The 44601-nt window shown below is 42.5% G+C and carries 39 protein-coding genes; 31 read left to right on the top strand and 8 right to left on the bottom strand.

Going from position 1 to position 44601, the window contains the following annotated elements:
• Window positions 1-458 precede the first annotated feature (458 nt).
• Window positions 459-1625 carry an FtsW/RodA/SpoVE family cell cycle protein gene (locus tag GJS40_RS05060; RefSeq protein WP_270896667.1) on the bottom strand — a complete coding sequence of 389 codons (1167 nt, stop codon included), beginning with the start codon at window positions 1623-1625 and terminating at the stop codon, window positions 459-461.
• A 152-nt stretch (window positions 1626-1777) separates the two neighbouring features.
• Between GJS40_RS05060 and GJS40_RS05055 the strand changes: the two genes are divergently transcribed.
• Genes GJS40_RS05055 through GJS40_RS05045 form a run of 3 tightly spaced genes read left to right on the top strand, consistent with a single transcriptional unit; the run spans window position 1778 to window position 4793 of the window.
• Window positions 1778-2065: a metal-sensitive transcriptional regulator gene (locus tag GJS40_RS05055; protein WP_270896666.1), complete on the top strand. Its 288-nt coding sequence runs from the start codon at window positions 1778-1780 to the stop codon at window positions 2063-2065.
• Window positions 2066-2115: 50 nt separating this feature from the next.
• Complete coding sequence (gene copZ / locus GJS40_RS05050) at window positions 2116-2328, top strand: copper chaperone CopZ (protein ID WP_270896665.1); 213 nt, start codon at window positions 2116-2118, stop codon at window positions 2326-2328.
• Between the two features lie 56 nt (window positions 2329-2384).
• Window positions 2385-4793: a heavy metal translocating P-type ATPase gene (locus GJS40_RS05045; RefSeq protein WP_377901778.1), complete on the top strand. Its 2409-nt coding sequence runs from the start codon at window positions 2385-2387 to the stop codon at window positions 4791-4793.
• 57 nt (window positions 4794-4850) lie between these two features.
• On the opposite strand, the gene GJS40_RS05040 is transcribed toward GJS40_RS05045, so the two are convergent.
• On the bottom strand, window positions 4851-6146 hold the full coding sequence (locus GJS40_RS05040; RefSeq protein ID WP_270896663.1) for a hemolysin family protein: 1296 nt from the start codon (window positions 6144-6146) through the stop codon (window positions 4851-4853).
• A gap of 415 nt (window positions 6147-6561) precedes the next feature.
• Window positions 6562-7626, bottom strand: a complete 1065-nt coding sequence (locus tag GJS40_RS05035; RefSeq protein WP_270896661.1) for a M20/M25/M40 family metallo-hydrolase — start codon at window positions 7624-7626, stop codon at window positions 6562-6564.
• 196 nt (window positions 7627-7822) lie between these two features.
• On the opposite strand from GJS40_RS05035, the gene GJS40_RS05030 reads away from it, so the two are divergent.
• Window positions 7823-8260, top strand: a complete 438-nt coding sequence (locus GJS40_RS05030) for a DUF1934 domain-containing protein (protein WP_270896659.1) — start codon at window positions 7823-7825, stop codon at window positions 8258-8260.
• A complete protein-coding gene (argS, locus tag GJS40_RS05025; RefSeq protein WP_270896658.1) occupies window positions 8257-9927 on the top strand; it encodes an arginine--tRNA ligase in 1671 nt (556 codons plus the stop codon). The genes GJS40_RS05030 and argS overlap by 4 nt, the downstream gene beginning before the upstream one ends.
• Window positions 9928-10045: 118 nt before the next feature.
• On the opposite strand, the gene GJS40_RS05020 is transcribed toward argS, so the two are convergent.
• Window positions 10046-10390 carry a hypothetical protein gene (locus tag GJS40_RS05020; protein WP_270896656.1) on the bottom strand — a complete coding sequence of 115 codons (345 nt, stop codon included), beginning with the start codon at window positions 10388-10390 and terminating at the stop codon, window positions 10046-10048.
• 39 nt (window positions 10391-10429) lie between these two features.
• Window positions 10430-11548 carry an NAD(P)/FAD-dependent oxidoreductase gene (locus tag GJS40_RS05015; RefSeq protein ID WP_270896655.1) on the bottom strand — a complete coding sequence of 373 codons (1119 nt, stop codon included), beginning with the start codon at window positions 11546-11548 and terminating at the stop codon, window positions 10430-10432.
• 129 nt (window positions 11549-11677) lie between these two features.
• On the opposite strand from GJS40_RS05015, the gene GJS40_RS05010 reads away from it, so the two are divergent.
• Both GJS40_RS05010 and GJS40_RS05005 read left to right on the top strand, forming a co-directional pair.
• Complete coding sequence (locus tag GJS40_RS05010) at window positions 11678-11836, top strand: XapX domain-containing protein (protein ID WP_270896653.1); 159 nt, start codon at window positions 11678-11680, stop codon at window positions 11834-11836.
• 18 nt (window positions 11837-11854) lie between these two features.
• On the top strand, window positions 11855-12637 hold the full coding sequence (locus GJS40_RS05005; RefSeq protein ID WP_270896652.1) for an alpha/beta fold hydrolase: 783 nt from the start codon (window positions 11855-11857) through the stop codon (window positions 12635-12637).
• Here GJS40_RS05005 and GJS40_RS05000 read toward each other — a convergent pair.
• Together GJS40_RS05000 and cls are read right to left on the bottom strand one after the other, a co-directional pair.
• On the bottom strand, window positions 12623-14491 hold the full coding sequence (locus GJS40_RS05000; protein ID WP_270896651.1) for a heavy metal translocating P-type ATPase: 1869 nt from the start codon (window positions 14489-14491) through the stop codon (window positions 12623-12625). The two genes, GJS40_RS05005 and GJS40_RS05000, sit on opposite strands and share 15 nt — an antisense overlap.
• Window positions 14492-14766: 275 nt before the next feature.
• Window positions 14767-15975 carry a cardiolipin synthase gene (gene cls, locus GJS40_RS04995; protein ID WP_270896649.1) on the bottom strand — a complete coding sequence of 403 codons (1209 nt, stop codon included), beginning with the start codon at window positions 15973-15975 and terminating at the stop codon, window positions 14767-14769.
• 209 nt (window positions 15976-16184) lie between these two features.
• On the opposite strand from cls, the gene GJS40_RS04990 reads away from it, so the two are divergent.
• From GJS40_RS04990 to GJS40_RS04980, 3 genes are all read left to right on the top strand, one after another.
• Window positions 16185-18293 (top strand): heterodisulfide reductase-related iron-sulfur binding cluster, encoded by a 2109-nt coding sequence (locus GJS40_RS04990; RefSeq protein WP_270896647.1) that lies wholly within the window; start codon window positions 16185-16187, stop codon window positions 18291-18293.
• Between the two features lie 811 nt (window positions 18294-19104).
• Window positions 19105-19284 carry a hypothetical protein gene (locus tag GJS40_RS04985; RefSeq protein ID WP_270896645.1) on the top strand — a complete coding sequence of 60 codons (180 nt, stop codon included), beginning with the start codon at window positions 19105-19107 and terminating at the stop codon, window positions 19282-19284.
• 284 nt (window positions 19285-19568) lie between these two features.
• Window positions 19569-20750, top strand: a complete 1182-nt coding sequence (locus GJS40_RS04980; protein WP_270896644.1) for an acetyl-CoA C-acetyltransferase — start codon at window positions 19569-19571, stop codon at window positions 20748-20750.
• Window positions 20751-21010: 260 nt separating this feature from the next.
• Here the strand turns inward: GJS40_RS04980 and GJS40_RS04975 are convergent, their stop codons facing one another.
• On the bottom strand, window positions 21011-22444 hold the full coding sequence (locus GJS40_RS04975; protein WP_270896642.1) for a DDE-type integrase/transposase/recombinase: 1434 nt from the start codon (window positions 22442-22444) through the stop codon (window positions 21011-21013).
• A 171-nt stretch (window positions 22445-22615) separates the two neighbouring features.
• Between GJS40_RS04975 and GJS40_RS04970 the strand changes: the two genes are divergently transcribed.
• From GJS40_RS04970 to GJS40_RS04870, 21 genes are all read left to right on the top strand, one after another.
• On the top strand, window positions 22616-23467 hold the full coding sequence (locus GJS40_RS04970) for a 3-hydroxybutyryl-CoA dehydrogenase (protein ID WP_270896640.1): 852 nt from the start codon (window positions 22616-22618) through the stop codon (window positions 23465-23467).
• A 21-nt stretch (window positions 23468-23488) separates the two neighbouring features.
• Window positions 23489-24631 carry an acyl-CoA dehydrogenase gene (locus GJS40_RS04965; protein WP_270896638.1) on the top strand — a complete coding sequence of 381 codons (1143 nt, stop codon included), beginning with the start codon at window positions 23489-23491 and terminating at the stop codon, window positions 24629-24631.
• Window positions 24632-24668: 37 nt separating this feature from the next.
• Window positions 24669-25811: an acyl-CoA dehydrogenase gene (locus GJS40_RS04960; protein WP_270896637.1), complete on the top strand. Its 1143-nt coding sequence runs from the start codon at window positions 24669-24671 to the stop codon at window positions 25809-25811.
• 27 nt (window positions 25812-25838) lie between these two features.
• Window positions 25839-26480, top strand: a complete 642-nt coding sequence (locus GJS40_RS04955; RefSeq protein WP_270896635.1) for a TetR/AcrR family transcriptional regulator — start codon at window positions 25839-25841, stop codon at window positions 26478-26480.
• Window positions 26481-26483: 3 nt separating this feature from the next.
• Window positions 26484-29720 carry a fused isobutyryl-CoA mutase/GTPase IcmF gene (icmF, locus tag GJS40_RS04950; RefSeq protein WP_270896634.1) on the top strand — a complete coding sequence of 1079 codons (3237 nt, stop codon included), beginning with the start codon at window positions 26484-26486 and terminating at the stop codon, window positions 29718-29720.
• A gap of 260 nt (window positions 29721-29980) precedes the next feature.
• On the top strand, window positions 29981-30445 hold the full coding sequence (rpoE, locus tag GJS40_RS04945) for a DNA-directed RNA polymerase subunit delta (RefSeq protein WP_270896632.1): 465 nt from the start codon (window positions 29981-29983) through the stop codon (window positions 30443-30445).
• Between the two features lie 290 nt (window positions 30446-30735).
• The gene (locus tag GJS40_RS04940; protein ID WP_270896630.1) at window positions 30736-32334 is read left to right on the top strand and encodes a CTP synthase; all 1599 of its coding nucleotides are present in this window, start codon (window positions 30736-30738) and stop codon (window positions 32332-32334) included.
• 168 nt (window positions 32335-32502) lie between these two features.
• Window positions 32503-32868, top strand: a complete 366-nt coding sequence (locus GJS40_RS04935; RefSeq protein WP_270896629.1) for a response regulator — start codon at window positions 32503-32505, stop codon at window positions 32866-32868.
• Between the two features lie 131 nt (window positions 32869-32999).
• The gene (fsa, locus tag GJS40_RS04930; protein WP_270896627.1) at window positions 33000-33638 is read left to right on the top strand and encodes a fructose-6-phosphate aldolase; all 639 of its coding nucleotides are present in this window, start codon (window positions 33000-33002) and stop codon (window positions 33636-33638) included.
• Window positions 33639-33799: 161 nt separating this feature from the next.
• Window positions 33800-35086 (top strand): UDP-N-acetylglucosamine 1-carboxyvinyltransferase, encoded by a 1287-nt coding sequence (locus GJS40_RS04925; RefSeq protein ID WP_270896668.1) that lies wholly within the window; start codon window positions 33800-33802, stop codon window positions 35084-35086.
• A gap of 26 nt (window positions 35087-35112) precedes the next feature.
• Window positions 35113-36078, top strand: coding sequence for a class II fructose-bisphosphatase (glpX, locus tag GJS40_RS04920; RefSeq protein ID WP_270896625.1), 966 nt, complete (start codon window positions 35113-35115; stop codon window positions 36076-36078).
• A gap of 347 nt (window positions 36079-36425) precedes the next feature.
• Complete coding sequence (gene rho, locus GJS40_RS04915; protein WP_270896624.1) at window positions 36426-37697, top strand: transcription termination factor Rho; 1272 nt, start codon at window positions 36426-36428, stop codon at window positions 37695-37697.
• 192 nt (window positions 37698-37889) lie between these two features.
• Window positions 37890-38135: a type B 50S ribosomal protein L31 gene (locus GJS40_RS04910; RefSeq protein ID WP_270896622.1), complete on the top strand. Its 246-nt coding sequence runs from the start codon at window positions 37890-37892 to the stop codon at window positions 38133-38135.
• A 98-nt stretch (window positions 38136-38233) separates the two neighbouring features.
• Complete coding sequence (locus GJS40_RS04905; RefSeq protein ID WP_270896620.1) at window positions 38234-38971, top strand: RNA polymerase sigma factor; 738 nt, start codon at window positions 38234-38236, stop codon at window positions 38969-38971.
• Window positions 38972-39027: 56 nt separating this feature from the next.
• On the top strand, window positions 39028-39174 hold the full coding sequence (locus tag GJS40_RS04900; protein WP_270896618.1) for a hypothetical protein: 147 nt from the start codon (window positions 39028-39030) through the stop codon (window positions 39172-39174).
• Between the two features lie 330 nt (window positions 39175-39504).
• Window positions 39505-40584, top strand: coding sequence for a peptide chain release factor 1 (gene prfA / locus GJS40_RS04895; protein WP_270896616.1), 1080 nt, complete (start codon window positions 39505-39507; stop codon window positions 40582-40584).
• Window positions 40581-41441 carry a peptide chain release factor N(5)-glutamine methyltransferase gene (gene prmC, locus GJS40_RS04890; RefSeq protein WP_270896614.1) on the top strand — a complete coding sequence of 287 codons (861 nt, stop codon included), beginning with the start codon at window positions 40581-40583 and terminating at the stop codon, window positions 41439-41441. Before prfA ends, prmC begins: the two co-directional genes overlap by 4 nt.
• Window positions 41442-41502: 61 nt before the next feature.
• Window positions 41503-42111, top strand: a complete 609-nt coding sequence (gene spoIIR / locus GJS40_RS04885) for a stage II sporulation protein R (RefSeq protein ID WP_270896613.1) — start codon at window positions 41503-41505, stop codon at window positions 42109-42111.
• A 137-nt stretch (window positions 42112-42248) separates the two neighbouring features.
• Complete coding sequence (locus GJS40_RS04880; protein WP_270896612.1) at window positions 42249-43274, top strand: L-threonylcarbamoyladenylate synthase; 1026 nt, start codon at window positions 42249-42251, stop codon at window positions 43272-43274.
• Window positions 43275-43344: 70 nt separating this feature from the next.
• The gene (locus GJS40_RS04875) at window positions 43345-43893 is read left to right on the top strand and encodes a manganese efflux pump MntP (RefSeq protein WP_270896610.1); all 549 of its coding nucleotides are present in this window, start codon (window positions 43345-43347) and stop codon (window positions 43891-43893) included.
• Between the two features lie 133 nt (window positions 43894-44026).
• On the top strand, window positions 44027-44473 hold the full coding sequence (locus GJS40_RS04870; protein WP_270896608.1) for a low molecular weight protein arginine phosphatase: 447 nt from the start codon (window positions 44027-44029) through the stop codon (window positions 44471-44473).
• Window positions 44474-44601: the final 128 nt, after the last annotated feature.

Genomic DNA, 44601 nt, shown 5'->3' with positions numbered 1-44601 from the left:
CTCCTGAAAGTAGCAAGCCTCCGCAAGCCACTTTCAGCGAAAAACCAAAAATATACAAAATCGAGAGGAGAAAAAAGACACATTTTTCTCCTCTCGATCTGTTTTTCAGGACTTATTAGACAGCCCCATCTATTTTTGATTTTCTACTGAAAAGTGTCGCATGAAACCGTCAAACGCGAAATTTCAAAGCTTATAACGCATATTTGTGCCCTTCCACACTTTCAAGCGACCACTTCATGGAATTTTTCTCGCAAAAAGGTTCTATGAATCGTTCCTACAACCTTTTTTTGCTTCTTGGAATTGGAATTAGTCGTTTTGAAAGATTTCAACGATCATTCTTTTTCTAAACGATCGTGGTAGGTTTCCAGTTGTATCTCATTCAGAAAAAGAAAAAAATCACCAAGACCGGGTTACAAGTACCTTATAAAAAACCCGTTCGTTTATCTCATTTTGCGAGACTAACTGCCTTCAGAAGACGAGAACATATAGTTCTTACTATGGTATTTCACACTCAGTACAATTCCTACCGCAATCATCGAGGACACGAGCGAACTTCCGCCGTAACTAATAAATGGAAGGGTAAACCCTGTTACCGGGAGAAGTCCAATCGTCATCCCGATATTTTGAAATACTTGAAAAGAAAACATCCCGATGACGCCGGCACATAGTAGTCTCCCAAAGGAGTGGTGACAACGAAGTGCAATTAATACGATTAAATAAATAAAGACAAAATAAAGCGTAATGACAAAAGCTGCTCCCGCAAAGCCATGGACATTTCCGATAATCGCAAAAATAAAGTCCGTGTGGGCTTCTGGTAAATATCCACCTGTATCGGTTCCTAATAGTTTCCCAGATCCAATCAATGTGATGGATTTTGCCGTTTGGTATCCTTCATCTGCGTATTTTAACGGTTCTAGCCATCCGTAAAAACGCCGAACTTGATAGTCAGACATATGGCTAAATACGTACCGTTCCAAAAGTGCCGGGAAGCGCCAATAGGCGATGAGAAACAATGCAAAAAGTATGGCTGGAATTCCGGTGATGACCGCAATAATTTTATAGGAAATACCGGAAACGAGAAGAAGTGCTAAAAAAATGGCTGCAGTGAGCATAATCATTCCCATATCTGGTTGCTGGATTAATAAGAATACAGGTGGAGCCACGACGGCAAGCATTTTCCCTAATAGCATCATATCCGTGTGAAACGAACGATTGACATATGTTTGATTATGACGATAAATAATGCTAGATAATAAAATGATCATGAAAATTTTCATGATTTCGGAAGGCTGAAATGAGCCAATAACCGGTAAGTCAAACCACCGTTTTGCTCCTTTACTTGGCGGAGCAATGGACTCCGGTGCAATGGCAAGAATGATAAGAAGTAACAGTCCAACACCATATAATATCCATGACAAATGGAGATAATATTCAAAGTCAAAGTGAAGAATGACAAATGCGACGATAAAAGCAATCACAAAAAACACCGCTTGTCGAAGGGCAAAGTTCGTATTATATTGGGGAAGTTGTTGTGCAAAATAAATGTACATACAACTTAATACACTGAATAAAAACAAAATAAAAAAGATGTTGATGTCATATCGTTGCTCTGTTTGTTTGTTCATATAAAAGTCTCCTCCATTTCGCCTTTAAGACGAGACTACTCTCAAACTACGATAACGGAAAAAAGAAAAAAGGTCTACATATTTGCAAAAAATAAATTGTTTGTTAAAATATGATACAGGGTATATGTATTACACATTAAGGGAGGACAGGAATGGAAAAATCGACAAAAAAGACGGTCCAACCGAATAAACAGCAACTGCTAAATCGTTTAAAACGAATTGAAGGTCAAGTGAGAGGCATTCATCAGATGGTAGAATCTGACCGATATTGCGTTGATATTTTAAATCAAATTGCGGCAGTACAAGCAGCAATGAATAAAGTGTCTCTTGCTTTAATGGAAGATCATACCCATCATTGTGTTTCCCACGCGATTAAAAATGGCGACGGAGAAGCCGCCATTGAAGAGTTAATGGACGTAATGAAGCGAATGGTGAAATAGTCTATATTCTGCCCTTTTCAATCATTCTACTAAAACAGGAGGAAGAAAACATGAAAACAGAAACAATTCAAGTCAAAGGAATGTCTTGTGATCATTGTGTGAAAGCAGTAGAAGGCAGTGTGAGTAAATTGAGTGGTGTTTCCAAAGTGAACGTGAATCTTTCTGAAGGGACAGTGACGGTTTCCTATGATGAAAGAAAGACGAGCCATGAAGAGATAGTCGAAACGATTGATGATCAAGGGTATGATGTCGTCGCAGGATAACATTATTTTTTTCGCATCGATATACACCCTATGGGTATGGAGAAGGAGTGAAGAATGTGTCACATAAAGAAATCACGCTTCACATCGATGGGATGACCTGTGCGGCGTGTTCCAACCGAATAGAAAAAGGACTTCAAAAGATGGAAGGGGTAGAACGAGCAAACGTTAACTTAGCGCTGGAACGCTCCGATATTAAGTACGATCCGGAAGTTATCAACGAAAAAGATCTTGAAGAAAAAATTCGTAATCTCGGTTATGATGTCGTTCATGAAAAGGCAGAATTTGATGTCCAAGGAATGACTTGCGCCGCTTGCTCCAATCGCGTCGAGAAAAAGTTAAATAAATTAGACGGTGTCAGTCATGCGACCGTGAACTTAGCCCTTGAAACAGCAACAGTAACATACCATCCGAAAGTTATTTCCACCGAGAAAATGAAGGAAGCGATCTCTCAACTTGGTTATAAAATGGAAGAAAAAGAGGAAAACTCCTCTTCTCAAGCTCATAAAGAAAAAACCATCCGGAAACAAGCGTTACGTTTTGTTTTTTCCGCTATTCTTTCCTTCCCGCTGTTATGGACAATGGTGACACATTTTGAGTGGACTTCTTTTATCTGGATACCGGATCTTTTTCTTCACCCTTGGTTTCAATTCGCTCTTGCCACTCCGGTGCAATTTATCATCGGTTGGCCTTTTTACGTTGGCGCCTATAAGTCATTAAGAAACAAAAGTGCCAACATGGACGTTCTCGTTGCGATGGGAACGTCTGCAGCTTATTTTTATAGTTTGTATCTCGCTATCGACTGGACCGTTACAGGAGGAGCAATGCCCCACTTATATTTTGAAGCCTCCGCTGTCGTCATTACCCTTGTTCTTCTTGGAAAATGGTTTGAAGCACGGGCAAAAGGAAGAACGTCCCATGCGATTCAAGCATTATTAAAATTGCGCCCGGATACAGCGGTTGTATTACGTGACGATAAAGAAGTAGAAGTTGCCATCGATCAAGTCGCGGTCGGGGATGTCGTTATTGTGAAACCCGGAGAGAAAATACCGGTGGACGGGGAAGTCATCGATGGAGTTTCTTCCGTTGATGAATCAATGATTACGGGAGAAAGCATTCCAGTAGATAAGCAAAAAGGCGATGAAGTCATTGGAGCGACCGTAAACAAAAATGGCTTGCTGCATGTAAAAGCAACGAAAGTAGGAAAAGATACGGCCCTACAACAAATTATTCACATTGTTGAACAAGCGCAAGGATCAAAAGCGAACATTCAACGATTGGCAGATAAAGTTTCCGGTGTTTTCGTTCCTACCGTTATTGGAATTGCTATTCTTACTTTTCTCATTTGGATTCTGTTTGTCACACCGGGAGATTTCGGCCGTGCGCTCATCCCAACGGTGTCGATTCTCGTCATTGCGTGTCCGTGTGCCCTCGGTTTAGCGACACCGACGTCGATTATGGCAGGTTCCGGAAGAGCCGCTGAAATGGGTGTGTTGTTTAAAGGGGGCGAGTATTTAGAAAGTACGCAACAAATAGATACGATTATTCTTGATAAAACCGGAACCATTACAAAAGGGGAGCCGGAACTAACGGATGTTGCGCCAATGAACGGATGGAATGAAACGGATGTACTTGCGGTCGTTGCCGCGGTGGAAAAAAACTCTGAACATCCCCTTGCAGTTGCATTAACGAACGGGGCAGTGAAAAAAGGAATTTCTTTTCCAACCGCCACTGATTTTCAAGCAATAACAGGTCGCGGTGTGGAAGCAAAGGTGGAAGGAAAGCGTATTTTCATTGGAACGCGGCGCTTCATGAAAGAACAAAACATCGACCTCGCAAGTAGTGAAGCCCGGATGAAGCAACTAGAAGCGGCAGGAAAAACGGCGATGCTCGTTGCGGTAGACGGAGAACTCGCCGGCATTGTCGCCGTATCTGACACGGTGAAAGAAACATCGAAGGAAGCAATTGTCCGTTTAAAAAACGCCGGTCTGCACGTTTTGATGCTTACGGGAGATAATAGACAAACAGCCGAGGCTATTGCAAAACAAGTTAGGATTGACGATGTCATGGCAGAAGTGCTTCCGGAAGAAAAAAGCGCCCAAGTGGAAAAACTTCAACAAGAAGGCAGAAAAGTAGCGATGGTAGGAGACGGCATGAACGACGCTCCAGCCCTTGCCCTTGCCGATATCGGGATGGCCATCGGAACAGGAACTGACGTCGCCATTGAAGCGGCTGACATTACTTTAATGCGCGGCGACTTAAATAGCGTCGCGGATGCGATTGAAATGAGTCAAAAAACGATGACAAACATTAAACAAAACTTATTTTTTGCCTTTGTTTATAACAGTCTCGGTATACCAATTGCTGCTCTTGGTCTCTTGGCACCTTGGGTTGCAGGAGCGGCGATGGCATTTAGTTCGGTCTCCGTTGTTTTAAATGCCCTCCGTTTGCAAAGGGTAACATTGTAAAAACGGACTGTCCATTGATCGGGCAGTCCCTTTTTATTATTGTGAAGTGAAAGGGTTCTATTCCTCTTGTTGCTTCACCTTTACTTCAATTGCTTTAATTTGGTGCCCATCCATTTCTTTTACTGTAAACAAGTGATTGTCCCATTCAATCGTTGTTCCTACTTTTGCATCCACTTCTTCGTTAAGAAACCAACCGCCAATGGTGTCCAATTCTTCGTCATCAATCGTCGTTCCAAGTAATTCATTTGTTTCTGAAATAAGCAATTTGCCGTTAAGAAGAAAGGTGTGATCATTCACGCGCTCGTACATCGGTTTTTCATCGATATCTAGCTCGTCTTGAATTTCTCCAAAAATTTCTTCAATAATGTCTTCTACTGTCACAAGTCCGGCAGTTCCGCCGTATTCATCCATGACAATCGCCATATAACTATGTTCTTTTTGCATCCGCGTCAACACTTCATTGACCGGCATATTTTCTGTCACATGAACGATTGGTTTAATGTAACTTTTTGGGTTTTTCTGCTCATCGTTTAAATAATCATAGAAAAACTCTTTTATGTTCACAACCCCGATAATATGGTCTTTATCGCCATCTGCAACCGGATATCTTGTAAATTTGGCATTTCTTAAAATATCAAGGTTTTCTTCATGTGTGTTGTCATTATATATACAAACAATTTCGGTTCTCGGCACCATCACTTCTTTTGCCACTCGTTCATCGAATTCAAACACGTTATTTAAGTAATTGATTTCTGTCGCATTAATTTCTCCGCTTTTATAACTTAGAGACATGATCGAGCGTAACTCTTCTTCTGAATACACTTCGCCGCTTTCTGTAGCAGGAGATAAACCGAACAATTTAACCAATGCACGAGCGGTTCCATTGAGAAACCAAATAAATGGATAGGCTATTTTATTAAAGGCAACGAGCAAAGGAGAAAGCAATAAGCTCACGGTTTCCGTTTTTTGAATAGAGAATGATTTGGGAGCAAGCTCTCCAATCACGACATGCAAAAATGTTATAATACCAAAGGATAAAGCAAAAGAAAGCGTGGATACGACCGTATCAGAAAAACCAAAATAAGCAAAGAGCGGGTAAAGCAAATGAGCAACTGCTGGCTCACCTAACCACCCGATTCCGAGCGCTGTCACCGTAATCCCTAACTGACAGGCAGCTAAATATCCATCTAAATTGTTAGTTACTTTTTCAACCGCTTTTGCTCCTGGCTTTCCCTCAGCGACTAACGCCTCTACTCTTGATTTTCTTATTTTCACAATAGCAAACTCTGCGGCTACAAAAAAAGCCGTCAAGGCTATTAAAATTGCGACCATGATCAAACTAAATATCTCCAAAATAGTCTTTGCACGTTTCTGTGCAAGAATTCACCCCTTCCATGTGGTAACAACTTTTTATTTATCTTTCATGATACCAGATAAATAAACGATGATGTATATGTAATGCTGCTTTTTTACAACGGCGAAAAAAGAGGCTGTCTAATAAGTCCTGAAAAATAAATCGAGCGTTCCTTTCAACAATCATTTAGCGCTGAAACGGTGCCATGTTCCATTCATCGCTTGTTTCCACAAACTATTTTTGAATGAAACGATGGCATGACTATCCATGACTTATTTCCATCAACCATTTGGTGTTGGAAACATGCCTATTCGGCCGAGAGGCGTTTCTAGAAGCAATTTTTGATGAAGCGGTAACAAAAAATGTCCAAAAAGTCACCAATCATGACTTTTTGGACAGCTCCTTTCTTAATGATTATAGCGGCAATGACACAGGTCTCCAATCTTCCGTTCCGTCCAGTCGTGTAAGAAAAGCGGTTAATAAGTGAATGATTTGTTCCATATCTTTTAAATGGGCGGTTTCCACCGGGGAATGCATGTATCTCAGTGGAAGGGAGACAAGGGCAACAGGCACTCCTTTTCCTGTTTTTCTTAGTTGATCCGCATCCGTTCCAGTTGTACGAGGAGTAAGCTCGTATTGAAGGGGAATCCCTTCTTCTTTTGCGACTTGTTCTAACAATTCATTCGCTTTCCGATTAATTGGCGCTCCTTTTGCAAGTACCGGTCCGCCACCGAGTTTCACTTCCGCTTGTTTATCTTTGTTTGCACTCGGGTAGTCTGTCGCAAACGTGACGTCAATGGCAATTGCAAGGGACGGTTCAAGGGAAGCCCCTGCAAAGTAAGCCCCGCCTAAATTCGTTTCCTCATTCACCGTACTGACAGCGGATACGCCGACGGAAATGTTTTTACGTGAGAGCTTGCGCAGCACTTCCGCTACAATAAACGCTCCCGTTCGGTTGTCAAGGCCGCGACCGGCAATTTGATCATTCAAAAGTTTTTCCGGAGTACGCTTGTATACTGCCACATCTCCGATCGACACATACTCTTCCATTTCTTCTTTACTCGTTGCTCCGCAATCAATGAATAAATCGGAGAAAGAAAAAGAATCTTTCGCTCCGCCATGGTGTTCTGCATTTACTCCAATCACACCGCTAATCGGTCCTTTTTTTCCTAAAATCTCTACTTTCATTCCAAGAGCAGGTTTATGACTAATGCCGCCAAGTTTTTCGACAGAAATGTAACCATTGGAATCAATGGATTTCACGAGAAAACCAATTTCATCGCAGTGCCCGGCCAGCACAATTTGCTGTTTCGCATCGTTATTGATCGTTGCAATCGCATTTCCCGCCGCATCTGTATTTAAATCTTCCGCGAAAGGTTCTACGTATGTGAGCCATTTCTTTTGAATTTCTTCCTCCCGTCCGGAAGGAGATGGGGTGTTTAGTAGTTCAAATAAAAAATGTTGTGACGATGTATCCATACTTATCCTCCTTATCCTTTTCTTCTTTTGTCATCATAACATTTTTGTATCAACCGATGGATGGTTGTATGGTAAAATGTCGAGAGAGACTTCATTCATATTTTCCTTTTCTCATGCATAGCATGCGTCGTTGATACATAATGTGGTGCTAAGATTGTCTTTTCGGAAATATGCAGATAGAAAAGGATGGGATAGAATGGCTGATAAAATTCCCGTGGCAGTGAAAATGACGACGAATATTTCTCAACAAGGTGAGAAAAGTCAAGTTGGAATTGAAGCGACGGGAGAGTTGTTTCAAAAACAAGAACTGACGTACATTCGCTTTAAGGAAGATTTGGAAGATATTGGAGAAATATCGACGGTCCTCAAAGTGGGAAAACAAGAAGTGACAGTCATTCGCTCGGGAGCGGTCGATATGAAGCAGCGTTACGTGTACGGAAAAAGAACGGAAGGCAGTTATGCGACCCCGTACGGTACGTTTCGAACGGAAGCGGATACGGATCAGATGGCGATGATTTGGTCAGATAGTGGGCGCACAGGCCGCATTCAATTCGGATATGATTTAACGTTGCAAGGTGCAGTGGCGGGGCGCTATGATGTTACTATTTCGATAGAGGAGGCAAAAGTTACGTGAGTACAGTGGAACAAGTGAAAGAACAACTGAAAGAAGAAATTATTCGGGCCATTGAAAAAGCAGGGCTCGCACCAAAAGAAGAAATTCCTGATTTTGTGCTGGAAACACCGAAAGAAAAAGACCACGGAGATGTGGCAACGAACATCGCGATGCAGCTCGCCCGAGTGGCGAAAAAAGCACCGCGTCTCATCGCAGAAGAAATTAAAGCAAATATCGACGTGACGAAAACGTCGATTGAAAAAATAGACATTGCAGGCCCGGGGTTTATTAACTTTTTTATTAGTAACGAGCATTTACTCGACGTCATTCGCACGGTGAATGAAAAAGGAGCGTCTTATGGTGAGACGAACGTCGGCAATGCGGAAAAAGTGCAAGTGGAGTTTGTCTCTGCCAATCCAACGGGGGATTTACACTTAGGCCATGCCCGGGGTGCTGCGGTGGGCGATTCGTTATGTAATATTTTAGCAAAAGCAGGCTATGACGTGACTCGGGAGTACTATATTAACGATGCCGGCAATCAAATCAACAACTTGGCTTATTCCGTTGAAGCGCGTTATTTAGAAGCGTTAGGAAAAGATGCGACCATGCCGGAAGACGGGTATTTTGGCGAAGATATTCGCGCCTTCGGTCAAGATTTAGCAGAAGAGTTCGGGGAACAACTTTTGGACAAGCCGGAAGACGAACGGTTTCAATTTTTCAGAGAGTATGCTTTAAAGCGCGAAATGGAAAAATTAAAACAAGACTTACGTGATTTTCGCGTGGAATTTGACGTCTGGTTTTCGGAAACCTCTCTGTATGAAGACGGAAAGGTGACAGAGACCCTTGATTTACTGAGAGAAAAAGGGGAAGTATACGAAAAAGAGGGAGCGGTATGGTTTCAGTCGACGAAATACGGTGATGACAAAGACCGAGTACTTGTGAAAAGTGACGAATCGTATACGTACTTAATGCCGGATATCGCGTATCATAAAAACAAATTTGAGCGCGGCTTTAAAAAAGTGATTAACATTTGGGGGGCGGACCACCACGGGTACATAGCGCGAATGGAAGCGGCAATCGAAGCACTCGGTTACGAGAAAGACCAGCTGGAAACACAAATTATTCAAATGGTGAATTTGTATGAAAATGGCGAACGGGTCAAAATGAGTAAACGAACCGGAAAAGCGGTGACGTTGCGAGAATTAATGGAAGAAGTAGGAATTGATGTAACTCGTTATTTCTTTGCGATGAGAAGTGCGGATACGCATTTAGACTTTGACTTAGATCTTGCGAAGTCCCAGTCGAACGAAAACCCTGTCTATTACGTTCAATACGCTCATGCCCGAGTTTGTAGCATTTTTAGACAAGCGGAAGAAAAAGGATTTACGTTCGATCCGAGCGCCAGTCTCGCACCGATTTCGTCCGAGAAAGAATTTGACGTATTAAAAAAAATTGCTGAATTTCCAGAAACGGTAGCAATCGCTGCGGAAAAGCGCGCTCCACACCGAATAACCACGTATTTACACGACTTAGCTTCTGCTTTTCACCGCTTTTACAACGCCGAACGAGTCGTTGATGAAGAAGACGAAGAAAAAACGAAAGCCCGACTCGCCCTTGTCAAAGCGACGCAAATCACGTTACAAAACGGCATGAAACTTATCGGAGTTGCCGCACCAGAAAGAATGTAAAAAATGAAGCTATTCCTTTTTCTGAGGGATAGCTTCATTTGTTTGATGGGGTTGTAGTTCATGAAGGAACATGTGTCTCGCTCTCGTTGGTGGAAGCGATAAAGACTCATAAAAAAGCTTATTTCTTTGAATATACTTCAAGCAAAAAATGGAGGTGAAAGAAGATAAATGACGCGATGGCTCCTAACAAAGCACCAAATCGGATGGCGTCTATGAGATGAATAGAAGAGATGAAGTTTGTAAGTATACTTCCAATGAGATATTTTCTTTCTAAAATCTTCTCTATCAGAAGAGAAGATGGAATGCCTAGAATCAGATAAACAGGCAAGGAATAAATAAGCGTGATCCCAAACATCACCGCTATATTTGACTCAGGATAAAAGATAACATGTGTTCTCCCAACGATTGCCCAAAAAATAAAAGGAGACAACAACGCAGAATGCAATTTTATAATGAAAGACATGAAATTCTCCCTAATTACAAATAGAAAAAATAGCGCTTGTTAATTGTCAAATCGCTGCGGATCATAAGGGGATAGGTCCATTTCCATCTCTTTTCCAAGCGTCCAATCGGTCATTAGTTTTCCCGTATAAGGACCCATTGTTAACCCCAAAGAGCCAAGGCCATTGACAACGCTCACCCCTTCAATGGATTGTATCCGTCCGATAACGGGAAGATGATCCGGTCCGACCGGGCGAAAACCGATACGCAGTTCATGCAATGTAGTTTCCGCCAATCCCGGAGCGACAGAAAGCGTGTTGTTTAACACTTCTTGAATGCCACCGGCGGTTTGTCGGTAATCGAAACCTGCCCCATTTTCCCGTGAAGCGCCTATAACGATGCGGGAATGATCAAACGGTACGATGTAATAACTCGTTCTCGGAAGAACCATCGGCCACTCGGACGTATCCGTTTTTGGCATTTGCAAGTGTACAATTTGTCCGCGCTGAGGTTCAATGGGAAGCGTGACTCCAATGGAAGAAAGCAATTCCGGCGCCCAAGCACCTGCAGCTACGATGACGTGATCAGCCGGGTGAAACGATTCTTCCATGTAGATACCTTTTACTTGATTTCCTTCTGTTGAAAGGCGTGCTTTTCCGTGGATGATGCTCGCCCGATGTCTGATTGCCGCCCGCTTGAGAGCTTCTCGTAGTTGTCTGCCATCTATGCGCATCCCGCCTGAAAGATGAATGGCACTCAAACGATCGTTTAAAAGTGGAAAAAGGTCTTTCGCCCCCTCGTTTGTTAAACGTGTGATGTTACCTACTTCCGGAAAAGTTCGTTTCGCGTCCTGCGCACTTTCTTCTATTTGATCCAGCTCCGCTTCATCCTCACTGACAGCAAGCGCACCGACCCGCTTAAATCCCCAATCTTCTTCCCCATCTTTTTTTAAATGCTCCACGAGCGTCGTATAATAGCGAGCACCGGCACAGGCCAATTCGTACCAATCTTTATCATCTTTTCGTTCGGAAATCCAAGGACAAACAATCCCTGCGCCTGCTTCAGTGGCTTGCCCTTCATGTTTTTGATCGACGAGAGTAACGTCCACACTCCCTTCACGAGCCAAATGATAGGCCGCGCTCATTCCGACAATTCCTCCGCCAACGACAATGACTTTCATCTTCTCACACCCCATTCGATAACGATATGTTTTTCAAATTCTTCTTTTTTCATTTCATTTTATCATAATGGGAAAGAAGGTTTGCATAACGATTGCAGAAGCGGTCATGCTAAGAAGGGAGGATAAAACATGAAAGAATTGCTTTTGGCGCTCCTTACGGGTGCTATCGTTGGTTTTTTGTTTGCATGGATTCGTCTTCCGATTCCCGCACCTCCTGCGCTTGCCGGAGTGATGGGAATTGTGGGGATATACCTTGGTTATAAACTATTTGGATGGTTATTCTCCTGATGAAAAGGAGGGGGTTCGGTGCCTTTTTTAAAGTCGCAAAGTGCAAACCTTTACTATGAAAAATGGGGGGAGCGTGGTTCTACGATTGTATTTATACATCCACCTGCCATGGGAGCGACGACGTTTTTCAAACAAAAATCCCTCTCCCGCGAGTTCCAAGTCATTTTGATGGATGCGAGAGGACATGGTTTCAGCGACAATGGGAAAGGAACGTTAACAATTTCGGAATGGGCGGTGGACGTTTACCATCTCTTAACAGAATTACAGGTAAGACAAGCAATTATTTGTGGTTACTCCAGCGGGGCATCGGTCGCGTTAGAATTTGCACGACGGTGGCCGGAAAAAACAAAAGGAGTCGTGCTCACCGGAGGGTTTCCGGAAGTATGCACGACCCTTTTAAGGAAACAATTTCATCTTGGGATACAGCTTGCTCATAAAAACTATATCGGATTACTTGGACAAATTCTTTCCTTCTCTCATGCAACCGACTTGCGCCATCGTCGTCTTATTTATGACACGATATTACAAGTGGATCCGTCGTTATTACAATCTTTGTACGAGTCAGGTTTATCTTACAAAGTGACTGACCAGTTATCTCAAATAACGGTCCCGCTTCTTTTAATATATGGGAGATGGGACTTTTACGTTCATTATTATCCGTATATATTTTATAAACAGAGAAAAGGTCTACCGACGGATTTAGTTTTTGTCGACAGGGTTGCTCATCAAGTGCCAACCCGTCAATCTGATGTTTATAATGCGATTATTAAACGCTTTGCCAATCGCTTAGTCCCGGAGTAATCGAAGTCCGTTTAAAATGACGAGAATGGTGCTACCTTCGTGTCCAATCACTCCTAATGGCAAACTCAATTCTTGGGTAAAATTCGCACCAATGAGAAGGACAATCACCGCGATAGAGAAAATGATATTTTGCCGCACGATGCGATTCATTCGTTTCGATAATCGGAAGGCGTGGGTTATGCTCGATAGTTCATCTTTCATTAAAACGATATCAGCTGTTTCCATGGCAACATCCGTTCCAGCGCCCATGGCAATGCCGGTCGTGGCGGTGGCTAATGCGGGAGCGTCGTTAATGCCGTCTCCAACCATGGCAACACTTCCATATTTTTCTTTTAATTTTTTTAATTCTGCCACTTTATCTTCTGGAAGACAGTTTGCCACATATTCTTTCATTCCGGCTTGTTTGGCAATGGATTGAGCTGTACGTTGATGATCACCTGTTAACATGACGGTGTGGATGCCATTTTTATTTAGCTGCTTTATTAAATGTTTCGCTTCTTCTCGAATCGTATCTTCAAGGGCAATGACAGCTACCGGTCCGGTATCGTTTGCCACATACACAATCGTTTTTCCGTCTTGTTGAAACTGCTCTACTTCATCTGGAAAAAAGGTCGCCATGTTGTCACTTACAAAATCTCGTTTTCCGATTCGCCAGGTCGTGCCGTGTAAAGTTGCCTCAATTCCAAATCCGTCAATTTCTTTCATCGCTTCCGGTCTGGAAAAATCCGTTATTTCGAGCGTATGTGCATAGCGAATCATTGCATGTGACAATGGATGGGTCGATTGATTTTCAATGGAAGCAACCGCGTGAAAAATTTCTTTTTTTGATTCCCCTTCTCGTACGAGAACGTCGGTCACTTCCGGTTCTCCATTCGTGAGCGTTCCCGTTTTATCAAAGGCGACGGCACGAATTTGGGCGAGTTTTTCTAAATGAACACCGCCTTTAAATAAAATACCTTGCCGCGCACCATTGGAGACAGCGGATAAAGTGGCCGGCATAATGGAAGCAATTAACGCACACGGTGATGCAACAACAAGAAGCACCATTGCCCGGTACCAAGTCTCCGTCCAACTCCAGCCAAGGATGTAGTGAGGAAGGAATAACATGAGAGCAGTGACAATGAACACGGTTTTTACATATCCGCTCTCAAAACGCTCAATAAATTGATGAGAAGGCGGTTTTTCCGCTTTTGTCGATTGAACCAGATCAATAATCTTTTGAAACAACGTCTCTTCCATCCGTTTTGTTACGTAGATTTGTAACGAACCGTTTCCGTTTACTGTTCCGGCAAATACTTCGTCATCCATTTGTTTAAGAAGCGGAATCGACTCTCCTGAAAGCGCTGATTCGTCCACCGTCGAACTCCCATGAACAACCACTCCATCCGTCGGAATCCGCTCACCTGGTTTTACTAATATTCGATCACCAATCCGCAATTGTTTTGCAGGCACAATCATTTCTCTATCGCCCTCTAAAACGGTCGCTTCTTGCGGTTGTAAATCCATTAATGCCGATAATTCTTTTTCACTTTTGTTCATCGTATACGTTTCCAGCGCTCCGCTCATCGCAAAGATGAAGATGAGCAGTGCTCCTTCTGCCCAATAGCCAATGATAGCAGCTCCAATGGCAGCGATAATCATTAAGATTTCTACATTTAATTTCCGTTCTTTGAAAAAATCGACAATGCCTTCTTTCGCCTTATAAAACCCACCGATGGCATAGGCCAACAAATAAATGATGGCTGCACTAATCATAAAAGCACTTGTTTCTAACACCCAAGCAAACACGATTAAAACGCCACTAATGAGGGCAAACTGCCATTCCCTTGATTTCCACAATTGGATGGATGTCATTTGCATCCCCTCCTTCCATTGATAAGGAAAATCATCTTCACTCCCCTTAAAAATGCACGAAGCTGCCACCTCATTGGTGACAGCTCTTTTTTCTTTATTTTTCATTTTATATAGTTTATGAACAAAAAACGTGGATGTGCACTCATTTTACCATGAAAGGAAATATGCGTAAACTTTTTTGCACTGTCTTGTTGTATGAAGATGACCCGGAAACGTATAACCACTTTCACGCTATGCCGGTTTCCTTGGATGACGTTTTCTAAAAGTTTCGTCCCTTATAGTAATTCTTTTATGCGCAGGGCGATTTGTTCTCTAGCATTTGCCCAAAATGATTTGTTTTGTAAATCTTCTTTTTTCACCCGGAGAGATTTTTCTATATCTTTATCTAACGTGTTTTTTACTTCTTGAATCAGATCAGAGGAAAACAATAACACGTTCATTTCATTGTTTAAGAAAAAGCTGCGCATGTCCATGTTTGCCGTTCCAACGTCGCAACATTTTTCATCGATAAGCAATGCTTTTGCGTGAAAAAAACCTTCCCGAAAGTAGTAAACGGAAGCACCTTTGCTCATTAATTGTTCTAAAAATGCATAGGATGCTTCTTTCACAAACGGATGATCTCTTTTTTCGGGTAAAATAATGTGGACGTCTACCCCTTGATCTATCGCTTGCAGAATACTTTTTTGAATGCGGTTTGAGGGAACAAAATAGGGAGATGCGATATACAAATATTTTTTTGCCTGTTCGATTGCTTGTGTAAAAAAAGTCTCTAAACCGGAGCCATCGGAGGCGAGAATTTGATAAGTATCTTTTCCTTCTTCTGCGATGGTCGGAAAGTATTCATCGTCCTTTGGAAACGGTGTTTGTTTTGCTTTCATCCAATCCGATAAAAATTGTGTTTGAATATCCGTTACCCCTTGTCCCTCGATTCGGAGATGGAAATCACGCCAAAACCCGAGTTCCGGGTTCCTTCCAATATACTCATCCCCTACATTAAAGCCTCCGACATAACCAATTTTCCCATCAATAATTGTCATTTTACGATGGTTACGGCGATTGAGACTAAAAAAAAGAAACGGAAGGGAAACTTTTTGAGAATAGGTAAATTGAACACCACTTTTTTTCAGTGTTCGTCGTCCTTTTCGACTCATTCCTGCACCGAGTCGATCTGCCATCACATTGACATGGACGCCATTTTCTGCTTTATTACAAAGTAGACGGATTAATTGACTACCGAGTTGATCATCTCGAAAAATAAAAAAATGAATATGAATGTGATGTTGAGCGTTTTTTATATCTTCAAAGTATGCGTCAAAAAAAGTTTTTCCATCACGAAAAAAAGTAATATGCCCTTTTCTGCGAGGATAAAAAATGTGCTCGCGTTCGTGATTGTGACGCTTTTTTCCGAGCATAAAATCTAATTTACACCATATAAACAGAAAAAAAGGGATGACGAACACACCAATGATGAGGTAGAATGTCATGTTAAGAGACCTCCTGCAGTGGTGAGATACGTTTAGCGTGTCCCAAAAAACTGTTTTTTAGCAGCAGAAAGTTCTTTCATTTTTAAAAAGCAGTCGACTGAGTGTTCACTCATTGAGGTTTTTCTGTTATAATATAGTCATGAATATTCAGAATCATTTTACGACGTCACATTGACTGGGGGTTCCCCTTCAGAGAAAGGAGAATAGACATGAGTGCGTTACAAGTAATCCATTTGATTGTGTTTTTATTCGTCGTGTTTTATGCGATCTACTTGTTCGCGAAATTATTAATTACCCGCTACCAATATATTAAACTCGGCCAGAAAGAAGCGTTTGATTCCGCTTGGAAAGAGCGCCTTCATGCGGTGCTTGTCAATGTCTTAGGCCAGCGGAAATTGTTTAAAGATTGGAAAAGTGGAATTTTACACCTCATTTTGTTTTATGGCTTTTTTATCATCCAAGTGGGCTTACTTGAAATCATTTTGAAAGGGTTTGTGGAAGGATTTCAATATCCATTAGGGGCTTTCCATCCGTATTTTAACTTGATTCAAGAATGGACCGTCTTCTTGATGTTCTGTGCGATTCTTTATGCGGCGTATCGCCGTTATGGGGAAAAACTTGAGCGTCTCCAATGGAAGCGGGATGGCAAAGCGCTCTTTGTTTACGTCGCATTGGCGATTTTATCCGGAACGATTATCCTCTCCCTTGGTTTTGAAAGAATTATGTATGGCATGGAAGCAAACTATGCCTTTGCCCCATTTTCGAGTATCGTTGCCGCGCTGTTTGCTGGCATTGGAACGACCGCAGCGACCGTATTATTCTACGTCACTTGGTGGATTCACATGATCACGGTATTCAGTTTCATGGTGTTTGTACCGCAGTCAAAACAAGCCCACGAAGTGTTTGCCATTTTTAACGTGTTCTTTAAAAAAGCAGGTCCTGTCGGGAAGCTCCAAAAAATTGACTTTGAAGACGAAGAAGCGGAAAGCTTTGGCGTTGGAAAGATAGAAGATTTTACCCGTCGCCAGCTCATTGACCTTTATGCTTGTGTTGAATGCGGGCGTTGTACGAATATGTGTCCCGCAACCGGGTCAGGGAAAATGCTTTCTCCGATGGATTTGATGATTAAAATGCGCGACCATCTCACCGAAAAAGGAGCAGCCGTTACGTCCCGTACCCCATGGCTTCCCGCTTTTGCGATGAGCAATACGAAAGCGAATCAGCTTGCGCGCCAAAGCAGAGAAGAAGCGGCGGCCGGATACGACGTGAACCTCATTGGAGATGTCATTACCGAAGAAGAAATTTGGGCATGTACCACTTGTCGAAACTGTGAAGACCAATGTCCGGTGATGAACGAACATGTCGACAAAATCATTGATTTACGCCGTTATCTCGTCTTAACGGAAGGGAAAATGGATGCGGAAGCCCAGCGAGCGATGATGAATATTGAACGCCAAGGCAACCCGTGGGGCATTAGCCGAAAAGAGCGGGAAAACTGGCGTGATGGGCGCGAAGACATTGACGTGCCAACGGTGAAAGAGTTGAAAAAGAAAGACGAGTCTTTCGAATATTTATTTTTCGTTGGTGCGATGGGTTCTTACGACCGCCGCAGCCAAAAAGTGGCGCAATCATTTGCGAAATTGCTTAACGAAGCAGGAGTCTCTTTTGCGATTCTCGGAAACAAAGAGAAAAACTCAGGTGACACACCGCGTCGCCTTGGAAACGAATTTTTATACCAAGAATTAGCGGAGAAAAACATTAGTGAATTCCAAAAAAATGACGTGAAAAAAATCGTCACGATCGACCCGCACGCATACAACACGATCAAAAATGAATATCCGGAATTCGGGTTAGACGAAGACGTCGAAGTGTATCACCATACCGAATTACTCGCAAAACTGATCGAAGAAGGAAAGCTGAAACCAGAACACCCGGTGAACGAAACGATTACGTATCATGACTCCTGTTATCTCGGGCGCTACAACGACGTTTATGACCCGCCACGGGCCATTTTAGAAGCGATCCCGGGCTTGAAGATTGTGGAAATGGAAAGAAGCCGTCAAGATAGCATGTGTTGCGGCGCAGGGGGCGGCATGATGTGGATGGAAGAAGAAGCAGGGGGACGGGTGAACATCATGCGGACCGAACAAGCCCTTGCAGTCAACCCATCCATGATTGGAAGCGCCTGTCCATACTGCTTAACGATGTTATCGGACGGTACAAAAGCAAAAGAATTGGAAGATAGCATCCAAACAATGGACGTTGCTGAAATTTTGGAGAAGTCCGTTGTTGGAGAGAAAACAGAAGCAGCTGTGTAAATGAAGATGATTCGGGAGTTGTCCAAAAAGTCATGATTGGTGACTTTTTGGACATTTTTTGTGCGCCTGGCATGGGTGTCATCTATAGGGTGAGAGTCCCGAGCCACGAAGGCAGAAGTAGTGGTTAGCTTAACGCAAGGGCGTCCGTGGCGACGCAGAATCTGAAGGAAGCGGGCGGCAAACTTCCGGTCCGAGGAATAGGAACTTCATAACAAGGCTAGGTATCATTGGATGAGTTTGCAAGACAAAACAAAGTCCTTTCTGCCAAAGGTGATACAGAGTAAATGAAGCGGATAGATGGAAGGAAAGATGACATCCTTACCCAGGGAGGTCTGATGGATACGTGAAGTACCCTTCATAACCTGTTTAGCGATAAACAGCTGAACCATCAGAGGTCATAGTACGAATCGGTCTAGAACGGTTTGGAAGGACGGAACAATGAAGAGAGAATAGCCCTTTCTATTCAGTCATGATGAACACAGAAAACGTAGTACCTCACTTGAGGAAGGAAACGGTGAATTCCGTGGAAGACCTCTTGGAGGGTGGAGTGACTACTGGCATAAGAAGATAAGCTATTCACGGAAGGAAGTCTTGCGTTACCCATCTTAATTGAACCGCCGTATACGCGAACCGTACGTACGGTGGTGTGAGAGGACGGAGGTTCATCACCTCCTCCTACTCGATTGTTACCGCTTCATCAAAAATTGCTTCTGGAAACGCCTCTTGGCCGAATAGGCATGTTTCCAACACCAAATTGTTGATGGAAGTAAGTCATGGATAGTCATGCCATCATTTCATCAAAGTATTGCTTGTGAAAGCAGGCCATGAATGGGTCATATCACTGTTTCATTCAAAAATGACTGATGAAAGCAAGCCATGGATCGCTCATGCCGCCGTTTCATTCAAAAATAGTTTGTGGAAACAAGCGATGAATGGATCGTGGCACCGTTTCAATCCAAACACCATTGTGAAAGCAATCCGTGTACGATGAATGGCACCGTTTCAGCGCTAAATAATTGTTGAAAGGAACGCTCCATTTATTTTTCAGGACTATTAGACCCAGCCTCTTTTTTACACAAAAAAAGAAACAATATTTTTAGAAAAGTTTCAAACTTCTCTTGATTTTTGAGCCATTTTACGCTACTTTATAAGTGATGAGTAGAATGATGATAAAAGTGCAGGAAATTTTTTTCTCTTTTTTTCACAAGTCATTGAGCGAGCGTTCGATCATTAACCGTGCGTTTAAAGTAATCTTAAGGAAAAGGAGTGAACAAAATGGGGAAAACAGTCATCGTTGGAGGGGCGAGAACGCCATTCGGAAAATTTGGTGGCGCGCTTCGTTCTCTGACAGCGGCAGAACTAGGTGGTATTGCAATAAAAGCGGCGTTGGAAAAAACGAACACAGACCGAAACAAAGTGGAAGAAGTGATTATGGGGAATGTGCTTCAAGGAGGTCAAGGGCAGCTTCCGTCCCGTCAAGCGTCGCGACACGCCGGGCTTTCTTGGGAAGTGGAAACGGAAACGGTGAACAAAGTGTGTGCCTCGGGCATGCGTAGTGTTACAATGGCAGACCAAATCATTCGCGCGCAAGATAAAAAAGTGATTGTCGCCGGTGGAATGGAGTCGATGAGTAATGCGCCGTATTTCATCCCGAAAGCGCGCTGGGGGGTGCGCATGGGAGATACGCAAATGATTGATATGATGGTGCATGACGGGCTTACTTGTTCCTTTAACGATGTGCATATGGGAATTTACGGCGGGAACGTGGCCGATGAATTAAATATTTCTCGGGAAAAACAAGATGAATGGGCGTACCGCAGTCATCAACGAGCCCTTGCGGCGATGGAAAAGGGAATATTTAAAGAGGAAATCGTTCCGGTAGAGGTGCCGCAACGAAAAGGAGATCCGATCGTGGTAGAAGCGGATGAGTCGCCGCGAAAAGACACAACGTTGGAAGTGCTTGCTAAATTAAAGCCGGCTTTCCAAAAAGATGGCACCGTGACGGCGGGGAACGCACCCGGTGTGAATGATGGAGCGTGTGCGATGGTGTTGATGGAAGAGGAAAAAGCAACCGCTGAAGGAATTTCACCCCTTGCAACGATTGTAGATCATACCGCCCTTGCCATCGAAGCGGAATTATTCCCGAAAACACCGGGACTTGTCATTGAGAAATTGTTAAAGAAAACAGGTCATTCATTAGCTGACATTGATTTGTTTGAAGTGAATGAAGCGTTTGCTGCGGTGGCGCTTGCCAGCGAGCAAATTGCCGGGTTGGATCCGGAAAAAGTGAATGTAAACGGGGGAGCGGTGGCACTAGGTCATCCGATTGGAGCAAGTGGAGCGCGCATTATTTTAACGTTGGCCCATGAATTAAAACGTCGCGGTGGCGGACGAGGAATTGCAGCAATTTGTAGTGGCGGTGGTCAAGGAGACGCTGTCATGATTGAAGTGAAATAACGAGAAAGAAAAAAGGTAGTGTCAAAAGATCTATGAAAAACAAAGAGTTTAACAGTTAATACCATTTATGTTGGTGGAAACCTCCGCCATCGCTCTTGACAAACACGCCAATGGTTTAGCGAGAGGGTTAACAAGGGCGAAGGGGACAAAAGAAGGCATAGCAAAATAAGCCCTTGGTATTTCCATTTTAAACCATTGGCAAGTTCGGTTTGTCAAGAGTTCGCTTCGCCGAGGCTGAAAAGGGCTCAGCTAGACAAAAGTTAGGCTTTTTGATCAATCAACCATTGTTGGGCTAAATCAATGAGCTTCGTCCAACGCGCTGGCATGTTTGGAAGCCGTTCTAACTCTGGAATGAGAACTGGGACCTTTCCTTCCAAGCTGGCATGTGGTCTTAGAAAGTTGAAGTAAGCCACAAATAACGTCACAAAAGAGACAGACCCGCTTTCTGAACCGAAGCCATAAGTTGATCGATAGTTACCTTTAAATGTGCGATTTAGTCTCTCGATTATTTGCTTGAGTGGTCGGTATTCTCGTGAAACCTCATCTTCATTCGTTAAGCCGATAACCTGTTTTACATCAAACGAAATCTCATGTTGATGAAAGAAATGCTGTGCTAACAGGTAAATGGGATTGCCATCGACAACGAATGTAAGGTTTTCAGGAATTTCTTTCAGTTTAAGCAATACTTCATCCATCGCTCGAATCGCTGTCGCTGTATCTCGATTGGATGAAACTGGATAGGAGAGAATGACCTTCTTCACCGCATCAAAAAAGAAAAACAGATAGTGCCAACGACCGTTCACACGGATGTACGTTTCATCACCGCAGAATTGATCTGAAAGCTCATAAGGATAGTGATCGATGTAAGGCTTAAGCGTAAGAGCCACGCTGTTTTCATAATTTAAAATGCTTTGATGGGAAATCGATACACCATGAATATCTTTCATGAGTGCAGCTGTTTTACGAGCAGATAATCCGTAGTTCACATGATACGTCAGAATGAGTCCCAGTGTATGTGGGGACACATAAAGTCTTGACAAATCCACCTTTGGTTTTTTCGGTGAATGTTTTGCTAACGGTTGGTAGTCCATGTGAAATTGCCGATAAATATAACGCATTTTAAAAGCTTGTGGGTCTTCTTTGAATCGTTTTTTCTCTCTTTGTGACATTCTACTCCATTTCTTTTGGTAGTAGGAACAGTCATTATTCTTACATTTAAACACATGAAAATCTTTTCTTTCTTTTACTTTTTCAAGCGTTTTTGCGCAGTGAGGACATTTAAGGATAGCCTCCTTGAGATAGCGACTCTTCTGATTGAAAAGACATGAACAAACCTTGCATTGATACTGTCCTTTGCCTCCATTATTCGCATACAAATATTCAGCTGGAGCACCACACTTTGGACATTTTATCGATGAAGGAACTGGTGTTGAGTTGGAACGCCTTTGAACTGGTTTGAGAGGTTTGCCTTTTGTCTCCATATACTCGGATAAAAGGGTCCGAAAATCTAATTTCTCTGGTATTTCAATAATCGGTAGATCATCGACTTGAAGTTTTCGGTAAGGCTTATTCACTGGCTTTTCCGTTGGCTTGTCAAACATGCTTTTACCTATCAACAAGGTAAGTAATGTTCGAATGATTTGGTCTTGAAAGTTTATAAAAGTTAATAAATAGGTTATAATCTGAGGTAACAACTTGTCACTTCCTTCTTTCTTTGGGATTTGTGGGCGTGTGGTTACCTCACTAATACCTTAGAATTCAGGGGGTGGCAAGTTTTTTGCTTTCAAAGACCTCTAACACAGGGTTTTATAACCTATTTTTTAATAAAGTTTTGACAATACGAGAAAAAAGTAGGGGGATTTTGTATGGAAATTCAAACAGTCATGGTCGTTGGAGCCGGACAAATGGGTTCAGGAATTGCTCAAGTACATACCCAAGCAGGATACAACGTCTATCTTCATGATATTGACGATGAACGGACGGGAAAAGGATTAAAGTCCATTGAAAAAAATTTAAAACGTCAAGAAGAAAAAGGAAGAATGACGAAAGAAGAAGTAGAAGAAGTATTAGCTCGCATCACTCTTTCCACTGATATTGAAAATGCGAAACATGCGGATTTGGTCGTAGAAGCTGCGGTGGAAAATATGGAAGTAAAGAAGTCGTTATTTCAACAATTGGATGAACATGCACCGTCTCACGCAATCCTTGCGACAAATACATCTTCCTTGCCAATTACAGACATTGCTTCGGCCACAAATCGTCCGGAGCAAGTCATAGGAATGCACTTTATGAATCCTGTTCCTGTCATGAAACTCGTCGAACTCATTCGTGGTTTAGCAACTTCTGATGAAGTGTACAATCACGTAAAAGCAGTTTGTGATTCATTAAACAAAACTTCCGTCGAAGTAAATGATTATCCAGGCTTTGCAGCGAACCGGATTTTAATGCCGATGATTAACGAAGCGATATATGCGGTATATGAAGGCGTTGCTTCTCCGGAAGATATTGACCAAGTGATGAAACTTGGGATGAACCATCCGATGGGACCATTAACACTGGCTGATTTTATCGGTCTTGACACGTGCCTCTATATTATGGAAACCCTTCATGAAGGTCTTGGAGATGATAAATACCGACCATGTCCATTGTTACGTAAATACGTGAACGCCGGTTGGTACGGAAGAAAAACGGGTCGCGGCTTTTACACGTACGAATAAGCAGCTAAGAGGGGGAGCAAAATGGATCTCAACTTCACGGAAGAGCAGCAAATGATGAGAAAAATGGTAAGAGATTTTGCCAAAGACCGCGTGGAACCGGAAGTGGAGCGGATGGAGAGAGAAGATCGTTTTCCAAAAGAATTGGTCGCTGAAATGGCGGAACTTGGCTTAATGGGGATTCCAATTCCTGAAGAGTACGGTGGGACAGGGATGGATTTCGTATCTTATATTATTGCCATTCACGAGCTCTCAAAAGTAAGCCCGGCGCTAGGTGTTATTTTAAGTGTTCATACGTCGGTAGGGACGAACCCGATTTTATATTTTGGCACGGAAGAACAGAAGCAAAAATATATCCCGAAACTTGCTTCCGGGGAATATGTTGGCGCATTTGCTCTTACCGAACCAAGTGCAGGAAGCGAAGCCTCAGCGATAAAAACGACGGCTGAAGATCAAGGGGACCATTACGTACTAAATGGTTCGAAATTGTTTATTACAAACGGTGGGGCAGCGGACACGTATATTACTTTTGCAAAAACAGATGTCAGCCAAGGAGCAAATGGAATCTCCGCCTTTATTGTGGAGAAAGATTTCACTGGTTTTCAAGTGGGAAAAAAAGAAAAGAAAATGGGATTAAACGGATCAAATACGACGGAAATCATATTTGACAACTGTATTATTCCAAAAGAAAATTTGCTCGGACAAGTGGGAGAAGGTTACAAAATTGCCTTGTCCAATTTATCTGCCGGTCGGATTGGTATTGCGGCCCAGTCTCTTGGAATTGCGGAAGGAGCGCTGGAAGCAGCTGTCCATTATGCGAAAGAGCGGAAACAATTCGGAAAACCAATCAGCGCCCAACAAGGAATCTCTTTTAAAATCGCGGATATGGCGACAAACGTGGAAGTAGCACGACTGCTTACGTATCGAGCAGCGACTCTCCATGCTGCAAACATATCTTGTCCAAAGGAAGCATCCATGGCAAAGTTGTTTGCTTCTGAAACCGCTCGCAAAACAGCGATCGAAAGCTTGCAAGTGTTTGGAGGGTACGGCTATACGAAAGAATATCCGGTCGAAAGATACTTCCGCGACTCCAAAGTAGTGGAAATTTACGAAGGAACGAGTGAAATTCAACGGCTCGTCATCGGAAAAGAATTATTGGATCACTAGAATCAAAAGATTAGGTAAGATGGAAGGGGTAAAAACGATGGATTTTTTACTAACCGAAGAACAAGAAATGATTCGCAAAATGGTGCGGGATTTTGCAGAAAATGAAGTGGCACCGACCGCAGCAGAACGGGATGAAAAAGGAACATTTGACATCAATATTTTTAAAAAAATGGGGGAACTTGGTCTTACTGGGATTCCATGGCCGGAAGAATACGGTGGCATTGGTGCCGACTATTTAAGCTACGTCATTGCAGTAGAAGAGCTTTCTAGAGTGTGTGCTTCCACCGGGGTTACTTTATCGGCCCACCTTTCTCTCGCAAGCTGGCCAATCTATACGTACGGAACTGAAGAACAAAAACAAAAATATTTAAAGCCGCTTGCTCAAGGAGAAATGTTAGGGGCGTATGGTTTAACGGAACCGGGATCCGGCTCAGACGCGGCAGCAATGAAAACAACTGCTAAAAAAGATGGCGATTCCTACATTTTAAACGGTTCGAAGATTTTTATTACAAACGGTGGCGTGGCGGATGTGTATGTCGTTTTTGCACTAACCGATCCAGAGAAAAAGCATAAAGGAACGAGCGCTTTTATCATTGAAAAAGACTTCCCCGGCTTTTCCATCGGGAAATATGAAGATAAATTAGGGATTCGTTCGTCCACGACGACAGAAATTATCATGGACAACTGTCGCGTTCCGGCAGAAAACTTGCTCGGTGAAAAAGGAGAAGGCTTTAAAATTGCCATGAGAACGTTAGACGGTGGCCGGAACGGAATCGCAGCACAAGCGGTAGGAATTGCGCAAGGAGCATTAGATGCTGCGACTGAGTATGCGAAAGAAAGAAAACAATTTGGAAAACCAATTGGCGCCCAACAAGGAATTTCTTTCAAATTAGCCGATATGGCAACGGCGGTGGAAGCGGCTCGCTTGCTAACGTATCAAGCAGCTTGGAGAGAAAGTGAAGGGCTTTCTTATGGAAAGGAATCAGCGATGTCGAAATTGTTTGCAGGGGATACGGCAATGGAGGTAACGACACAAGCTGTTCAAGTGTTTGGTGGATACGGATATACGAAAGAGTACCCAGTCGAACGTTTCATGAGAGACGCAAAAATTACCCAAATTTACGAAGGAACAAACGAAATTCAACGTCTTGTGATCGGAAAAATGTTGCTTCAAGATTAAGGATCAGTGAAAAGAGAGGTGGGTTCATTGTCAAAAAAACAAGTACCTTCTATGGTCAAAGATGAACAATTAGTTAAAAAACGAAGAGCACAAATGGTGAAAGGAGCAGTCTCTCTCTTTAAACAAAAAGGCTTTCACCGGACGACAACAAGAGAAATTGCAAAGGAATCCGGCTTTAGTATCGGAACCTTATATGAATATATCGGATCTAAAGAAGACGTCTTGTATCTCGTTTGTGATTCTATCTATGACGAAGTAAGGGAACGGCTGGAAGCTCACCTCTCCACCGATTACTCAGGCCTTGATCGTTTGAAACAAGTCGTTCGTTCATTAATGAAAGTAATGGATGAGATGCAAGATGAAGTGCTTGTCATGTACCAGGAGGCAAAGTCTTTACCGAAGGATTCTCTTTCTTACGTGTTAAAGAAGGAAATGGAAATGACAGCCATTGTAGAAAAAGCGATTGATTCCTGCCGAGGAGATGGATTGGTGGATTTAACCGACAAAGAAGTAGAATTGTTAGCGCACAATATTATGATTATCGCTCACGCTTGGACGTTTCGTCGTTGGGAATTGCAAAAGCGCTTTACGTTAGAAGAGTACACGGACATGCAAATTCGCTTCTTACTTCACGGCATGGAGGAAAACGCAACTAAAGGAGGTTTTTGACAGATGTCAAATGAGTTGTATAAACCGAAACATCCCGTTCGTTTTGTCACGGCAGCCAGCCTTTTTGATGGACATGATGCGTCTATTAATATTATGCGTCGTCTTTTACAAGCAGGCGGCGCTGAAGTCATTCATTTAGGTCACAACCGTTCTGTGGAAGAAATTGTAAACGCTGCCATTCAAGAAGATGTGCAAGGGATTGCCATTTCGTCTTATCAAGGCGGGCATATGGAATTTTTTAAATATTGCTATGATTTACTGCAAGAAAAAAATGCCAGTCACATTCGCATTTACGGAGGGGGAGGTGGCGTCATTACTCCTCCGGAAATAGAAGAACTACACAACTACGGCATTGCGCGGATTTTCTCCCCGGATGACGGAAGGGAATTTGGTCTTCCGGGTATGATTAGTCAAATATTAGAAGAATGCGATTACCCAATTGTTCGAGAAACGGATGTCTCTTTCGACAAAATCAAAGAAAAAGATGATCAAGCGATCGCTCGCTATATTTCGGTTGTAGAAAATAAAGAAAATGGTCTCGATCCAATTTGGGAGGAAGCGTTACAAGAAATTTCAAACACGGAAAGAATCGCTCCTGTACTTGGAATTACCGGAACCGGGGGAGCGGGAAAGAGTTCGTTGACGGATGAACTCGTTCGTCGCTTCCTGCTTGAATTTCCGGAAAAAACAGTGGCTATTTTATCCATTGACCCGACAAAACAAAAAACCGGCGGTGCTTTACTAGGGGATCGCATTCGTATGAACTCGATTGAACACCCGAATGTATATATGAGAAGTCTTGCGACAAGAGGATCCCGCTCGGAAACGACGAAAGAAATTAATGACATCGTCAAAGTGGTTCAGCGCGCAGGATATGACCTGATTATTGTGGAGACCAGTGGGATTGGTCAAGGGGATGCCGCAATTACTGAAGTGGCGGACGTGTCGATGTATGTGATGACGAGTGAATTCGGAGCCCCATCACAACTTGAAAAAATTGACATGATTGATTTCGCCGACCTCATTGCGATTAATAAATTTGAAAAGAAAGGGTCGGAAGATGCGCTTCGTGATGTGCGTAAACAATACCAGCGCAGTCACGAATTGTTTGATCAAGACCCGGAAACGATGCCTGTATATGGTACCATTGCCAGTCAGTTTAATGATCCGGGAACGAACATTTTATTTAAAGCCATGATCGAAAAGTTGAATGAAAAGACGAATACCGATTGGGAAACGACCATTGACACATCCAAAGAACCGGGCAAAAAAGATTTAATCATTCCGCCGGAACGTCAAACCTATTTGCGGGAAATTGTCGAAACCGTCCGGGACTACCACCGTTATGTCGATGAACAAGAAGAAAAAGCGAGCGAATTGTATCAATTAAAAGGTGCCATCAAGCTCATGGAAGAACAAGGCATGGATACAAGTACGCTTCAGGAAATGTATGACGAAGCGGAAAAACAAGTCGATGACGAAGTGCTGGACATTTTAAAAGGATGGGAAGATTTAAAAGAGTCGTATAAACAAGATACGTATACGGTAAAAGTGCGAGACAAAGAAATCGTTACCGAACTGCAAACAGAGACGCTTTCCGGCTTGAAAATACCGAAAGTCGCCCTGCCGCAGTTTAAAGATTGGGGCGAAATTGTGCGCTGGAGTTTACGGGAAAATGTACCGGGTCGCTTTCCTTTCACTGCGGGAGTGTTCCCATTCAAACGAAAAGGAGAAGATCCGAAACGGCAATTTGCCGGGGAAGGGACACCGGAACGGACGAACCGTCGCTTCCATTATTTATCGGAAAACGATGAGGCAAAACGTTTAAGTACCGCTTTTGACTCGGTCACTCTTTACGGAGAAGATCCGGATTATCGCCCGGATATTTACGGGAAAGTCGGAGAAAGTGGCGTGAGTATTTGTACGCTGGAAGACATGAAAAAATTGTACGACGGCTTTGATTTACTTGCACCGACGACATCGGTATCGATGACAATCAATGGTCCTGCCCCAATTATTTTAGCAATGTTTATGAACACCGCCATTGACCAACAAGTAGATAAGTTTAAAGAAGAACATGGGCGCGAACCGACCCAAGAAGAATATGAGGAAATCAAAGCGTACACCCTTTCGAACGTTCGCGGAACGGTGCAAGCAGATATTTTGAAAGAAGATCAAGGGCAAAATACGTGTATTTTCTCGACCGAATTTGCCCTTCGGATGATGGGGGATATTCAACAATACTTTATCGACCATAACGTGCGCAATTATTACTCTGTTTCAATTTCGGGCTACCATATTGCAGAAGCGGGGGCCAATCCAATTACGCAACTAGCTTTCACTCTTGCGAACGCGTTTACGTATGTAGAATACTATTTAAGTCGCGGAATGGACATTGATGACTTTGCGCCGAACTTATCTTTCTTCTTTAGTAACGGTCTCGATGCAGAGTATGCAGTCATTGGACGGGTTGCGCGTCGCATTTGGGCGACCGTGATGAAAAACAAATACGGTGCGAACGAGCGGAGCCAGAAACTAAAATACCATATTCAAACGTCGGGACGTTCCCTTCACGCGCAAGAAGTAAACTTTAACGATATTCGTACGACGCTTCAAGCGTTGATTGCGCTGTATGATAACTGTAACTCGCTTCATACGAACGCATATGACGAAGCGGTCACGACGCCGACGGAGGAATCAGTCCGTCGAGCCATGGCCATTCAATTGATCATTACAAAAGAATTCGGTATGACAAAAAACGAAAACCCAATGCAAGGCTCGTTTATCATGGACGAATTAACGGATCTTGTTGAAGAAGCGGTGTTGCAAGAATTAGAACGAATAAACGACCGTGGTGGCGTCCTTGGCGCCATGGAAACCCAATATCAACGTGGAAAAATCCAAGAAGAATCGATGTACTACGAAATGAAGAAACATACCGGTGAATTACCAATTATTGGTGTGAACACTTATTTACCTCCAGAGGATGAAGAAGAAGAATTTGACATGGAACTTGCCCGCGCGACAAAAGAAGAAAAAGAAACACAAATTAGAAACTTGCGTGCCTTCCAAGAAAAGCATCAAGAAGAAGCAAAAGAAGCGCTCGCCAGACTCCAAAAAGTCGCAGTCGAAGGTGGAAATATATTTGAAGAACTGATGGAAACAGTAAGAGTGGCAAGTCTCGGCCAAATTACCAATGCGCTCTATGAAGTAGGTGGCCAATACCGTCGCAACATGTAAGGTAAATGAAGAGTGTCGTTCCTCTTTGAAAAGAGAGGAGAGACACTCTTTTTCTACGTACCAACATCTTCAAGGAAGGCGTCTGTTAGAAACAAAACAAGAACGAAAACCTTCCTGTTCAAAAAGGCTAGCATAAATGAGATGAATATGTTTATAATGTAAAGGATGATTTTTCTAACCACTTGTTATTAAAGTTCGCTTGAATGCTTACATTTCAAGCTCCAAGCGTTTTATATATTTGTGGGAAGGAAGTGGCATCCGTGAAGTTATCCGATTTTACACAAGAACAAATCGAAGAAATGTCTGCCCTTGAGTTAGCGCTCATACTTCTGAATGAAAAAAAAGATGCGTATGATTTCCATGATTTAATGAATCGCATCGCTGAGTTAAAAGAGTTGAAAGGAGAAGAGTTAAAGAATCGACGGACGAAACTGTTTACCGCCATGAACTTAGATGGAAGGTTTGTTCATTTAGGTGAAAATCATTGGGGTCTCAGAGAGTGGTATCCGCTGGACCAAACAAATGAAGATTTAAGCACAACTATCACAGCAGACGATTTAAAAGATGCCGAAGAAGAGATAGTTGATGAGCTAGGGGATGACTTGTTAGAGGATGAGGAAAAAGATATGGAACTGGATGAAGTAGAAGATGATTTTGATGAATTGTCCCACGATGAGGATACAGACAATTCTATCGACGATTTGGACGCACCAAAGGATTTGTAAAAGACGATTTCCCACTCCACACGATAGTGACTAAAAAGTACGATGCTTGATAAAGGCACTGCTTGACTTTTAAAAATAAGATAGGTACAATCTTTCTTGGGCTTTACCATATACGATACGATAAATAGATACATGCAGTAGCAAAAGTGTGCCCCCGGTTTTTTCGGGAGCAACCTCACTTTTGCTTTTTTTATTTGTATGTCTTGCCATTGTCAGTAATTATTCTGATTTTCCACCGTTGTTTGCTAGATATGATGGGAAACAGAGACATAAAAAGGAGTAGATAATGAATGACTGTGAAATATATTTTTGTCACTGGTGGGGTTGTCTCTTCTCTTGGCAAAGGAATTACTGCAGCATCGCTCGGTCGACTGCTAAAAAATCGTGGTTTAAAAGTGACCATTCAAAAGTTTGACCCTTATATTAATATTGATCCGGGAACGATGAGTCCATATCAACATGGGGAAGTGTTTGTAACGGAAGACGGGGCTGAAACGGATTTAGATCTTGGCCATTACGAACGTTTTATAGATATTAACTTAACGAAACATAGTAACATTACGACGGGTAAAATTTATTCCAGCGTGATTCGAAAAGAACGTCGTGGAGAGTATCACGGTGCCACGGTACAAGTTATTCCACACGTGACGAATGAGATTAAAGAAAGAGTGTATCGTGCAGGCCGCGAAACCCATGCCGATGTCGTCATTACCGAAATCGGGGGCACTGTCGGGGACATTGAAGGACTTCCTTTTTTAGAAGCAATCCGTCAAATTAAAAGTGACGTCGGAGTCAACAATGTAATGTACATTCATTGTACACTGATTCCGTATTTATCCGCAGCAGGGGAAATGAAATCAAAACCGACGCAACATAGTGTCAAAGAATTGCGCAGTATCGGGATTCAACCAAATGTCATCGTCGTGCGTACCGACAATCCAATCCCGGAGGATATGAGAGAAAAAATTGCCCTCTTTTGTGATATTAATAAAGAAGCTGTGATTGAGTCATTAAATGCCGACACGCTTTACCAAGTACCACTTGATTTACAAGCACAACATCTCGATCAATTGGTCTGTGATTACTTACAATTGGGCGGTCATGAAGCGGATATGGAAGAGTGGAAAGAACTTGTTCACAAAGTCCAACATCTCTCACGCAAAATTAAAATTGCGTTAGTCGGAAAATATGTTTCTTTGCCTGATGCTTACTTGTCTCTCGTGGAGTCTTTAAAGCATGCAGGTTATACCTTTGATGCAGATGTAGAAGTCGTCTGGGTCAACGCGGAAGAAGTGACTGAAAAAAATGTTCATGAAAAATTGAAAGACGTAGATGGGATTGCCGTACCTGGTGGTTTCGGTAACCGGGGTGTGGACGGAAAAATGGTTGCCATTCAATATGCACGGGAACAGCGCCGTCCTTTTATTGGAGTGTGCTTAGGCATGCAACTGGCCGCGGTGGAATTTGCCCGACATGTGGCAGATCTTCCGGAGGCTGGCTCGGAAGAAGTGCATCCAAAAGCAAAAGATCTCATTATTAAGCTCTCCCCTGAACAAGAAGGGGTAGAAGATATTGGTGGCACACTTCGTCTTGGGCTTTTCCCATGTAAGTTAAAAGAAGGAACGATTGCCCGTACTGCCTATGACGAAGAAGTCGTTTATGAGCGTCATCGCCATCGCTATGAGTTTAATATGGAATATAAAGAACATCTGGAAAAAGCCGGGATGATTTTTAGCGGAATGAGTCCGAATGGTCGTTTAGTGGAAATTATCGAGTTAAAAGATCATCCATTTTTTGTTGCGACCCAATTCCATCCGCAATTTATTTCTCGTCCAACGAGACCGCACCCATTGTTTCGCCGCTTTATTGAAGTGACATGCCAAGAATAAATAAAGAAGTGATCTCGATGAAACATCGGGATCCTTTTTTATTTGTAAAGGACAATGTTTGTTATTAATGAACATCGGATAGAGCAGGAATTTGTTTTCGTTGAGTGGAAATAATCAATCTATGAATCATTTTAGTAGGTGGGACAGGAAGACTAGGAGGACATCAACGTGGACAAAATATTAATTGTTGACGATCAAGATGGAATACGATCGTTATTAAAAGCATTATTGAGTGAAGAAGGGTATGAAGTACTAGAAGCTGATAATGGAGACACGGCACTTCAACTCTTGGAAACGGAAACCATAGATTTACTCTTATTAGATTTAAAAATGCCCGATAGAGACGGAATTGATATATTAATGGAGCGAAAACAAAGGAAACTGGCAGAAAAGACAACCGTTATTTTAATCACCGCTTATGAAGAAGTCGGAATGGTGGAAGAGGCAAAAAAATTAGGAGCCGTTTCCTGTATTTTAAAGCCTTTTGACATTGACAAATTAAAGGAAACGCTGCGCACGTATTTGATGAACTAACTTTATTTATTGTCGATGACAAACAGCACTCATGTGCTATAATAAAGGAAGGATATTGAAGGGTTTTTGCGAAGTCCATACATAGACAAATGTATTTTTCCCAGCGCGTAGGAATGGTTAGGAGGCTAAGAATGAAATTTTTTATTGATACAGCCAATTTGACTCAAATCAAAGAAGCTCATGAATTAGGCATTTTATCCGGAGTAACGACCAATCCGACACTCGTAGCAAAAGAAGGCGTCGATTTGAAAGAAAGACTGAAAGAAATTACCGCCATTGTCGACGGTTCAGTGAGTGCAGAAGTCATTGCTACCGATGCAGAAGGAATGGTTAAAGAAGGTCGAGAACTTGCCGCCATTGCTCCAAACATTACAGTAAAAGTGCCAATGACGACGGAAGGGTTAAAAGCGGTAAAAACATTTTCGAATGAAAATATTAAAACGAACGTCACGCTCATTTTTTCTTCGGTACAAGCATTGCTGGCGGCGCGAGCAGGGGCGACTTATGTGTCACCGTTTCTCGGAAGACTGGATGATATAGGACATCATGGGCTCGATTTAATCAGTGATATTGCAGAGATCTTTCAAATACACGACATCGACACGGAAATTATTGCTGCATCGATCCGTCATCCGATGCACGTAGCGGAAGCAGCGATTCGCGGAGCGCACATTGCGACGATTCCATATAAGGTAATTTCGCAACTAGTGAAACATCCGTTGACAGATAAAGGCATTGAGCAGTTTTTAAACGACTGGAACAATCGCTAAGGAGAAAATAGTAACGTTGGGGGTAGCTTGGAAGAAAATAAGCTACCTGCTTCTTTTTCGTCTATCCTAATCAAAGGATGTCCATAATGGAAAAGAGAATCTCTGTCATCAAACCATCAAACGTTGGTGAGATTGATTATGTACGAGGAAGTGAACCGCTCATGGAGAAGTTAATCGTTGAAGGTGGTCATCCGTTAAAGGGAAAGATACATATTAGCGGGGCGAAGAACAGCGCCGTGGCACTCATCCCGGCGGCTATTTTATCTGATCATGTTGTGACGATCGATCATTTACCAAACATATCAGATGTCCACACCTTGGCATTACTGTTAGAAGATATCGGCGCAAAGGTAACAAAGCAAGGAAGTCGGATGAACATTGACCCGCGCAATATTATTCCGATGCCGTTACCAAATGGAAGAGTGAAGCAATTAAGAGCCTCCTATTACATGATGGGGGCAATGCTTGGGAAGTTCCGAAAAGCAGCGATTGGCCTCCCAGGGGGTTGTAATCTTGGTCCCCGTCCCATTGACCAACATATCAAAGGATTTGAAGCGCTTGGTGCTCGGGTGTCAAATGAACAAGGAATGCTTTATTTACGAGCAGATAAACTGCGTGGAGCACGTATTTATTTAGATGTCGTAAGCGTTGGCGCAACGATTAATATTATGCTGGCTGCCGTGAGAGCTGAGGGGCGAACCATCATTGAAAACGCAGCAAAAGAACCGGAAATCATCGATGTCGCTACCTTGTTAACGAGCATGGGGGCAAAAATTAAAGGAGTTGGCACGAATGTCATCCGCATTGATGGGGTAAAAACATTACGAAGTTGTTCTCATTCCATCATCCCCGATCGCATTGAAGCTGGAACGTACACGATTGCTGCGGCAGCGATGGGAGAAGAAGTGTTGATTGATAATGTCATTCCCGATCATCTGGAATCTCTCTTGGCAAAATTAAGAGAGATGGGGGTACAAATGGAAGTGGGAGATGATCAATTATTCATTCGCTCTTCTCCAGATCTCCAAAGCATTGATATTAAAACTCTCGTTTACCCGGGTTTTGCGACCGACTTACAACAACCGATTACCGCGTTACTTACAAAAGCAAAGGGAACAAGTATCGTCACTGATACGATTTATCATTCCCGCTTTAAACATATTGATGAATTAAAGCGAATGGGAGCCGACGTGAAAGTAGAAGGAAGTTCTGCCATTATTTATGGAAAAACTCCGCTGGAAGGAACGAAAGTGAAAGCAACTGATTTACGAGCAGGAGCAGCCCTTGTCATTGCCGGTCTTATGGGAAAAGGAATAACGCAAATTACTGGGGTGGAACATATTGATCGTGGATATGAAAACTTAGAGGAAAAATTAATTTCTCTTGGTGCAAAGATTTGGCGAGAACCATTGACGGAAGAAGAACAGGCAGACTTAAAAACATCTTAGCAGTCATTTTTGGAGGGAGAGATACGATGGAAAGAAGTTTGACGATGGAATTAGTAAGGGTAACGGAAGCAGCCGCGCTATCTTCTGCTCGTTGGATGGGACGGGGAAAAAAAGACGAAGCCGATGACGCTGCCACAACAGCGATGCGCGATGTGTTTGATACTGTTCCAATGCGGGGAACAGTGGTGATTGGAGAAGGTGAAATGGACGAAGCGCCGATGCTGTATATTGGGGAAAAATTAGGCACAGGAGACGGACCCGAAGTAGATGTAGCCGTAGATCCACTGGAAGGTACAAACATTGTAGCCAATGGCATGTGGAATGCATTGTCCGTCATTGCGATTGCGGACCGGGGGAATTTGCTTCATGCACCGGATATGTATATGAAAAAAATAGCGGTCGGCCCGGAAGCGGTTGGTCAAATCGACATCAACGCTCCTGTCTTGGACAATTTACAAGCGGTGGCAAAAGCAAAAGGAAAAGATGTGGAAGACGTGGTTGTCAGCGTCTTACAACGTGAGCGTCACAACGAACTCGTACATGACATTCGCAAAGCAGGAGCTCGCATTAAGTTTATTCAAGACGGAGACGTCGCTGGTGTCATCAACACGGCATTTGAATCAACGGGAATCGATATTTATATGGGCATTGGCGGTGCGCCGGAAGGAGTCCTTTCCGCGGTGGCGTTAAAATGTCTCGGAGGAGAACAGCAAGCACAGCTTACCCCGGAGACGAAAGAACAAGAAGATCGTTGTAAAAAAATGGGTATCGAAAACATTTCTCAAGTACTTTATATGGATGATCTCGTCAAAGGAGACGACGCTATTTTTGCTGCTACGGGAGTAACTGACGGTGAACTGTTAAAAGGGGTTCACTATAAAGGGATTACTGCCAAGACAGAATCCATCGTCATGAGAGCGAAATCCGGCACTGTCCGTTTTATCGCGGGAGAACATAACGTGAAGAAAAAACCTAAATTCGTTTTAAAGTAAAGTTTACCTTACCGGAATGATATGTATTTCGTAGTAACCAACTCTTTTTGAAGTGGGAGACAGCGGTAAGCATCACAAGAGGTTGGGCGGAGATTTATTTGTGGAGATGTCCGCCTATACTCTTTGAATTTTTGATGGAATGTATGTTGCTAAACATCTTAAAGATGTATACAATGGTAAAGTAATGATTCTCCACCCCTATGAAATTAGCCTTCCTTTTTTAATAAAAAGGAACTTTTGACCTCTCTCTTCTCTTATATTACGTTTCGATGTAAATCCCAACGAACTGTTTCAATATCCAATATACACATCTATTTGTGAGATAAGAAGAAAAGTGGTGACGATTTTTGAGTGTACATTTATCAGAATTAGAAAATAAAACGCTAAAAGAGTTATATAGTTTAGCAAAAGAGTACAACGTTTCGTATTATAGTAAGTTAACGAAACGTGAGTTAATTTTTGCTATTTTAAAAGGTCAAGCGGAGAAAGACGGCTTAATGTTTATGGAAGGCGTTTTAGAAATTATTCAGTCAGAAGGATACGGATTTCTTCGTCCGATTAATTATTTGCCAAGTTCAGAAGATATTTATATTTCTGCCTCCCAAATTCGAAGATTCGGTTTAAGAAATGGAGATAAAGTATCCGGAAAAGTTCGTCCGCCGAAAGAAACAGAACGCTACCATGGATTATTAATGGTGGAAGCGGTCAACGGAGAAGATCCGGATACATCGCGGGATCGCCCCCATTTTCCAGCGCTTACTCCCCTTTACCCTGATCGACGGATGACGTTAGAAACCAAACCGGAACGCATTAGTACGCGCTTGATTGATTTAATTACGCCGATCGGATTTGGACAACGGGGATTGATCGTCGCGCCGCCAAAAGCAGGGAAAACGTCTCTGTTAAAAGAAATTGCCAATAGCATCACCGAAAACCATCCCCATACAGAGCTGATTGTGTTGCTTGTTGACGAACGTCCGGAAGAAGTGACGGATATTGAACGTTCGGTAGATGGAGATATCGTTAGCTCCACCTTTGATGAATTGCCGGAAAACCATATTAAGGTAGCTGAGCTCGTGTTGGAAAGAGCAATGCGTCTCGTGGAACATAAAAAAGACGTCGTCATTTTAATGGATAGTATTACCCGGCTGGCGCGAGCTTACAACCTTGTCATTCCCCCAAGCGGTCGAACGCTTTCTGGAGGAATTGACCCTGCAGCATTTCATCGTCCAAAACGTTTTTTTGGTGCAGCCCGGAACATTGAAGAAGGGGGCAGCTTAACGATTTTGGCCACCGCCCTTGTCGATACCGGTTCCCGCATGGACGATGTCATTTATGAGGAATTTAAAGGAACCGGGAATATGGAACTTCATTTAGATCGTCGTTTGGCGGAAAGACGTATTTTCCCAGCGATCGACATTCGTCGTTCCAGTACAAGAAAAGAGGAACTCCTTGTTTCGAAAGAACATCTCGAACATTTATGGATGATCCGAAAATCAATGAACGATTCACCGGAATTCGTCGAACACTTCATCCGCCGCATCAAACAAACGAAAACAAACGAAGAATTTTTTGAAGAAATGAAAGAAGACAGAGAAAGACAAGAAGGAAAGAAATAGACATAGTCAGTGAAAGTACAAGGGCATCGCTCATGTCCCGTGTGCAAGTTCCAACAATGTATTGAAAAATGAATTCGTGCTTGCTATAATTTCTTTATGTGCAAAATTCAGCAAAGCACTTTTCTTTTGTGTGCTTTCACAAATGAAGTGTAGCTCGAAAGATTGAGATGATATAAAAAAGGAGTGATACAGATGAAAGAGAACATCCATCCAGAATATCATAAAGTCGTTTTTATGGATTCAAGCACAGGCTTCAAGTTTTTGAGCGGTTCGACAAAAACATCAGATGAAACGATAGAATGGGAAGACGGCAACACATATCCGCTAATCAAAGTGGAAATTAGTTCAGATTCACATCCATTTTACACTGGAAAACAAAAACTTGCCGATGCAGGTGGTCGGATCGATCGTTTCAAAAAGAAATACAACATCAATTAAGAGGTATCGATGCAAAAACAGGCAAGGAGACTTGCCTGTTTTTCTATAGGGCTGGATGCACAAGTGAAAAATACATACATCATAAGGGGGAGACAAGAGTGCCAGATGATCATCAATTGCTAGAGCGGTTTCGTTTCGGTGATGAGACAGCGTTTCAAGAATTAATAGAAAAATATTATCGTCAAGTACAAACATTTTCACGCCAAATGGGTCTTGCATCATCTGCACTTGTGCACGTCATGAACGAAGCATTTTTAGAAGCATACCGAAACGGTTCTTCCTGGACAGGAAAAACCTTCCGGACACGGTTGTTTCAAAAAGTCCATACACTCGTGATAGATCAACTTTCTACCCATGAAAAAACGGAACAACAATATGACCAAAAAGAGATAGGGGCCTGGTTTCAAACTGCCCAAGGAACTTTCACTTCAGAAAAAGCGAGCTTCTTACTTCATGACTTACACGATTTTTCCATCGAACAAACAGGGGAAATTTTACATATTGATAACGAAGAAACAAAGCAGGCGAGAGAAAAGTTTCTTGCCCAATTATCGAAACACGGCAGAAAAACCGAAGAAGCACAGGCACGTTGGAAAGAAACCTTTGCAGCACTTCCGGATGAAGTAACTCCTCAAGAGATTTGGTCTTACATACAAAAGGCTCGGAAACAGCGCCGTATAAAAATAGCGCAATTTATTGCGGTCGGTGGAACTTTATCCATCTTGTCTCTCGGGATATTTTTGTTAATCAGTCCATCAGTGTTAATACCGGATGAAAAAGGGCCGGAACCTGCCCCAATGGAAATGGAAGAGACGGAAGAAGGAATCAACTCATAAAAAGTAAAATCGTTGGGAACCCTATGAAGAAACAAAGGACTTCAAGGAGGGGTTTCGTGCGTCTATTGCTCGTTATTGTGTCGCTTTTCTTTATGAATTCTCTCATCGTCGCTTGTCAACAAGACATTTCTCCGGATATCCAAGAAGAAGCAGCTGTACGCAAAGTGTCTTTTGTGGAAAAAGAAGTGATCAAGGCAATGTAGAAGGGGATTTTATCTCCTTCTACGTTCAATATAAAAACGACAAACCTTTCAAATATATCTATAAGATAAGAATACAATAAATTTTAAGTATTAAGAAAATTAAATGTTTTCCATTAATTCCACTGATTGTATAATTAATTTGAATTAATATCTTTTAAAAAGAGATTAATAGCACTTCAAAGGAGTACCCAGCAAGAGTGAATCCGCTTACAATTATGGAGTTCATAAAAAGTTGCCCACAAATGGTTGACTCAGACAATGGATTGATTCATTTTGACGTGGAAGGTGCTGTATACTATAATTGTAGTGTTATGCAATCAAAAGAGGTGAATGCTTGTGTTTGATCGTCTACAAGCTGTAGAAGACCGATATGAAGAGTTAAATAAATTACTTAGTGATCCGAACGTGATTAACGATACCAATAAGTTAAAAGAGTATTCGAAAGAACAAGCGGACATTGCGAAAACGGTGGAAACTTACCGCGTGTATAAAGAAACAGTGTCTCAACTTGATGATGCCAAATCGATGTTAGAAGAAGAAATGGACGACGAAATGGAAGAAATGGTGAAAGAAGAACTTGCAGAACTAACAGAGAAAAAAGAAGAGCTAGAAGAACAATTAAGAGTTCTTCTTTTGCCGAAAGATCCAAATGATGAGAAAAACGTCATTGTTGAAATTCGCGGAGCAGCCGGTGGGGATGAAGCTGCTTTATTTGCAGGCGACTTGTACCGAATGTATTCCCGTTACGCGGAAAAACAAGGGTGGAAAACGGAAGTAATTGAAGCAAGCCCGACGGAACTTGGGGGATATAAAGAAATTATATTTATGATAAACGGAAAAGGCGCCTATTCTCGTTTGAAATACGAAAATGGAGCGCATCGGGTACAACGGGTTCCAGAGACGGAATCGGGCGGACGGATTCATACCTCCACCGCAACGGTTGCTGTATTGCCGGAAGCGGAAGAAGTAGAAGTAGAGATTAACGAAAAAGATCTTCGTATAGACACGTTTGCTTCCAGTGGTCCAGGGGGACAAAGTGTCAACACTACGATGTCCGCGGTCCGTATTACCCATTTACCAACAGGAATCGTCGTTTCTTGTCAAGATGAAAAATCGCAAATTAAAAATAGAGAAAAAGCGATGAAAGTATTACGGGCTAGGGTGTACGACAAATACCAACAAGAAGCACAAGCAGAGTATGCGGAAAACCGCAAATCTGCGGTTGGAACAGGAGACCGTTCGGAGCGAATTCGTACGTACAACTTTCCGCAAAGCCGGGTAACAGATCATCGTATTGGTCTTACCATTCAAAAACTCGACCAAATTTTAGCGGGAGAAATTGATGAATTTATTGAAGCATTGATTGTACAAGAGCAAGCGGAATTAATGGAACAGGCGGGAAATGCATGAGTGAACGAATCCGAGTATATGAAGCCTTACAATGGGCTTCTTCTTTTTTGGAAAAACATGGTCGTGAAATGCGAGCGGCAGACATACTCCTAAAGCATCATTTACATGTCAAATGGACGGAATTTCATTTAAAAAGAAGAGATGTGCTCTCTCCGGCTGTTTGGGAAGCGTTTCAAAAAGACGTGAAAGCGCATAGTCAAGGGATTCCGGTTCAACATTTAATTGGATACGAATTTTTTTATGGGCGGCGCTTTTCTGTTTCAAACAAAGTGCTAATTCCGCGACCTGAAACGGAAGAATTGGTTGCACATGTCATTGAATCACTCTCTTCTAAGAACGACTCTCCTACCATTCTCGATCTTGGCACGGGGAGTGGGGCCATCGCCATTACCCTTGCTCTAGAAATTCCAAAGGCAAAAGTATGCGCGGTGGATATTAGTGAAGAAGCGTTACACGTAGCAATAGAAAACAACGATCGGCTCGGAGCCAATGTGACGTTTCTCCAAGGAGATTTATTTGCTCCTGTCGAAGGAAAAAAGTGGGATGTGATTGTCGCCAATCCCCCTTACATTCCAAAAAAAGAGTGGGAACAATTAGACGTCACCGTAAAAGATCATGAACCAGCACTTGCGTTAATAGGAGACGAAGATAAAGGGGTGTCTTTTTATGAAGAAATCGCTCGAAAGCTGCCTGTTACTTTAAAAAAGACCGGTTTTGCTTTCTTTGAAATAGGATATAATCAAGGAGCAGAAGTGAAATCTATTATGGAACAACACTTACCGAAGAGAAAAGTAACTGTGAAGAAAGATATCAACGGAAAAGATCGCATCGTCCAAGTGTACCCAGAAAGCGAGTAATTTATACGGTTTATGTCATTGGTGCACCGTCGATACTTGTAATGAAAGGCGGTGCGATGACATGAAAACAAAAACAATGAATCTAGCACTTTTATATGTATTATTTTTTTCTGTTATGATTTGGTTACAAATAGAACAAAATCAATATGTCGATGCTTCTCGTATGGAAGAGCAAGTAATTCCGGAAGAAGCAATTCGATTACGGATTTTAGCCCATGATGATTCTCTCAAAGAACAAATGATTAAAACGAAGGTGCGCGATGCCATCAATGCAGAATTACGAAGCGTTGTCGGCTACATTGATGAAAAAAAAATTGCGAGAAAAGAAATCACCGAAGCCATTCCGAAATTGGAAAAGATTGTAGACGAAGTGCTTGCAGAGCATGACGTCACCCATGATGTGTCGTTATCTTTAAAAAAAGAAGTAGAATTTCCAACTCGTATATATGGCCCCCTCATTTACCCACAGGGAATGTATGAAGCCCTTGTCGTAACAATTGGTGAAGGGAAAGGACAAAACTGGTGGTGCGTCCTATTTCCGGCATTATGTTTTATCGAGACGGATACAGAAGAAGAGGAAAAAGCTGTGGATGAAAAGGAGAAATATACATTTTTTATTGTGGAAAAGTGGAAAGATTGGTTTGGAAAAGAGAAAAAGGAAGAAATATAAGAAGGGGAAGAGAGCGTTTGAGAGATAGTTATCCACAAGAAGCCAACAATGGTGGATAACTTCTTTTTATTTGCGTTCATTGCCGTCTTTTCCTTATAATAAGGACGATTTGATGGAGGGGAAAAGGAGAATAAATAATGAGTTATTCACAGACGAAGATATGGGTTGTGGACAAAAATAGAAGCGAATTAGAAAAAGAGCCTGCAATACAAGAAGCGGCCCTGTGGATAAATAAAGGAGAAGTCATCGCATTCCCAACGGAGACGGTATATGGATTAGGAGCGGATGCGAGAAATGATAAAGCGGTTAAAAAAATATTTCAAGCGAAAGGACGTCCTGGAGATAACCCTTTAATTGTTCACATTGGTGAAAAAGAACAATTACATCACGTAACACGATCGCTCTCTTGTTGCGCAGAACAATTGATGGAACGTTTTTGGCCGGGACCGTTAACGGTGATTCTTCCGAAAAAAGAAGGACTCTCTTCTCGTGTGACAGCAGGATTGGATACCGTTGCCGTTCGCATGCCATCCCATCCGGTGGCGCGCGCATTACTTCAAGTAGCAAACGTACCTGTTGCAGCTCCCAGTGCCAATCGCTCCGGGAAACCGAGCCCCACGAAAGCCGCTCATGTCATGGAAGATTTGGATGGGAAAATTAAAGGAGTCATCGATGGAGGAGATGCCGGCTACGGAGTAGAATCTACTGTTATCGAAGTGATAGAAGATATCGTTTGGATTTTACGGCCAGGCGGAGTGACGAAAGAACAGTTAGCGGAAGTTGTCGGAGAAAAGCGAGTAAAAGAAACGACAACGAGCAGTCATGCCCCGAAATCACCTGGAATGAAGTATCGCCATTATGCACCGAACACGCCCCTTCTTTTAGTGGACGGAAACGTAGCGATGCAACGAGAAATTACAAAACGTCGCCATGCAGGTCAAACGGTGACAGTGATGGCACGGGAGGCGATGAGAGCGTCGTCGGAAGAGGCAAATCATTTTGTTTCTCTCGGTCAGTCCTTAGAAGAAGTTGCTGCTCGTTTATATGATCAGCTAAGAGAAGCGGATCGTACCGACGCAGATGTGATTTTATGCGAGACATTTCCACCGGATGGTCTCGGACGAGCAATCATGAATCGACTAGAAAAAGCAGCAAGCGGTTAGTTCCTTTGAATGTTCCTTTCTTGATATGCATACAGTGCTATAACGATGCATGTCCAGAAAGGAGATTATGATGGCAATTGAAAGTTGGTTCTTTTTAAGTACGATGGCATTTGCCCTCAGTATGGATGCATTTTCCATGTCGCTGGCGGTGGCAATGAAGCGGAAAATTCCGGTAAATAAAATGTGCACGGCGCTGGTAGTTGGCCTCTTTCATATGGGAATGCCCTTTCTTGGTTTAATCAGTGGCACATGGATTGCTGCTTCTTTTGAACAAACAGCGATGATGGCAGCAGGGGTATTACTATTTGTCATTGGCTTGCAAATGATTGTCTCCAGCTGGAAAAAAGATGCGGAACAAGAATCCATGATTCTTCCCGTCGGTCTAAGAGTGTTCATTTTTTCCTTTTTTGTCAGTCTCGATAGCTTTTCTATTGGTATTACTCTTGGCATTTTAAAAGCGGAACTTTTTTCCGTACTATTGTTGTTCGGACTGTTTAGCGGAATATTTACATGGCTCGGTCTGACATTAGGGAAATATATGCAACAATCACTCGGACGGTATGGAGAAATGATCGGAGGAATTATTTTACTATCTTTTGGTCTAAAATTAGCATTATAGAAATATATTTATGGTAAAATTGGTCTATAGAGTTATATGAATAAAGAAGGATGCTTGATCACTCCTCATGTGATTCTCGTTCCAGTATTCCATGAACGCCAGCATACTAATCATGGAAAGAGAGGAAGTTATCATGAAACGGATTTTATTTGTTTGTAGTGGGAACACATGTCGAAGTCCTTTGGCAAAGGAATTATCTCATCACAAAGCAAGTGACGTCATCGAATCAAAATCAGCCGGGCTCTACGCTGCCCCTGGCGTTCCGTTATCCCCGGGTTCCACGGAAGTATTAAAAGAACGAGGCATCACTAGTGATCATACTTCCCAGCCAATATCCCAAGAACTCGTGGACTGGGCGGATATTGTCCTTACAATGACGAGAAGCCATCGAAATCATGCGAAACAGCTTTATCCTGAAATGGAAGATAAAATTTTTACATTGATAGAATACGCAACGAAGGGAGAGGAGGATAAAGATATACAAGATCCTTTTGGTGGTCCTGTTGAAGTCTACCGTAAAACAGCCGAAGAAATTGACGCGTATCTCCAAATGATCATCGATAGAGAAAAAGAGGAGTAGAAAGCATTCCTGTAATGAAGAAATTTGAGGTTTAACAAAAAAGAGCCTCCTTGGTATAGTACAGGATGTCGATGCATCGACTCCGAAATTAGAAAACCAAGGAGGACTCAAAATGAATTATACGCAAA

The sequence above is a fragment of the Aliibacillus thermotolerans genome, assembly GCF_027853235.1.
GTDB classification, from domain to species: domain Bacteria; phylum Bacillota; class Bacilli; order Bacillales; family Marinococcaceae; genus Aliibacillus; species Aliibacillus thermotolerans.
Note: the sequence above shows the minus strand (reverse complement) of the source record. Positions and strands in the feature narration are given on the sequence as shown.

Bases quoted from the DNA above. Each gene is read 5' to 3' on its own strand.
- GJS40_RS05060 (WP_270896667.1), bottom strand. From the start codon at position 1,625: ATGAACAAACAAACAGAGCAACGATATGACATCAACATCTTTTTTATT.
- GJS40_RS05055 (WP_270896666.1), top strand. From the start codon at position 1,778: ATGGAAAAATCGACAAAAAAGACGGTCCAACCGAATAAACAGCAACTG.
- copZ (WP_270896665.1), top strand. From the start codon at position 2,116: ATGAAAACAGAAACAATTCAAGTCAAAGGAATGTCTTGTGATCATTGT.
- GJS40_RS05035 (WP_270896661.1), bottom strand. From the start codon at position 7,626: ATGGATACATCGTCACAACATTTTTTATTTGAACTACTAAACACCCCA.
- GJS40_RS05030 (WP_270896659.1), top strand. From the start codon at position 7,823: ATGGCTGATAAAATTCCCGTGGCAGTGAAAATGACGACGAATATTTCT.
- GJS40_RS05020 (WP_270896656.1), bottom strand. From the start codon at position 10,390: ATGTCTTTCATTATAAAATTGCATTCTGCGTTGTTGTCTCCTTTTATT.
- GJS40_RS05015 (WP_270896655.1), bottom strand. From the start codon at position 11,548: ATGAAAGTCATTGTCGTTGGCGGAGGAATTGTCGGAATGAGCGCGGCC.
- GJS40_RS05010 (WP_270896653.1), top strand. From the start codon at position 11,678: ATGAAAGAATTGCTTTTGGCGCTCCTTACGGGTGCTATCGTTGGTTTT.
- GJS40_RS05000 (WP_270896651.1), bottom strand. From the start codon at position 14,491: ATGACATCCATCCAATTGTGGAAATCAAGGGAATGGCAGTTTGCCCTC.
- cls (WP_270896649.1), bottom strand. From the start codon at position 15,975: ATGACATTCTACCTCATCATTGGTGTGTTCGTCATCCCTTTTTTTCTG.
- GJS40_RS04990 (WP_270896647.1), top strand. From the start codon at position 16,185: ATGAGTGCGTTACAAGTAATCCATTTGATTGTGTTTTTATTCGTCGTG.
- GJS40_RS04980 (WP_270896644.1), top strand. From the start codon at position 19,569: ATGGGGAAAACAGTCATCGTTGGAGGGGCGAGAACGCCATTCGGAAAA.
- GJS40_RS04970 (WP_270896640.1), top strand. From the start codon at position 22,616: ATGGAAATTCAAACAGTCATGGTCGTTGGAGCCGGACAAATGGGTTCA.
- GJS40_RS04965 (WP_270896638.1), top strand. From the start codon at position 23,489: ATGGATCTCAACTTCACGGAAGAGCAGCAAATGATGAGAAAAATGGTA.
- GJS40_RS04960 (WP_270896637.1), top strand. From the start codon at position 24,669: ATGGATTTTTTACTAACCGAAGAACAAGAAATGATTCGCAAAATGGTG.
- icmF (WP_270896634.1), top strand. From the start codon at position 26,484: ATGTCAAATGAGTTGTATAAACCGAAACATCCCGTTCGTTTTGTCACG.
- GJS40_RS04940 (WP_270896630.1), top strand. From the start codon at position 30,736: ATGACTGTGAAATATATTTTTGTCACTGGTGGGGTTGTCTCTTCTCTT.
- fsa (WP_270896627.1), top strand. From the start codon at position 33,000: ATGAAATTTTTTATTGATACAGCCAATTTGACTCAAATCAAAGAAGCT.
- GJS40_RS04925 (WP_270896668.1), top strand. From the start codon at position 33,800: ATGGAGAAGTTAATCGTTGAAGGTGGTCATCCGTTAAAGGGAAAGATA.
- glpX (WP_270896625.1), top strand. From the start codon at position 35,113: ATGGAAAGAAGTTTGACGATGGAATTAGTAAGGGTAACGGAAGCAGCC.
- GJS40_RS04910 (WP_270896622.1), top strand. From the start codon at position 37,890: ATGAAAGAGAACATCCATCCAGAATATCATAAAGTCGTTTTTATGGAT.
- prfA (WP_270896616.1), top strand. From the start codon at position 39,505: ATGCTTGTGTTTGATCGTCTACAAGCTGTAGAAGACCGATATGAAGAG.
- prmC (WP_270896614.1), top strand. From the start codon at position 40,581: ATGAGTGAACGAATCCGAGTATATGAAGCCTTACAATGGGCTTCTTCT.
- spoIIR (WP_270896613.1), top strand. From the start codon at position 41,503: ATGAAAACAAAAACAATGAATCTAGCACTTTTATATGTATTATTTTTT.
- GJS40_RS04880 (WP_270896612.1), top strand. From the start codon at position 42,249: ATGAGTTATTCACAGACGAAGATATGGGTTGTGGACAAAAATAGAAGC.
- GJS40_RS04875 (WP_270896610.1), top strand. From the start codon at position 43,345: ATGGCAATTGAAAGTTGGTTCTTTTTAAGTACGATGGCATTTGCCCTC.
- GJS40_RS04870 (WP_270896608.1), top strand. From the start codon at position 44,027: ATGAAACGGATTTTATTTGTTTGTAGTGGGAACACATGTCGAAGTCCT.